General features: G+C 69.6%; 42 protein-coding genes (2 of these 42 only partly in view). 22 read left to right on the top strand and 20 right to left on the bottom strand.

Annotation, left to right across the window (positions count from 1 at the left end; translation table 11 throughout):
• The 4 genes from OG452_RS02610 to OG452_RS02595 form a co-directional block, all read right to left on the bottom strand.
• On the bottom strand, nucleotides 1-637 hold the 5' portion of the coding sequence (locus tag OG452_RS02610) for an ABC transporter permease (protein WP_327293959.1). Its footprint begins 326 nt before the window's first position; only the first 637 of its 963 coding nucleotides appear in the window; it begins with the start codon at nucleotides 635-637; its stop codon lies off the left edge, out of view.
• Nucleotides 630-2,162: a sugar ABC transporter ATP-binding protein gene (locus OG452_RS02605; RefSeq protein ID WP_327293958.1), complete on the bottom strand. Its 1,533-nt coding sequence runs from the start codon at nucleotides 2,160-2,162 to the stop codon at nucleotides 630-632. Before OG452_RS02605 ends, OG452_RS02610 begins: the two co-directional genes overlap by 8 nt.
• A 2-nt stretch (nucleotides 2,163-2,164) precedes the next feature.
• A complete protein-coding gene (locus OG452_RS02600) occupies nucleotides 2,165-3,253 on the bottom strand; it encodes an ABC transporter substrate-binding protein (RefSeq protein ID WP_405564670.1) in 1,089 nt (362 codons plus the stop codon).
• 202 nt (nucleotides 3,254-3,455) lie between these two features.
• Nucleotides 3,456-4,517, bottom strand: a complete 1,062-nt coding sequence (locus OG452_RS02595) for a LacI family DNA-binding transcriptional regulator (RefSeq protein ID WP_327293956.1) — start codon at nucleotides 4,515-4,517, stop codon at nucleotides 3,456-3,458.
• Nucleotides 4,518-4,651: 134 nt separating this feature from the next.
• Between OG452_RS02595 and OG452_RS02590 the strand changes: the two genes are divergently transcribed.
• Both OG452_RS02590 and OG452_RS02585 read left to right on the top strand, forming a co-directional pair.
• On the top strand, nucleotides 4,652-7,261 hold the full coding sequence (locus tag OG452_RS02590; RefSeq protein WP_327293955.1) for a PA14 domain-containing protein: 2,610 nt from the start codon (nucleotides 4,652-4,654) through the stop codon (nucleotides 7,259-7,261).
• A 327-nt stretch (nucleotides 7,262-7,588) separates the two neighbouring features.
• The gene (locus OG452_RS02585; RefSeq protein WP_327293954.1) at nucleotides 7,589-9,931 is read left to right on the top strand and encodes a GH92 family glycosyl hydrolase; all 2,343 of its coding nucleotides are present in this window, start codon (nucleotides 7,589-7,591) and stop codon (nucleotides 9,929-9,931) included.
• Here OG452_RS02585 and OG452_RS02580 read toward each other — a convergent pair.
• Nucleotides 9,825-11,186 carry an MFS transporter gene (locus OG452_RS02580; protein WP_327293953.1) on the bottom strand — a complete coding sequence of 454 codons (1,362 nt, stop codon included), beginning with the start codon at nucleotides 11,184-11,186 and terminating at the stop codon, nucleotides 9,825-9,827. The genes OG452_RS02585 and OG452_RS02580 overlap by 107 nt on opposite strands.
• A gap of 73 nt (nucleotides 11,187-11,259) precedes the next feature.
• On the opposite strand from OG452_RS02580, the gene OG452_RS02575 reads away from it, so the two are divergent.
• On the top strand, nucleotides 11,260-12,033 hold the full coding sequence (locus tag OG452_RS02575) for an AraC family transcriptional regulator (RefSeq protein WP_327293952.1): 774 nt from the start codon (nucleotides 11,260-11,262) through the stop codon (nucleotides 12,031-12,033).
• A gap of 47 nt (nucleotides 12,034-12,080) precedes the next feature.
• Here the strand turns inward: OG452_RS02575 and OG452_RS02570 are convergent, their stop codons facing one another.
• Nucleotides 12,081-12,497 (bottom strand): SH3 domain-containing protein, encoded by a 417-nt coding sequence (locus OG452_RS02570; protein ID WP_327293951.1) that lies wholly within the window; start codon nucleotides 12,495-12,497, stop codon nucleotides 12,081-12,083.
• Between the two features lie 276 nt (nucleotides 12,498-12,773).
• Here OG452_RS02570 and OG452_RS02565 point away from each other — a divergent pair, with 276 nt between their 5' ends.
• From OG452_RS02565 to OG452_RS02505, 13 genes are all read left to right on the top strand, one after another.
• Entirely contained in the window at nucleotides 12,774-14,228 is a 1,455-nt protein-coding gene (locus OG452_RS02565) for an SDR family NAD(P)-dependent oxidoreductase (protein WP_327293950.1), read from the top strand.
• 298 nt (nucleotides 14,229-14,526) lie between these two features.
• The gene (locus OG452_RS02560) at nucleotides 14,527-14,727 is read left to right on the top strand and encodes a hypothetical protein (RefSeq protein ID WP_203600357.1); all 201 of its coding nucleotides are present in this window, start codon (nucleotides 14,527-14,529) and stop codon (nucleotides 14,725-14,727) included.
• Nucleotides 14,728-14,943: 216 nt separating this feature from the next.
• Nucleotides 14,944-17,331, top strand: a complete 2,388-nt coding sequence (locus tag OG452_RS02555; RefSeq protein ID WP_327293949.1) for an alpha-L-fucosidase — start codon at nucleotides 14,944-14,946, stop codon at nucleotides 17,329-17,331.
• A 168-nt stretch (nucleotides 17,332-17,499) separates the two neighbouring features.
• Nucleotides 17,500-19,572: a SpoIIE family protein phosphatase gene (locus OG452_RS02550; protein ID WP_327293948.1), complete on the top strand. Its 2,073-nt coding sequence runs from the start codon at nucleotides 17,500-17,502 to the stop codon at nucleotides 19,570-19,572.
• Between the two features lie 140 nt (nucleotides 19,573-19,712).
• On the top strand, nucleotides 19,713-21,089 hold the full coding sequence (locus tag OG452_RS02545) for a wax ester/triacylglycerol synthase family O-acyltransferase (protein WP_327293947.1): 1,377 nt from the start codon (nucleotides 19,713-19,715) through the stop codon (nucleotides 21,087-21,089).
• Nucleotides 21,090-21,108: 19 nt separating this feature from the next.
• Complete coding sequence (locus tag OG452_RS02540) at nucleotides 21,109-22,065, top strand: aldo/keto reductase (protein ID WP_327299485.1); 957 nt, start codon at nucleotides 21,109-21,111, stop codon at nucleotides 22,063-22,065.
• 6 nt (nucleotides 22,066-22,071) lie between these two features.
• Entirely contained in the window at nucleotides 22,072-22,911 is an 840-nt protein-coding gene (locus OG452_RS02535; RefSeq protein WP_327293946.1) for an amidohydrolase family protein, read from the top strand.
• Between the two features lie 62 nt (nucleotides 22,912-22,973).
• A complete protein-coding gene (locus OG452_RS02530) occupies nucleotides 22,974-23,726 on the top strand; it encodes a LytR/AlgR family response regulator transcription factor (RefSeq protein ID WP_327293945.1) in 753 nt (250 codons plus the stop codon).
• 67 nt (nucleotides 23,727-23,793) lie between these two features.
• Complete coding sequence (locus OG452_RS02525; RefSeq protein WP_327293944.1) at nucleotides 23,794-24,156, top strand: hypothetical protein; 363 nt, start codon at nucleotides 23,794-23,796, stop codon at nucleotides 24,154-24,156.
• Nucleotides 24,153-25,643: a sodium/solute symporter gene (locus OG452_RS02520; RefSeq protein WP_327293943.1), complete on the top strand. Its 1,491-nt coding sequence runs from the start codon at nucleotides 24,153-24,155 to the stop codon at nucleotides 25,641-25,643. The genes OG452_RS02525 and OG452_RS02520 overlap by 4 nt, the downstream gene beginning before the upstream one ends.
• On the top strand, nucleotides 25,640-26,827 hold the full coding sequence (locus OG452_RS02515; RefSeq protein ID WP_327293942.1) for a histidine kinase: 1,188 nt from the start codon (nucleotides 25,640-25,642) through the stop codon (nucleotides 26,825-26,827). Before OG452_RS02520 ends, OG452_RS02515 begins: the two co-directional genes overlap by 4 nt.
• A gap of 104 nt (nucleotides 26,828-26,931) precedes the next feature.
• Nucleotides 26,932-27,579: a helix-turn-helix domain-containing protein gene (locus OG452_RS02510; RefSeq protein ID WP_327293941.1), complete on the top strand. Its 648-nt coding sequence runs from the start codon at nucleotides 26,932-26,934 to the stop codon at nucleotides 27,577-27,579.
• A gap of 3 nt (nucleotides 27,580-27,582) precedes the next feature.
• Nucleotides 27,583-28,770 (top strand): NADH:flavin oxidoreductase, encoded by a 1,188-nt coding sequence (locus tag OG452_RS02505; RefSeq protein ID WP_327293940.1) that lies wholly within the window; start codon nucleotides 27,583-27,585, stop codon nucleotides 28,768-28,770.
• A 36-nt stretch (nucleotides 28,771-28,806) separates the two neighbouring features.
• Here OG452_RS02505 and OG452_RS02500 read toward each other — a convergent pair whose 3' ends face one another.
• The 3 genes from OG452_RS02500 to OG452_RS02490 all read right to left on the bottom strand — a co-directional run bounded on the left by OG452_RS02500 (nucleotide 28,807) and on the right by OG452_RS02490 (nucleotide 32,641).
• Nucleotides 28,807-29,292: a hypothetical protein gene (locus OG452_RS02500; protein WP_327293939.1), complete on the bottom strand. Its 486-nt coding sequence runs from the start codon at nucleotides 29,290-29,292 to the stop codon at nucleotides 28,807-28,809.
• A 197-nt stretch (nucleotides 29,293-29,489) separates the two neighbouring features.
• A complete protein-coding gene (locus tag OG452_RS02495) occupies nucleotides 29,490-31,409 on the bottom strand; it encodes a glycosyl hydrolase family 28-related protein (protein WP_327293938.1) in 1,920 nt (639 codons plus the stop codon).
• 149 nt (nucleotides 31,410-31,558) lie between these two features.
• Complete coding sequence (locus tag OG452_RS02490) at nucleotides 31,559-32,641, bottom strand: IS630 family transposase (RefSeq protein ID WP_327299484.1); 1,083 nt, start codon at nucleotides 32,639-32,641, stop codon at nucleotides 31,559-31,561.
• Between the two features lie 294 nt (nucleotides 32,642-32,935).
• On the opposite strand from OG452_RS02490, the gene OG452_RS02485 reads away from it, so the two are divergent.
• Nucleotides 32,936-36,754: a CARDB domain-containing protein gene (locus OG452_RS02485; RefSeq protein ID WP_327293937.1), complete on the top strand. Its 3,819-nt coding sequence runs from the start codon at nucleotides 32,936-32,938 to the stop codon at nucleotides 36,752-36,754.
• Nucleotides 36,755-36,844: 90 nt separating this feature from the next.
• On the opposite strand, the gene OG452_RS02480 is transcribed toward OG452_RS02485, so the two are convergent.
• The 8 genes from OG452_RS02480 to OG452_RS02445 form a co-directional block, all read right to left on the bottom strand.
• Nucleotides 36,845-38,455 carry a glycoside hydrolase family 13 protein gene (locus OG452_RS02480; protein WP_327293936.1) on the bottom strand — a complete coding sequence of 537 codons (1,611 nt, stop codon included), beginning with the start codon at nucleotides 38,453-38,455 and terminating at the stop codon, nucleotides 36,845-36,847.
• 185 nt (nucleotides 38,456-38,640) lie between these two features.
• Entirely contained in the window at nucleotides 38,641-39,537 is an 897-nt protein-coding gene (locus OG452_RS02475; RefSeq protein WP_327293935.1) for a carbohydrate ABC transporter permease, read from the bottom strand.
• A gap of 13 nt (nucleotides 39,538-39,550) precedes the next feature.
• Nucleotides 39,551-40,525 (bottom strand): carbohydrate ABC transporter permease, encoded by a 975-nt coding sequence (locus OG452_RS02470; protein WP_327293934.1) that lies wholly within the window; start codon nucleotides 40,523-40,525, stop codon nucleotides 39,551-39,553.
• A 5-nt stretch (nucleotides 40,526-40,530) separates the two neighbouring features.
• On the bottom strand, nucleotides 40,531-41,889 hold the full coding sequence (locus OG452_RS02465) for an ABC transporter substrate-binding protein (protein WP_327293933.1): 1,359 nt from the start codon (nucleotides 41,887-41,889) through the stop codon (nucleotides 40,531-40,533).
• 163 nt (nucleotides 41,890-42,052) lie between these two features.
• Nucleotides 42,053-43,114, bottom strand: coding sequence for a LacI family DNA-binding transcriptional regulator (locus tag OG452_RS02460; protein WP_327293932.1), 1,062 nt, complete (start codon nucleotides 43,112-43,114; stop codon nucleotides 42,053-42,055).
• Between the two features lie 116 nt (nucleotides 43,115-43,230).
• Nucleotides 43,231-43,767 (bottom strand): sigma-70 family RNA polymerase sigma factor, encoded by a 537-nt coding sequence (locus OG452_RS02455; protein WP_327299483.1) that lies wholly within the window; start codon nucleotides 43,765-43,767, stop codon nucleotides 43,231-43,233.
• Between the two features lie 178 nt (nucleotides 43,768-43,945).
• The gene (locus tag OG452_RS02450; RefSeq protein WP_327293931.1) at nucleotides 43,946-44,407 is read right to left on the bottom strand and encodes a universal stress protein; all 462 of its coding nucleotides are present in this window, start codon (nucleotides 44,405-44,407) and stop codon (nucleotides 43,946-43,948) included.
• A 70-nt stretch (nucleotides 44,408-44,477) separates the two neighbouring features.
• Nucleotides 44,478-45,245, bottom strand: a complete 768-nt coding sequence (locus tag OG452_RS02445; RefSeq protein WP_327293930.1) for a bestrophin-like domain — start codon at nucleotides 45,243-45,245, stop codon at nucleotides 44,478-44,480.
• An 890-nt stretch (nucleotides 45,246-46,135) separates the two neighbouring features.
• Between OG452_RS02445 and OG452_RS02440 the strand changes: the two genes are divergently transcribed.
• The gene (locus OG452_RS02440; protein WP_327293929.1) at nucleotides 46,136-46,948 is read left to right on the top strand and encodes an SAM-dependent methyltransferase; all 813 of its coding nucleotides are present in this window, start codon (nucleotides 46,136-46,138) and stop codon (nucleotides 46,946-46,948) included.
• Nucleotides 46,945-49,128 (top strand): putative bifunctional diguanylate cyclase/phosphodiesterase, encoded by a 2,184-nt coding sequence (locus tag OG452_RS02435; protein WP_327293928.1) that lies wholly within the window; start codon nucleotides 46,945-46,947, stop codon nucleotides 49,126-49,128. Before OG452_RS02440 ends, OG452_RS02435 begins: the two co-directional genes overlap by 4 nt.
• Nucleotides 49,129-49,165: 37 nt before the next feature.
• Here OG452_RS02435 and OG452_RS02430 read toward each other — a convergent pair whose 3' ends face one another.
• Complete coding sequence (locus tag OG452_RS02430; protein WP_327293927.1) at nucleotides 49,166-50,065, bottom strand: LysR family transcriptional regulator; 900 nt, start codon at nucleotides 50,063-50,065, stop codon at nucleotides 49,166-49,168.
• A 98-nt stretch (nucleotides 50,066-50,163) separates the two neighbouring features.
• Here OG452_RS02430 and OG452_RS02425 point away from each other — a divergent pair, with 98 nt between their 5' ends.
• From OG452_RS02425 to OG452_RS02415, 3 genes are read left to right on the top strand one after another with little or no spacing between them, the layout of a single operon-like run.
• On the top strand, nucleotides 50,164-50,868 hold the full coding sequence (locus OG452_RS02425; protein ID WP_327293926.1) for a succinate dehydrogenase cytochrome b subunit: 705 nt from the start codon (nucleotides 50,164-50,166) through the stop codon (nucleotides 50,866-50,868).
• Nucleotide 50,869: 1 nt separating this feature from the next.
• Nucleotides 50,870-52,819: a fumarate reductase/succinate dehydrogenase flavoprotein subunit gene (locus OG452_RS02420; protein WP_327293925.1), complete on the top strand. Its 1,950-nt coding sequence runs from the start codon at nucleotides 50,870-50,872 to the stop codon at nucleotides 52,817-52,819.
• Entirely contained in the window at nucleotides 52,816-53,562 is a 747-nt protein-coding gene (locus OG452_RS02415) for a succinate dehydrogenase/fumarate reductase iron-sulfur subunit (RefSeq protein ID WP_327293924.1), read from the top strand. Before OG452_RS02420 ends, OG452_RS02415 begins: the two co-directional genes overlap by 4 nt.
• 60 nt (nucleotides 53,563-53,622) lie before the next feature.
• Here the strand turns inward: OG452_RS02415 and OG452_RS02410 are convergent, their stop codons facing one another.
• Nucleotides 53,623-55,965 (bottom strand): excinuclease ABC subunit UvrA, encoded by a 2,343-nt coding sequence (locus tag OG452_RS02410; RefSeq protein ID WP_327293923.1) that lies wholly within the window; start codon nucleotides 55,963-55,965, stop codon nucleotides 53,623-53,625.
• 80 nt (nucleotides 55,966-56,045) lie between these two features.
• A protein-coding gene (locus tag OG452_RS02405; protein ID WP_327293922.1) for an amino acid transporter crosses the window boundary here: on the bottom strand, nucleotides 56,046-57,671 show its 3' portion. The gene runs 345 nt beyond the window's last position; 1,626 of the gene's 1,971 nt are visible here — the last part of the coding sequence; the start codon falls outside the window, past its right edge — the gene reads right to left on this strand; it ends in the stop codon at nucleotides 56,046-56,048.

Here is a 57,671-nt window from a genome sequence, read left to right as displayed (position 1 = left end):
GGACGGGAAGCCCCGCCAGCTGCGCGGCCGGCCGGCTGTCCCCGATGGCGAGCAACTGCCTGCCGAACGTCGTACGCCGCACCGTGAACGCGACGACCAGGGCGAGAGCCACCGCGATCAGCACCAGATAGGGGATGCCGAGGACGTCCCCCGAGCCCAGCGACGCCATACCGGGGTCGTGGATGTCCTTCAGCTGGGGGAGCAGGACCAGGGCGACCCCGCGCCCGGCCACCATCAGCGCCAGGGTCGCGACGATGGGCTGGACACCGATGAACGCGATCAGCGAGCCGTTGGCCACCCCCACCACGATTCCGCCGATGACCGCCGTGATGAGTGCGATCCACACCCCGTAGCCGAGATAGAGCGAGACCAGCGAGGTCGAGAGAGCCATCACCGAGCCCACCGATAGGTCGACGCCCTCACTGCCGATCGCCAGCGCCATCCCGAGCGCCACGATGAGGACCGGTGCGACCTGTACGGCCTGGGTACGGAAGTTCTCCGCGGACAGGAAGTGCGGGGTGAAGGCGATGTTGGCCACGAGCAGTACGGCCACCCCGGCATACACCCCGTACTCCTGGAGGAGCCGCAGCAGCCGGTCGCGGTCGGCGAAAGTGCGCCCGAGCGCCAGGTCAGTCATGGTCCCCGCCCTTCGCCGCGATGGATCGCAGCAACTGCTCCCCGGTGACGTCAGCACCGGACAACTCCGCGACGACGGCGCCGTCCCGCAGGACGACCACCCGGTCGGAGCCTTCGATCAGCTCCTCGATGTCGGAGGAGATCAGCAGCACGCCCAGCCCGTCCTCGGCGAGTTCGTCGATGAGTTTCTGCACCTCGGCCTTGGCACCGACGTCGATGCCCCGGGTCGGCTCGTCAAGGAGCAGCACCTTGGGCTGCATGGCGAGCCAGCGGGCGAGCAGCACCTTCTGCTGGTTGCCGCCGGAGAGTTCGCCCACTTTCTGGTGCGGGCCCGCGGCCTTGATCCGCAGGCGCGTCATGAAGGTCTCCACGATGCTGTCGATACGTTTCTCGTCGACCAGGCCGAAGCGCGAGAGCCCCGGCAGGGCGGCGAGCGCGATGTTCTCCCGGACCGAGAGCCCCGGCACGATGCCCTCGGCCTTGCGGTCCTCAGGCAGCAGACTGATGCCGGCCCGGATGGCCGCTGGGGTGGATCCGGTACGGACAGCGCCGCCCGCGACGAGCACCCGCCCCGAATCGGGCGGCAGCGCTCCGGCGATGGCCTTGGCGGTCTCGCTGCGGCCCGAGCCGAGCAGCCCGCCGAGACCGACCACCTCGCCGGGCCGGATGGCGATCGACACATCGTCCAGGACATGACGGGCTGTCAATCCCTCTGCCCGCAGTATGGGTTCAACATCGTCGGCGTGCCCGCCGGTGAACTGGGTGAGGCCCTCGCTGCGCACCTCGCCCATCTCGCGCCCGAGCATCATGGAGACCAGCCGCAGCCGGCCCAGCTCGGCGATCGGCCCGGTGTGTACGACTTCGCCGTCCCGCAGCACGGTCACGGTGTCGCAGACCTCGTACAGCTCCTCAAGGCGGTGGCTGACGTAGATCACCGCGATCCCGCGCTCGCGCAGCATCCGGATCACCCCGAACAGGGTCCGGACCTCCGCCGGTTCGAGCGAGGACGTCGGCTCGTCCATGATGACCACCCGGGCATCGACCGAGACCGCCCGGGCGAGCGCCACCATCTGCTGCGTACCGACGCCGAGAGAACGCAACGGTCTGCGGACGTCGGTCCTGACACCCAGTGAGCGCAGCGCGTCGTCCGCCTCGCGGTGCATCCGGCGGAAATCGATCAGGCCGATACGGTTGCGGGGCTCGCGTCCGAGGAAGAGGTTGCGGGCCACGCTCAGCAGCGGGACCAGATTCACCTCCTGGTAGATCGTGGAGATCCCGGCGTGCTGCGCGGCGAGCGGGGTGGCGAACGAAACCGCCTCCTGACGGTAGGTCAATTCGCCCTCGTCGGGCTGGTAGACGCCGGTCAGCACCTTGATGAGGGTGGATTTCCCAGCGCCGTTCTCACCGATCAGCGCATGGACCTCGCCGGGCCGCACCCCGAAGTCCACCCGGGCGAGCGCGCGGGCGCCCGGGAATGTCTTGGTCAGACCGGTGACGGACAGCACCGGCGGTTCCGGCGCGCCCATGCTCAGAACGCCTTGCCGATGTCGGACTTGGCGTTGTCCTTGCTGTACTCGCTGTCCTGGATGATGATGTCCTGCGCGACTTTCTGGCCCTTGGTGAAGTTGTCGAGCGTCTCGAAGGCGAGCGGCCCGAAGCGCGGGTTGGACTCCACATCACCGCTCATCCAGCCGTCCACGATCTGCTGGACGCCGTTGCGCGTGCCGTCCACGGTCACGATCTTCACCGCACCGGCCTTCTTGCCCGCGCCCTTGAGGGCGTTGACGGCGCCGAGGCCCATCTCGTCGTTCTCCGCGTAGATCCCGGCGATGTCCGGATTCGACTGGATGAGCTGCTCGGTGACCTGCTGGCCCTTCTCACGGACGAACTCACCGGTCTGCTCGAAGACCACCTTGAGCCCGGGGGCCTTCGCCTTCAGCTCGTCCTTGAAGCCCTTGGTGCGCTCGGTCGTGACGTTGTTGCCCGCGGAGCCCAGCAGGATGGCGAGTTTGCCCTTGCCGCCGGTCGACGCGATCATCTGGTCGGCCGCCCGCTTGCCCTGCTGGACGAAGTCGGAGCCGATGAAGCTGACGTAGTCCTTGCACGGGGTGGCGTTGATCTTGCGGTCGATGGTGACGATCGGGATGTGCTTCGCCCGCGCCGTACGGAGCACCGGGCCCCAGCCGTCCGAGTTCAGCGGGGCGATGACCAGCAGGTCCGCGCCCTTGGCCATCAAGTCCTGAACGTCGCTGATCTGCTTGGAGAACTGCGACTGCGCGTTGGCGGTGAGCAGCTTCAGGCCGCGCTTCTTGGCCTCGGCCTTCATGGAGGCGGTCTCGGCGATCCGGAAGGGGTTGGCTTCCTTCTCGGACTGGGAGAAACCGATGGTCGCGCTCTTGATGTCGAGCTTCTTGCCGCCGAACTGACCGATGGTGCAGCTCTTGGCGTCTCCCGCGGACGGGGTGGCGACGACCTGGCCCGAATCGCTCTTGCCGGCCGAGGAAGAGGTGTCCTTCGAGCCGTCGTCCTCGGACTTGGCGCAGCCGGAGGCGAGCGCGAGGCTCGCGGCGAGACTGGTGGCGAGAAGGGCTTTGCTGGTGGTACGTCGAAGAAGCATGGTCGGTTTCATGGCGTCCCCAGATGTGGCGCAGGCCCGTGGCAACGAGGCACGGGAGGCGGGCTCGTGCGAGTCGACTCAGCGTTCCGGGCCACTTTTTACAACGTTAGAAGGATCCTGTAAACCCTTCGCGTACCTGACAACGCGATATCGGGCCCGTCACCGAGGCTCATACCGCGCCGATACCGTGCCCGGTCCCGCGTCACCGGCGCCCCAGCGTGCTCTCCCGCTCCACCAGCCTGAATTCCGCCGCCAGTTCGCGTCCGGCAGGCGCGTCGGCTGCCTGCTCCGGGTGCTGGCCGGAGCTCTTTTCCTGGCCCCCTTCGGAGCCCTGGAGGCCGCCGATGACCGACTCCACCGCGAGCCGGGCGATGGACTGCTTGTCCGGCGAGACGGTGGTGAGGGTGACCGCACCGAACTGGCCCTCCGCGATGTCGTCGAACCCCACCACCGCCACGTCCCACGGCACCCGCAGTCCCCGCTCTGAGAGCACCCGCATCGCACCGACCGCGACCAGGTCGTTGTAGGCAAAGACCGCGTCCGGGCGCTGGCCCGAGTCCAGCAGCCAGGCCATGGCCTGCGCCCCGTCCCCCCGGTCCCAGCCGCTGGTGGGCGCCACCAGCGTGTCGGGCGCCGGCAGCCCGGCGGCGGTCAGCTCTTCGCGCCAGCCGCGAAGTCGCAGCTGGGCGGGGAAGTTGATCCGGTCGGTGCGCGCGCCGAGGTACGCGATACGGGTGCGGCCAAGACCGATCAGATGGCGCACCGCCCTGCGCGACGCCGCGACGTTGTCGATCGCGATGTGGTCGTACGGGAGGTCGTACTCGCGCTCACCGAGCAGCACCAGCGGGGCGTCATGGATCCGGCTGCGCAGGTCTTCGGCCTCCAGCTCGATGGGGGAGAGGATCAACCCGTCGATGACCCGGCCCCGGAACCCCTGGCTGACCAGGATCTCCTGCTCGCGCTCGCCGCGGGTGTGGTCGAGCAGCACCGTGTAGTCGTGCTCGGCCGCCGCGTCGATGACGGCCCCCGCCAGCTCGGCGAAGTAAGGGTTGCCGAGTTCGGGCACGGCCAGCGCGAGAATTCCCGTACGGCCTTTGCGCAGGTGGCGGGCCGTGAGATTCGGTACGTAGCCGAGCTCGTCGATCGCTGCCTGCACCTTGGCCCGCATCGCCGGAGTGACGTGCTGGTAGTTGTTCACCACGTTCGAGACGGTCTTGATCGAGACGCCCGCGAGCCCGGCGACGTCCTTGAGGCTTACGCCCACTGAGTCTCCCCTCCGAGTTGCCATGCCGCTGGACAGCAGGCAGGAGTGCGTGCTGTCATGCCAACTGCCGTTCCTTCCAACGTTGTACAGACTGTTGCAACGAGCCGCCACCCTTCCTCACCAAAGGAGGATCCGTGCGCATCCGAAGAAATCTGGCCCTGCTCCTCGCCGCCGTCACCGGCTTCGCGGGGCTCTCGGCGCTACCGGCCGCTTCGGCCACACCCGCCCCATCGAGTCCCGCCGTCACCGCCCACGGGCTGAAGGGGGAGTACTACACCCAATCTGCCCCGGGCGCCTTCGACTTCGGGCAGCTCAAGGCCACCGGGTTCGACCCGGACATCGACTTCCCCACCCTGGAGTCACGGCTCCAGTCCGCCACCGGCCAGTCGGACAACGACAGCGTCCGCTGGACCGGGAAGATCGTCCCGGAGAAGTCCGGCGCCCACACGTTCTCGATGATCGGCGACAACGGCTTCCGGCTCTGGGTCGACGGAAAGCTTGTCATCGACCACTGGGTCGACGACTGGGAGAAGGAACAGACCTCCCAGGCGGTCGAGTTGACCGCTGGCAAGGCCTACGACATCAAGATCGAGTACTTCGAGCACATAGGTGGTTCCGACCTCCATCTGAAGTGGACCCCACCGGGCGGCACCAAGGTGCCGGTCCCGCAGTCCGCGTTCCTGCTGCCGGACGGTTACGACTACGACGGCGCCATCGCCGCCACCGTCCAGAAGTCCGGGCGCACCCTCAAGCTGGACTTCGCACAGAAGCTCGCACCCCCGCCCGCCGGACTCGCGGGCCATCTCGATGCCGTCATCGGCGGCGCGACCTGGCCGCTGGGCGCCGTCAAGGCGGACCCGGCCGACCCGCGCAGCCTCACCGTCGCACTCAAGGAACCGGTCGTCGGCAAGAAGGGCGGCGGCGCCAACGGTCTCGCGGACGTCCGCTACGACGGGCAGGGCGCGCTGAAGGGCCAGGACGGCAAGGCGGTCGGAGCCTTCTGGTCGAGCGGTGCCAACAACTCCGAGTACGAACTGCGCACCAAGTGGGCCGACGACGTCAGCCCCTCCAACGCGCACCCCGAGTACCCGAGGCCCCAGCTCACCCGTGACGACTGGCAGAACCTCAACGGCAGCTGGCAGTTCTCCGCCGCCAAGGCGGGCGAGAAGCCGCCGGTGGGCAAGAAGCTGGCGGAGAAGATCCTCGTTCCGTACCCGGTGGAGTCGCAGCTCTCCGGGGTGGAGCGGCACGAGGACCGGATGTGGTATCGGCGTACGTTCACGGTCCCCAAGGGCTGGAAGGTCGGATCGGGCAAGAGGCTCCAGCTCAACTTCGGGGCGGTCGACTGGCAGGCCGAGGTGTATGTCAACGGCACGAAGGTCACCGAACACAAGGGCGGCTACGACAAGTTCAGCGCGGACATCACCGACGCACTGAGGCCCGGCCGCACCCAGGAGGTGATCGTCGGGGTTTATGACCCGACCGATGCCAAGGGCGGCGAGAACCCGCCGATGGGCAAGCAGCGCCTGGACCCGAGCGGCATCTGGTACACCCCGTCGTCCGGCATCTGGCAGACCGTGTGGATGGAGCCGGTCGCGGCCGACCACGCGGACTCCCTCAAGCTCACCCCGGACATCACCGCGCAGAAGGTCGCCGTCGACGTGCGGGGCGTCCGCGACGGGGTGCGCGTCACGGCCACCGCGTACGACGGGAAGCGCAAGGTTGGCACCGCCACCGGCCGTACGGGTGCGGCACTGAACGTACCGGTGCCCAAGCCGCACCTCTGGTCGGCGGACGATCCGCATCTCTACCAGCTCAAGGTCACCGTCGGCTCCGACCGGGTCGGCAGCTACTTCGGGATGCGCTCCATCGCGGTCGAGAAGGTGAACGGCACCCCGCGCACCGTCCTCAACGGCAAACCGGTCTTCATGATGGCCACCCTTGACCAGGGCTTCTGGCCGGACGGCCTGTACACGGCGCCGACCGACGAGGCCCTCGCGTACGACCTCAAGATGCACAAGGCGATGGGCTTCAACGCGGTCCGCAAGCACATCAAGGTCGAACCCGACCGCTGGTTCTACTGGGCGGACAAGCTCGGTCTGATGGTCTGGCAGGACATGCCTGCCATGGAGGCGGGCACCAACCCGTCCCCGGCCGCGCGCACCGAGTACGAGCACGAGATGAAGCAGATGATCGACCAGCACAGCAGCCATCCGTCGGTCGTCATGTGGGTGACCTTCAACGAGGGCTGGGGCCAGTACGACATGGCGCGCATCGCCGACCAGGCCAAGGCCTGGGACCCGACGCGCCTGGTCAACAGCATGTCGGGCATCAACCTGGGAGCCGACGGAGGCACCGGCGACATCATCGACGAGCACGGCTACCCGAGCCCGGCACTGCCGGCGCCCGACGGGAGACGCGCGATGGTCAGTGGTGAGTACGGCGGACTCGGGCTGGCCGTTCCCGGGCACGCCTGGGCGGTGCAGCAGTCGTACGTCGCGGTCGACCCGGCCACGTACACCGACGACTACCTCGCCAAGCTCGGCGAGGTGCGCAAGCTCGCCTGCCAGGGCAGCAACGGCGCCGTCTACACCCAGATCTCCGATGTGGAGGGCGAGTTGAACGGGCTGATGACCTACGACCGGAAAATCGTCAAGCCCGATGTGAAGCGGGTCAAGGCCGCCCAGGACGCGCTGATCCACGACGCGTCGCAGGCGGTTCCGGCAGGGTGCCCGGCCTCCTGACCGATCCGGGTGCACCGGACCGCGGCGCGCGGTCCGGTGCACCCGGACCATTCCGGTCGGAACTCTTGACGCGAGCCCGACAGGAACCAACAATGATCGCGTTCTGACAACGTTGTCCAAGGAGGTGGAGCGGCTTGTCCTCTCGCCCGTACGAGGTGAGCGGCGACGGCTTCGCCTACGGGTGGGTGAACTCTCCCGCCACGGCCACGTCAGCGCACTGACCGCAGACGCTTCCGCCCGTTAAATGGTGCCCTTGCCGTCCCCGACACCCCCCCCACAGCCCCGTACACCCCAGTCCGCCCCTCTTCCCCGTGGAGGTCTCCACCCATGTACTGGACACAACGGCTGCGCGGCGCAGGGACGGCCGTGGCCGCCGCCGCGCTCATCGGCGGGGCTCTCGCCGCGCCGACGGCCGAGGCCGCGGGCGCCCCTCCCGGCGGCCGACTGACCGATCTCGTCAACCCGTTCATCGGTACGGAGAACGAGGGGAACACCTACCCGGGCGCCGCGGTGCCCTTCGGGATGGTGCAGCTCTCGCCGGACACCGGGCACAACACCGGCTACGACCACGCCCAGAACGAGATCCGCGGCTTCTCCAGCGTGCACATCTCGGGGGTGGGCTGCGGTCTCGGCGGCGATCTGCCGACCCTGCCGACCACCGGTGACGTCACCGAGACCGACTACGCCAAGTACGCGGCGAAGTTCAGCCACGACACCGAGAAGGCGAGCCCCGGCTACTACAAGGTCGGCCTCGACTCCGGCATCACCGCCGAACTCACCGCCACCAAGCGCACCGGGGTACAGCGCTACACCTTCCCCGCGACCGACAAGGCCAACGTCCTGCTGAATGCGGGCCAGTCGCTGCACAAGACGGTCTCCACCTCCGTCGAAGTGCTCGACTCCCGCACCATCCGCACGGCCATCACGGGCAGCGGTTTCTGCCAGGACACCAAGCCGTACACCCTCTACACCGTCACGCGCTTCGACCGCCCCTTCACCACTTCGGGCACCTGGAAGGACGGCACCGTCTCGCAGGGCTCACGGAAGTCCACCGGGACCGGCGGCAACGGCGCCTGGGTGCGCTTCGACACGTCCAAGGACCGTACGGTCGAGGCCACCACGGCCATCAGCTATGTCGACGCGACCGGTGCGGCCCGCAATCTGCACGCCGAGGGAGGCAAGAGCTTCGACCGGGTGCGCCGCGCCGCGCAGGCGAGCTGGGAGGACCGGCTCGACGACGTCCAGGCACAGGGCGGCAGCGACACCCAGCGCCGTACCTTCTACTCCTCGCTCTACCGGTCGTTCCTCGCCCCCAACATCGGCAGTGACATCGACGGCCGCTACACGGGCTGGGACCAGAAGATCCACCGCGCCAAGGGGTTCGACTACTACCAGAACTGGTCGCTGTGGGACACCTACCGCACCCAGACCCAGCTGCTCTCCCTCCTCGCGCCGCGCGAGGAGCGGAACATGGCGATCTCCGTACTGAAGATCGACGAGCAGAGCGGCTGGCTGCCCAAGTGGGGCTACGGCACGGTCGAGACGAACATCATGACGGGCGACCCGGTCACCCCCTTCCTCACCAACGCCTACCGGCAGGGGCTGCTCAAGGGGTACGAGGAGCAGGCCTACCGCGCACTCAAGAAGAACGCCGACGGGACCCCGCCAGCCGACTCCCCGGCGGTCGGCCGTGAGGCCAACGTCCAGTACCTGAAGGACGGTTTCGCGCCGTACATCAAGAACCGCCCCCATGTGAAGCCCGGTGACTCGGACTTCGACCACGGGGCGTCGGCCACCCTGGAGTACGCGCTCTCCGACGCCATGCTCGGCCAGATGGCCGGCGACCTCGGCCACCAGGCGGACGCCAAGCGTTACGCGGCCCGCGCCCAGAGCTACCGCAACATCTTCGACCCCTCGACCGGGTTCTTCCGCGCCCGCGACGAGAACGGGAACTTCACCGGCCCTGCCGACCCGGCGCAGGGCGAGGGCTTCCACGAGGGCACGGCCTGGCAGTACCAGTGGATGGTCCCGCAGGACCTGTCCGGCATGGTGGACCTGATCGGCGGCAAGGACGCGGCCAACAAGCGCCTCGACTCCTTCTTCGCCTACGACCAGCTCCTCGCCGACCCGGCGAAGACGGCCACCGACGTGTGGGTCAACGGCCCGTACGACTACTACAACGCGGACAAGTACAACCCGCAGAACGAGCCCGACCTGATCGCCCCGTACACCTATCTCTCCACAGGCCAGCCGTGGAAGACGACCGATGTGGTGCATGCCGCGCTGACCCTCTTCACGGACACCCCGACCGGTATGACGGGCAACGACGACCTGGGCACCATGTCCGCCTGGAACGTCCTGTCCTCCATCGGTGTCTACCCGGTCCAGCCGGGCACCGACACCTGGGGTCTGTCGACGCCCGCCTTCCAGCGCGTCGATCTGAAGCTGGACCGCCGCTACTACCCGCACGGCGGCTTCACGGTGAAGGCGCCGGGAGCCTCGGACACCGACCGGTACATCCAGTCGGCCGCCGTGGACGGCGCGGCCCACGCGAAGACGTATCTCACCACCGACGAGATCCGCTCGGGCCGCACCCTGTCCTTCGACGTCGGAGCCAAGCCGTCCGACTGGGGTACGGACCCCTCCGCCGCCCCGCCCGCCGTCCGCTGACCGGCTGATCCGGACCGTCCGCTCCCGTACCCGGGGGCGGACGGTCCCCGTCGCGTGCGGGCAGGACCCCCACGACCAGACCGGCCACGGCTGCGACCGTCCCGGTGCCCACCACGGCGGGCCAACCGCCACCCGCCCATGCCAGCGAACCCATCAGCGAGCCGAGTGCGATCCCCAGGAAACGGAAGGTGAAGTAGAGGGTGTTGAGACGGCTGTGGATGCGCGGGTCCAGGGTGAACAGCACGGTCTGGCTGACGGCCTGACCGCCCCAGACCCCCACATCGAGCACGATCACCCCGGCCACCAGCCACCAGAACCGGGTGCCGCCCGGCAGCAGGACCAGCCACCCCGCGACGACCAGCCCGATCAGCGCCGCCAGCGCACTGCGTCGGCCGGTCCGGTCGGCCAGCCGCCCGGCGTACGGCGAGAGCAGAGCGCTGGCCGCCGCGACCAGACCGAACAGCCCGATGCCGGTCGGGCCGACGCCGTAGTGCTGCTCCAGCAGAAAGGTCAGCGTGGTCCAGAACGCGCCGAACGCGATCCCGACCAGCGCTCCCGACACGGTGATCCGGCGTACCAGCGGGTGGGCCAGGAACAGCCGCGGCAGTGACGAGAGGGTGTCCTGGTACGAGGCGGCGCCGGTGGCGGGCGGGACGTACGGCAGTGCCCCGCGCAGCACCAGCACCAGCAGCAGGGTCAGCAGGCAGGAGCATCCGAACACGGCGCGCCAGCCCGCCAGTTCGGCCAGCGAGCCCGAGTAGGCGCGGGACGCGAGCACGCCCATCAGCAGACCGCCCTGCACGGTGCCGACAATCCGTCCGGCGCCCGGCCCGGCCCGCCCGTCGCCCGCCAGGGCCACCGCGAGCGGAGTGACCAGCTGCGGGACGGGCGACAGCAGACCGACGGCGAACCCCGCGACGACGAGCCACCCCACCGAAGGGGCCAGTGCGCACCCCGCGAGCGCGACGGCGGACGCCGTACCGAGCCCGAGGATCAGCCGCCTCCGGTCATGGCTGTCCCCGGCCGGCACGAGCAGCAGGATGCCCGCCGCATAGCCCAGCTGGGTGGCCGTCGGAACGGCCGCGAGGGCGTCGGGCCCGGCCCGGAGTGAGGCGGCCGCCGCCCCCATGAGCGGCTGGCTGAGATAGACATTGGCGGCCGTGACAGCGCTGGTGGCGGTGAGCAGCAGGGTGAGCCGCCGGGTCCCGCCACCCTTCGCACGGCGCTGGCCTGCGGAAACGTTGGATTCGATCACATAGGCCGACGTTAGGGCGGGCACCTGCTGGCATACTTTCTCTGCTACGCCATTGTCTATCGAGAATGCGCCAATGTACGGAAAGAGCGAGCTGCGCGACGACTACCAGTCGGTTCCCAGACCGCTGGCGGCGATGGCCAGGGACCTGCCCGACGGCCACCACATCCCGCCGCACCGCCACCGGCGCGCCCAGCTGATCTACGGCACGACCGGGGCCATCACCGTGGTCACCGGCCACGGGGCCTGGGTCGTCCCGGCCACCCGCGGGGTCTGGGTGCCGGCCGGCCTCACCCACGAGATGAGCTGTGCCGGCGCGGTCGCCATGCGCACCCTGTACATCGAGCCGCAGCCGGACCTGCCACGGGAGCCGACCGTCGTCTCCGTCTCACCGCTGCTGCGCGAACTCATCGAGGAGGCCGCGCGGCTCCCCGTGGAGTACGACCCGCAGAGCCGCGACGGAAAGGTCATGGAACTGCTCCTCCTCCAGCTGACCCCGCACCCGGTCGCCGCGCTGCACCTGCCTGCCCCCGCGGACGCCGGCCTCGCGCCGCTCTGCGCGGCGGTCGTGCGGGACCCCGGCGCAGCCTGGCGGACGAAGGAGGCCGCGGCCTTCGCGCATCTGAGCCCACGCACTCTCCAGCGCAGATTCCCGGCCACAACCGGAATGAGCCTGGCCCGCTGGGTTCAGCAGGCCAGGCTCATTCACGCGGTGACACTGCTCGCCAGGGGGGTGCCGGTCACTTCGGTGTCCGGCGCGCTGGGCTACGCGACACCGAGCGCGTTCACCGCGATGTTCCGCCGCGCGCTCGGTACCAGCCCCACCGGGTACTTCACCCCGGGGCGCTGAGCGCGCCGGGTGCCGGGCATCCCGAACGCGCTCCGCCGATGGGCTGATCAGCCCTTGGCGCCCTGCGGCACCGAGTTGAGCATTTCACGGCTGCTGCGGTCGACGTCCTTGCAGTACTTCACGTAGCCGTGGTTGTCCATGTAGCGCGCCGAGACCCACACCTGGCGGTCACGGAGCAGGTACCAGATGCTGTTGCCCTCGATGTTCTGGGCGCGGACCTTGCACTTCAGGCCCACCTGCTCGCGGTAGTGCAGGGACCCACGCACGGACGAGTCCGTGCTGGGGTACTGGCGCTCGATCAGGCCCGAGCGGGCGGTGACCGTGCCGTACGGGGTGTGCGGCGAGGCCTGGGCCGGAGCGGCGGCCATCAGCGTGGCTCCGAGGGCGACGGCGGTGGTCAGCGCGCCTGCGCCCGCGATGATGTTCCGGCCGCGGACGGTACGGAGGACAGCGGTTGTGGACAAGAGGTTCTCCTGGTTCTTGAAGCGCAATGACACTCATTGGCGCGAGTCGGACATTACGCCGCAAAATTCCCAACGAGCGGGATAAAACGCGGTGTTGGGCCGAACGTGTAAGGCCGGATCCCGTCTTCGCCGGGCGAGGACCACCAGTGCGCCGCCCGGCGAGGTCGGCCGGGTGCGCAGTCGCCGTTTTTGGCTTCCCGCCCGGCTGCGTATATCTTGGTCAGTTGGTCGATGGCCCACTGCTGACCTGGGGCTACGGAACACAGAGGAACAACGATGACGGTGACAGAGGAAAGCCAGGCATTCGGCCCGGGCATTGATCCGGAGCGGCTGGCTCTCTGCCTCAGCGTGCTCGACGAGCTGGAGAAGATCGACGTCGACCACCCGGACGCCGTCGCGGTCCGCCGTGCTACGGCGGGTGTCTACCGCACCGTGAAGCAGCGCCGCCGGCAGGAGCGCCGCGCCGCCAAGACCGCTCACGACAAGGCCGTCACCGAAGCCACCGCCACCGGCTCGGCCGAGCGCATCGACGACGAGACGCAGGGGGTGCTGCCCTCGTCGAGCGCCCAGGGCGAGATCGCGGGCATACTCCAGCGCCCCCGGTCCTGCTACATCTGCAAGACCCGGTACGTCGAGGTCGACGTCTTCTACCACCAGCTCTGCCGCGACTGCGCCGCGGAGAACCGCGCGCGCCGCGATGCCCGTACCGACCTCACCGGACGCCGGGCCCTGCTCACCGGCGGCCGGGCCAAGATCGGCATGTACATCGCGCTGCGGCTGCTGCGCGACGGCGCACACACCACCATCACCACCCGCTTCCCGAAGGACGCGGTCCGCCGCTTCAAGGCGATGCCCGACAGTGGGGAGTGGATGCACCGCCTGAAGGTCGTCGGGATAGATCTGCGTGACCCCGCCCAGGTCGTCGCTCTCGCCGACTCGGTCGCCGCCGAGGGCCCGCTCGACATCCTGATCAACAACGCCGCCCAGACCGTGCGCCGCTCGCCGCAGGCGTACAGCGAACTGATCGCCGCCGAGGCCGCGCCCCTGCCCGCGGGCGAGCTGCCCTCGTCGCAGGTCATCGGCGCGTTCGGGAGCGGGGCACAGGTCTCGCTGCCCAGCGCCAGGCCGGGTGGGCTGAGCGCCCAGGACGTGGCCGAGCTCGCACTGGTCACCGGATCCGCCTCGCCCGCCCGTATCGAGGCGGGCACCGCGATAGACGCGGGCGGACTCGTGCCTGATCTGCACGACACCAACAGCTGGATCCAGACCGTCGAGGAGGTCGACGCGGTCGAGCTGCTGGAGGTCCAGCTCTGCAACTCCACCGCGCCGTTCATCCTGATCAGCCGGCTGCGCCCGGCGATGGCGGCAGCGGCGGCCGACCGCACCTACGTGGTCAACGTGTCCGCGATGGAGGGCGTCTTCAGCCGCGGCTACAAGGGGGCCGGCCACCCGCACACCAACATGGCCAAGGCCGCGCTGAACATGCTGACCCGCACCAGCGGCCAGGAGATGTTCGAATCGGACGGCATTCTGATGACCGCGGTGGACACCGGCTGGATCACCGACGAACGCCCGCACCCGGACAAGATGCGCCTCGCCGACGAGGGCTTCCACGCTCCGCTGGATCTGATCGACGGCGCGGCCCGGGTCTACGACCCCATCGTGCGCGGCGAGGCGGGCGAAGACCTGCACAGCGTCTTCCTCAAGGACTACGCCCCCGCGAACTGGTAGGAACGCCGGCTCCACCACGCGCCGTGCGACGCCACCGGTCTGTCCTCTCCCGGAGTGCCGTCGGGCCGATTCGAGCAGATCATGGCCGGATGGAGTCCCTCTGAACGGAAGGCAAAGAAAACTTGGCCATCCGACTGTCGCCCCTATCGAGCGGAACCCCGCTCATTTGGTTACTCTGATGCGGACGGACAGTCGATGGGGTTACACCAAATCTCTCGTCCCGTCCTGGGACAGGTACGCACCACGGCCGCGGTCCCGCCCGAAAACCGGCGCCACCGCGTCCGAACTGCCCCTGTCCATGCGGTTACGCGACACAAAGGAGTGCGCGGTGACATCAGAGACCATCACGAAGCGCGAGCAGCGCCCGGCGGAACGTACCGGGACTGTCCGGCCCGAGAAGCTCCTCAATCTCGACGTCTGGGCCAGGTCGGCCCCGATCAGGCTGGCGGGCTACGAGGACGACCTCGCTGAGCCCCACATCCTGCAGGGGATCGACTGACCGCTGCACGCACACACCCCGACGGCCCGCTCCGCACCTGGAGCGGGCCGTTCGCGTTGTGCGGACAGGGTTTTCGCCGACGGCGCGGATTCAACCGTCAGGCATCCGGACAGAGCTCAGGCATCCGATGTCTGGTGGGGGATTATTTCTTCGTGCCGCATTCTGTGCTGTGAGGTGTATTGACAGGCACTCGACATGCTCCAATCATCGGACCTTATGACCGAACTTCCAAGACGCCATGTACTCGGAATGACGGCGGGGGCGGCTGTCGGCGCCGCTCTGCTCGCCCCGGCCACGGCCGACGCGGACACCGGCACCCCGGGGGCCCGGGCCCCCGGTACAGGAACGGCGGTTCCCGGCGCAGCGGCGAAGGGCGACTGGGGAGCGGTTCCGGCCGCGGTCCCCGTACCGCTCGACCAGTGGTTCGACAACGACGGGATCGACACCGCGGACGCCCGCGGCGGCGACTTCGACGGCTCCGGCTACACCTTCCCGGGCGACGAACTGCCTTCCGGCGCCGTGCAGTTGAACGGCATCGCGTTCGACTTCCCCGCCGCGACCGCCGGGGCCAAGAACAACGTTGTCGCCCTCGGGCAGCGGCTGGACCTGCCCCGGGGGCGCTATCTGTCCGGGTCATTCCTCGTCGCGTGCAGCTACGGGGAGGCGTCCGGCCAGGCGACCCTGCACTACGCGGACGGCTCCACCGGCACCGCCGGCCTCGGCGGACCCGACTGGTACTCCGGCAGTGGTCCGCTCTCCGCCCCCTACCGTTACACCCCGTCCGGCGGGAAGGACCAGCACCAGGTCTCCCTCGGGGTCTCCGAACTGGCGGTGGACGCCGCCCGGGAGCTGGTGGGTATCACCCTGCCGAAGACGAACCCGGCCGAGGCGAACAAGCCGTCACTGCACGTCTTCGCCCTCTCGCTGCAGCCGGCGGCCGAGGGCCGTGCGCTGGCCGTACGCGACGCGCACTCCACCACCAGCCTGCTCGACTCGGGAGCCCAGAGCGTCGAGGCCACCGTCGTCAACGCGGGCACGGTCGCCGTGCTCGGCTCCGACGCGCTCACCCTCTCCGTCGACGTGCAGGGCGCTCGTACGGTCGTCCCCGCCCGGGTGCCGCGACTCGCCCCCGGCGACCAGGCGAGGGTGCGGATCGGTATCCGCAGCAAGCCCGGGGTGAAGCCGGGAACGATGCGCGACGGCCGGGTCGTGGCGCACGGCCGCGGCTCGGACGCAGCCGCGGCGGCGAGCAGGCTCACCCTCGGGGTGCCGGAGTTCGAGGCCACCGATGCCTCGCTCTCCACGCACCAGGCCCCGTACTGGTTCCAGGACGCGAAGTTCGGGATCTTCATCCACTGGGGTGTCTACTCGGTGCCCGCCTGGGCGCCTGTCGGCAAGCAGTACGCCGAGTGGTACTGGAACCAGATGCAGGACCCGAACAACCCGACGTACGCCCACCACCGCGATGTCTACGGCGAGAACTTCAACTACGACGACTTCATCCCGAGGTTCACGGCGGAGAAGTTCGATCCGCGCTCCTGGGTCGAGCTGTTCCGGGACGCCGGGGCGCAGTACCACGTGCTCACCTCCAAGCACCATGAGGGCTTCGCGCTGTGGGACACCAAGGTCTCCGACCGCAACGCCGTGAAGATGGGGCCGAAGCGCGATCTGGTCAAGGAGTTGTTCGACGCCTCCCGCCGGTACGCGCCGGAGCTGCACCGGGGGCTGTACTTCTCGATGCCGGAGTGGTTCAACCCGGACAACCCCTGGAGCGGGCAGCTCTATCCGCCGCGCAATCCGTACACCCTGGAGCCCGTCCCGTACACCGGCTACACGGCGGGCAAGGACTACATCAAGGACTACCAGGCCCCGCAGATGCTGGAGCTGATCCACGGGTACGACCCCGAGGTGCTCTGGTGCGACATCGGCGGGCCGAACGACAGCCACCGGGTGATGGCCGAGTACTACAACAACGCCAAGGACCGGGCCCGGCCGATCGGGGTCGCCGTCAACAACCGGTCCGGCATCGGGCCGCACGACTTCACGACCCCCGAGTACGCGACGTACGACTCCATCGTCACCGACAAGTGGGAGGCCAGCCGGGGGCTCGACCCCTACAGCTACGGCTACAACCAGGCCACCCCTGACAGCATGTACATGTCGGCGGAGGAGATCGTGCACACGCTCATCGACACATCGAGCAAGAACGGCAACTTCCTCCTCGACATCGGGCCGCGCGCGGACGGCACCATCCCGGAGATCATGCAGACCAGGCTGCGGCAGACCGGTAAATGGCTGGAGGTCAACGGCGAGGCGATCCACGGCTCCACCTACTGGGCGCGGATGCCCCAACTCGGTGACGATCTGCGCTTCACGGTCCGGCCCGGCAAGGCGTTCTACATCCACTCGCTGGTCCGGCCGGGCGCCACGCTGACCGTCGAGGCGCCGGTGCCGATCCGCAGCGGGGACCGGGTGACCATGCTCGGTTACCGGCGGCCGCTCACCTGGCGTACGAGCGGGGACAAACTGGTGATCGACGTACCCGCGGGCGCGCGCTCCGCCGGCGAGTACGCCTGGGTCTTCAGGGTCGAGCAGAGCAGATAGCAGCGCCGGGGTCTGCCGGAGTCCGCCGGGGTGCTCATCCCGGCAGACCCCTTCCGCCTCCTGCCCTCCGAGTTTCCGTCCTTCCTGGCCCCACAGAAAGGGAACGAGTGTTCCCTTCGAGGGTGAGGATCCCTCGAATAATTGGACAAACCATGGCAGAGTGATCGCATGGTTGAACGGGCAGAGGGCGCCCTGTCGCTACCGGCGGACTGGCCCGCCCACCCCGATCTGAGCCTTGCCCTCAACCGCATGGGCAGCTTCGACTGGGATCTCGACACCGGGCTGATGCACCTCGATCAGGCCGCCCTTGACGTTTTCGACCTCTACGCCGACGAGTACAACGGTCATCCGGAGGCGCTCGCCCGCCGGGTGCCGCCCGATGAGTCGACCCGGCTGGATGCCATGGTGTCCCGGGCGCTCAAGAGCGGGGCCACGTTCTACGGTGCCTACTTCCGCATCCGCCGCCGCGACGGTTCACTGCGCTGGACCCATACGCAGGGCGTCGTCCGGCGCGACATCACGGGCCGTCCTCACCGGATCATCGGCATCGTCAGGCACGCGGCCCAGGAACTCGCGGACGCCTCGGTCCGTATCGCCCTGGACGACGAGGGCCGGCGGAGAACCAGCGTCGTCGAGGACACCACCGCGGCCCTGGCCCATGCCCGTACCGTCCAGGACGTCATCGACGTGCTCAACGAGGCCCGCGGACTCGAATATCTCGGCGCGACCAGCCTGGTGCTGGGACTCGTCGACGGCGGGCGGATCCGGCTGGTCGCGGACGGGCCCGCGGGAAGCTTTGTGCCAGGCACCCGCTACACCCGGGTGGACGAGCAGTACCCGATGGGCGAGGTGATCCGGACCTTCGCGCCCCGTTTCATCGAGTCCGCGCACGACTTCGCTGTCTCGTACCCCCGGCTGTGGCCCCACATCAAGAGCCTCGGTATCACGTCGGCCGCCTACCTCCCCCTGATCGCGCAGGCCAGGCCGATCGGCGCGATCGGCCTGCTCTACCGCGACAAGGTCGGCTTCAGCGCGGACGAACGCGACCTGCTGATCGCCCTCGGCAGCTCCATCGGGCAGAGCCTCCAGCGGGCCGTGCTCTACGAGCAGGAGCACGACCTCGCCCAGGGGCTCCAGCAGGCCATGCTGCCGCGCCGGATACCCGAGGTCACCGGCGGACAGGTCGCGGTCCGCTACCGGTCCGCCGGGATGGGCCGTGACATCGGCGGCGACTGGTACGACGTGATCCCGCTGCCCAGCGGCAGATTCGGCATGATCATCGGGGATGTGCAGGGGCACGACACCCATGCGGCCGCCGTCATGGGCCAGTTGCGCATCGTGCTGCGGGCGTACGCCGCCGAGGGGCACAGCCCGGCGACCGTGATCGCGCGGGCCTCCGACTTCCTGCACGAGCTGGACACCGACCGCTTCGCGACCTGTCTGTACGCGGAGGTCGACCTGGCGACCGGAGTGGTCCAGCTGGTCCGCGCCGGGCATGTCGATCCGCTGCTGCGGGCACCCGACGGCACCTGTCGCCGGGTGACGGTGGACGGCGGGCTGCCGCTGGGGCTCTCGGCCGAGTTCGCCCGGCTCGACTACCCGGTCACCACCCTGGAACTGGACCCTGGGCACACCCTGCTGCTCTTCACCGACGGGCTGGTGGAGGAGCCGGGCACCGATCTGGACGACGGGACGCGGCGGCTCGCCACGGTGGTCCAGGGCGGCCCCCGGGATCTTCAGCTGCTCGCCGACCAGCTGTGCGATGTGGCCGACGAGTGGGGCGGCGCCGACGACGTCGCGCTGCTGCTGCTGCGCAGACAGGGTCTGGACGCCCCGCAGAGCGGTGGCAGGCTCCAGCAGCGCGTGGGGCAGTCCGATTCCGACGCGCTGACCGCCGCGCGTCACACGGTGCGTGCGGCGGTACGGGCCTGGGGCGCCGCGGAGCGTGCCGACGACATCGAGCTGGCCGCCGACGAGCTGATGACCAACGCCCTGACGCACACCGAGGGCGAGGCGGTGATCACCCTCAGGGTGCTCTCCCGGCCGCACCGCAGGCTGCGGGTCGAGGTCGACGACTGCTCAAGCGTGCTGCCGCGCCGCCGGGACGCGGGGGAGACGGGGGTGTCCGGACGCGGGCTGCTGCTGGTGGACAGGCTCGCGGACCGGTGGGGGGTCGAGTCCCGGGGCAACGGCAAGTGTGTCTGGAGTGAATTCGCGGTGCCGGACAGTACGGCGATGTGACGGATACCAGGCAGTAACTGTCAGTATCGATGTAGTACTTGACCGTAACTGACTCATGGGGCCTAACTGCTGCATCCCGGGTATCTGTCCGTACCCTCGCGGCACTCGCGGCACCGGCTCCCGACGACATCGAGGTTCTGTTGAGCTCCGAGCTGCTGGCCCCGCTTGATCTCGCGTTCTGGCACCTCGAATCCGCCGAGCACCCCATGCACCTCGGGGCACTCGCGGTCTTCGGGCCGGGTCCGGCCCCGGGGCCAGGCCCGCAGGAGGTCATGGACCTGCTGGCGGAGCGCGCCGCCGCGATCCCCCGGCTGCGGATGTGCGTACGCCCGGTGCTGCTGCCGCTCGGCGGCGCGGCCTGGTCCGAGGACAAGCAATTCGACGTACGCCGTCATGTGCGGCACGTCGTCCTGCCCGAAGGCCACTTCGCCACCGGGGCAAACCGGCTCGCGGGGGAGCTGATGGAACGGCCACTGGAACGCGGACGCCCGCCCTGGGAGATGTACGTCCTGACCGGGCGCTCCGGCGACCCCTTCGCCGTCCTGGTCAAGCTGCACCACGCGCTGGCCGACGGGATGCGGGCCGTGGCGATCGGGGCCGGGATCTTCGACCAGATCGCCGGCGGGCGCGGCGCCGACGGCAGGAAGGCGCGTCCCGTGCCGCCGCGCTCGTGGCTGCCGGGACCCGGTCAGTTCGCCGGGTTCGCCCGGGAGCGGATCGAGGAGCTGGGCCGGGCCGTGGGGATCGGCGCCTCCGTCATGCGCGCAAGCCGTATCGATCTGTGGGCCGGGTCCGCGCTGGCCGCCAGTTCCAGCGGCACCCGGCGGCTCGCCACCGCCGTGCTCGACCAGGACGACGTGCTGCGGGTGCGCAGGGAGGCGGGCGGCACCGCCAACGACGTGCTGCTCGCGGTGGTCGCGGGTGGGCTGCGCCGCTGGATCCTGGAGCGCGGTGAGCGGCTGCCCGGAGCCGATCCGCGGGCCCTCGTGCCGGTGTCCCGGCGGCGCCCCGGCTCCCCGCCCGGCTCGGCGAACAAGCTGTCCGCGTATCTGCTCGGGCTGCCGGTCTCGGAACCCGACGCGTGGCGCAGGCTGTGCCGGGTCCGTTCCGCCATGGACCGCAACAAGGCGGCCGGACCCGCGCGCGGCGCCGGTGCGGTGGCCGTGCTGGCGGACCGGCTCCCCCCGCTGGCCCACCGGGTGGGCGCCCAACTGGCCGGGAGCGCGGCGCGGATGCTCTTCGACGTCCTGGTGACCAGCGTGCCGCTGCCACGCTCGACGCTGTCGCTCGGCGGCTGCCCGCTCCGGGAGCTCTACCCGCTGGCGCCGCTCGCGCACGGGCAGTCGCTCGCCGTCGCGCTGTCCGCCTACGGCGGGCGGGTCCATGTCGGCTTGGTGGCGGACGGCAAGGCGGTGCCGGACGCGGGACGGCTCGCCCAGTGTTTCTCGGACGAGCTGGCCGAACTGCTGCAAGCAACGCACGAGAGATCACGCAAGGGTGTTGACGCCCTGAAGTGATCCGATGAATATTCGTGTCATGCGGCGCAACAAGATCGGAAACAGCACGGTCGACATCACCGAGCTGTCCTTCGGGGCAGCCGGGATCGGCAATCTCTTCACCCCGGTGGGCCCGGCGGAGGCCAGCGAGGCAGTGGATGCCGCCTGGGATGCGGGGCTCCGGTACTTCGACACCGCTCCGCACTACGGGCTGGGCCTCTCCGAGCGCAGGCTCGGCGGCGCACTGCGCGAGCGGCCCCGCGCCGATTACGTGCTGTCGACCAAGGTCGGACGACTGCTGGAGCCGGGGCCGGATGAGGGTGACGACACCGGAAACGGGTTCGCCGTCCCCGCGACCCACCACCGGGTCTGGGACTTCAGCGCGGACGGGGTGCGGCGCAGTATCGAGGACAGCCTGGCCCGGCTCGGCACCGACCGGATCGACATCGCCTATCTGCACGACCCCGACGACCACGCCGAGGACGCCTTCCGGCACGCCTACCCCATGCTGGAGCAGCTGCGCTCGGAGGGGATGCTCGGCGCGATCGGCGCCGGGATGAACCAGACGGCGATGCTCACCCGCTTCCTCCGCGACACCGATGCCGACGTGGTGCTCTGCGCGGGGCGCTGCACACTGCTCGACCGGTCCGCCCTGGACACTCTGCTGCCCGAGGCGCAGGCGCGCGGCAGGAGCGTCGTCGTCGGAGGCGTCTTCAACTCCGGCCTGCTGGCCGACCCCAGGCCGGGCGCACCGTACGACTACGGGGCGGCGCCCGCCGGCGTCCTCGACCGGGCGCTGCGGATGAAGGACATCTGCGCACGGTACGGGATACCCCTGCGCGCCGCCGCCCTCCAGTTTCCCCGGCGCCACCCGGCGGTGGCGAGTGTGCTCGTCGGCACCCGCTCGGCCGCCGAGGTGCGCGACGCCGCCGAGATGCTGCGGCTCGGCATACCGGAGGAACTCTGGGACGAGCTCGCCGCGCTGGGGGAGGACTGAGAGCCGATGCGGATCATCGACGCCCACCACCATGTGTGGGACCTCGCCGTACGCGACCAGGACTGGATCACCGGGCCGGAACTCGCCCCGCTGCGCCGGGACTTCACGCTCGGTGAAATCGCGCCGCAGGCCCGGGCCGCGGGCGTGGCGGCCACCGTCCTCGTCCAGACCGTCACCGTCGCCGAGGAGACCCCCGAGTTCCTGGCCCTGGCCGGGCAGAGCGATCTGGTCGCCGGAGTCGTCGGCTGGACCGATCTCACCGACCCCGGGATCGTGGACACTCTCGCCGCGATGCGTGAACTGCCCGGCGGGCAGAGCCTGGTCGGCATCCGCCATCAGGTGCAGGGCGAACCGGACCCCGGCTGGCTGCTGCGCCCCGATGTCCGGCGCGGGCTCGCCGCCGTCGCGGCGGCCGGTCTTGCCTACGACCTGATCGTGCTCCACCACCAGCTGCCCGTCGCCGCCGCCGTCGCCGCACAGCTCCCCGAACTCACCTTCGTACTCGATCACCTGGGAAAGCCGCCCATCGCCGACGGCGCGCTCCAGCCCTGGGCATCCGACGTACGCGCCCTGGCGGCCCGCCCCAACACCGTCTGCAAGCTCTCCGGCATGGTCGCCGAAGCGGGCCCGGGCTGGACGACGGACGGACTCCGCCCGTACGCCGACGCGGTGCTCGAAGCCTTCGGCCCCGGCCGGCTGATGTTCGGATCGGACTGGCCGGTCTGCACCCTCATGGCTTCCTACGGTGAAGTCGTCGCCACCGCACACCGGTTGACCAGTCGGCTCAGCGAGGCGGAGCGCGCCCAGGTGCTCGGGTCCACCGCCGCACGCGTCTACGGCATCTGAGGCCGCAGCCCCCACGGCTTCCCGGTCCGCCGCACGCCCCGCCAGGTCGTACACTCCGGGCCATGCTGCGCGTACTGGCCGTGGACGACGAGGAGCCCGCTCTCGAAGAGCTTCTCTATCTGCTCCGCAGCGACCCCCGGGTCCGCAGCGCGGAGGGCGCGCTGAGCGCCACCGAAGCGCTGCGCCGCATCGGTGGCGCGCTCGGCCCGGCGGCCGATGAAGCGGCGGCCGTCGACGTCGTCTTCCTCGATATCCACATGGCCGGGCTCACCGGTCTCGACATCGCCCAGCTGCTCGCGGGGTTCACCCGGCCCCCGCTGATCGTCTTCGTCACCGCGCACGAGGGTTTCGCCGTGCAGGCCTTCGACCTCAAAGCCGTCGACTACGTACTGAAACCGGTCCGCAGGGAACGCCTCGCCGAGGCCGTGCGCCGGGTCGCCGAACTCGTCTCCGACCGGGCGGCCCCCGTACTGGACGCCGGCGCCGACCAGATCCCCGTCGAACTCGGCGGTGTCGTCCGTTTCGTCGCCGTCAGCGACATCACCTACGCCGAGGCCCACGGAGACTACGCACGGCTGCACACCGCCGACGGCAGCCATCTCGTGCGCGTCCCGCTCTCCGCGCTGGAGGAGCGCTGGCGCTCACGCGGATTCGTCCGGATCCACCGCAGCCATCTCGTGGCGCTGGACCGCGTCGACGAACTCCGCCTGGAAGCGGGCTCCATGAGCGTCCGGGTCGGTGCGACCGAACTCCAGGTGAGCAGACGCCACGCCAGGGCGCTGCGCGACCGCCTCATGCGGCGCCCCGGCTCCTGACCCTCGCACGGATGGTCCTTCTCCGTTTCCCTCCCGGCGGCCCGCCGCCCTGCGTACACTCCGCGCCATGTCCCCAGAGCCGCTACCCCGCCGCGAGACCGTGACGGGCGAGCCCAGGCGGGTGCGGCCACTGCCCCGCTACCTGGCGCAGTCGGAGATCGACGAACAGACTGCGCTCGGCGACGCCTACGTACACTCCCTGATGCGGGGTCAACTCCGTGCCGGACTCGGCGCCTTCGCCCTCGTCGCGGTCCTGGCAGGGACCCTGCCGCTCGCCTTCACGGCGCTCCGCAGCGAGCTGGCCGTCTGGGTCGTCCTGGGCCTCTGCGCCTATCCGCTGCTTGTGGCCGTCGCCTGGTGGTACGTCCGCCGGGCCGAGCGCAACGAACAGGACTTCGCCCGTCTCGTCGAAGGCCGCCCCGCGCGGTGAGCCGGGCGTACGCCGTGGTGGCGGTGGCCGCCGTCGTTCTCGCCACCGTCCTCGTCGGAGGCTTCGGGCTGCGGATCTCCCGTACGACCTCCGACTTCTACGTGGCGTCGCGCACCGTGGGGCCACGGCTCAACGCCGCGGCGATCAGCGGTGAGTACCTCTCCGCCGCCTCGTTCCTCGGAATCGCCGGACTCGTCCTCGTCCACGGCCCCGACATGCTCTGGTACCCGGTCGGCTACACCGCCGGATATCTGGTCCTGCTGGTGCTCATCGCCGCACCCCTGCGCCGCTCCGGTGCCTACACCCTGCCCGACTTCGCCGAAGGACGGCTTGAGTCACGGCAGGTCCGCGGCCTGGTCGGGGCTCTCGTCACCGGAGCGGGGTGGCTCTATCTGGTGCCCCAGCTCCAGGGCGCCGGGCTTACGCTGGAGATCCTCACCGGCGCGCCCGGCTGGCTGGGCCCGGTGATCGTCGCCGCGGTCGTCGTGATCTCGGTCGCCGCGGGCGGAATGCGCAGCATCACCTTCGTCCAGGCGTTCCAGTACTGGCTCAAGCTCACCGCCCTGCTGGTCCCCGCGCTCTTCCTGATCCTCGCCTGGCAGGGCGACGGACGTCCCCGGGTGCCGTCCGCCGGCCACCGACTGGCCGTCGCCGCAGGCTTCGACCGGGGCGGCCATCCGCTGTACGCGACCTACGGACTGATCGTCGCGACCTTCCTCGGCACCATGGGACTGCCTCATGTCGTCGTCCGCTTCTACACCAGCCCGGACGGCCGCACCGCCCGCCGCACCACCGTCGTGGTCCTCGCACTGATCGGCGCCTTCTATCTGCTCCCGCCGGTGTACGGGGCGCTGGGACGGCTGTACGCGTCGGAGCTGTCCCTCAGTGGTGACGCCGACGCGGCCGTGCTTCTGCTGCCGGGCCGGATGATCGGCGGCACCGGCGGCGCCCTGCTCGGCGCGCTCGTCGCGGGCGGTGCCTTCGCCGCGTTCCTCTCCACGGCCTCCGGGCTGACCATGGCGGTCGCCGGGGTCCTCACCCAGGGGGCCCGCGGTGTACGGCACTTCCGCCTCGCCACACTGCTGGCCATGGGCATACCGCTCGGCGCCGCCCTGCTGGTCAGCGGCGTCCCGGTCGCCGACGCCGTCGGGATGGCCTTCGCCGTGTCCGCCTCCTCCTTCTGCCCTCTCCTGGTTCTGGGCATCTGGTGGCGCCGTCTCACCCCGCCCGGCGCCGTCGCGGGACTGCTGCTCGGCGGCGGCTCCGCGCTGATCGCCGTCTCGGTCACGATGGGCGGGGGCCTGCGGCCCGGCTGGGCGCAGACCCTGCTCGCCTGGCCCGCCGTGTGGTCAGTGCCGGTGGGCTTCCTCGCGATGATCCTGGTGTCGCTGGCCACCCCGGGCCGCATCCCGCCGGGCACAAGCGCCGCCATGGCCCGCTTCCACCTGCCGGAAGCGCTGGCCGCGCCCCCGGGCGGCGGCCGGTGAGCGGGGCCGCACTGGCCGCGCTGATCGTGCTCGGGCCGCTGCTGGCGGCCGGCGGGTTCCTGCTCGGCAGGCACACCCGCCCCGCTCGTGGCAGCGGCGTCGGAACGCCGGTCGAGCACGCGACGTTCGAGACGCTGCACGCCGCGTCGCTCGCCGCGCCGCCGCTGCGGGCCGGGCTCACCGGGGAGAGCGCCCGCAAGGCCGCACGCCGGCTGCGCTCCCTGCTCGGCACCGACGCGCTCTGCCTCACCGACGGCGAGCGCGTCCTCGCCTGGGACGGCATCGGGGAACACCACCGCGCCCCGGCCATGGACCAGCTGGGCGCCCTGCTGGAGACCGGCAGGGACCAGGCCTTCAGCACTGCCTGCGACGATCTGGACTGCCCGCTGCGCTGGGCGGTGGCCGTTCCGCTGACCGTCGACGGCCGGGTGCTCGGCGCGCTCGTCGCCTATGCGCCGCGTGAGTCGGCCGTGCTGGCCCGGGCGGCCGGGGAGGTGGCCCGCTGGGTCTCCGTGCAGCTGGAGCTCGCCGAACTCGACCGCTCCCGTACGCAGTTGATCGAAGCCGAGATCAAGGCGCTGCGGGCGCAGATCTCCCCGCACTTCATCTTCAACTCCCTCGCGGCCATCGCCTCGTTCGTCCGCACCGACCCCGAGCGGGCACGCGAACTGCTGCTTGAGTTCGCCGACTTCACCCGCTACTCCTTCCGTAGCCACGGGGACTTCACCACACTCGCCGACGAGCTGCACTCCATCGACCAGTACCTGGCGCTGGTGCGGGCCCGGTTCGGCGACCGGCTGGGTGTGACGCTCCAGGTCGCGCCGGAGGTCCTGCCCGTGGCGCTGCCGTTCCTCTGTCTGCAGCCGCTCGTCGAGAACGCCGTCAAGCACGGGATCGAGGGGGAGGCGGGACGGAGCCGCGTCACCATCAGCGCGCTCGACGCGGGCGCTGAGGCCGAGGTGGTGGTCGAGGACAACGGCGTCGGTATGGAACCGGACCGGCTGCGCCGGATTCTGCGCGGTGAGGCCGGGACCTCGTCCGGCGTCGGGCTGCTGAACGTGGACGAACGGCTGCGCCAGGTGTACGGGGACGAGTACGGACTGGTGATCGAGACGGCGCCCGGCGCGGGCATGAAGGTGACCCTGCGCATCCCGAAATACCGTGCGGGCGTGCACGGTTCATGACCCACTGGGAGTCCCGGCAGCGGGCTTGTGGGCGGAGAGCGGGACGCGGGTTCTTTTCAATCAGTGATTGAAAAGTGTGGTGCGCTGTGCTCTGATGTCGTGCCATGGCCACCGACGCGACCCGGACCCGACTGCTCGACGCGGCCGAGCGGCTCTTCCTCGAACACGGCTATGAGCGTGTCTCGGCGCGTGCCGTCAACGCCGCGGCGGGGATGAACCCGGCCGCGGTCCACTACCACTTCGGCTCCAAGGAGGGCTTGGTCGTGGCCCTGCTGCAGAGCCGGCTGGGCCCGCTCTGGGCGGACCGCCTGGCCGGGCTGACGCGGCGTCGGCACACCGGCTGGACCCCCGGTGTGGCCGAAATCGTCGACGTGGTCGTCCGGCCCCTGGACGAGCTCGCGGCCGGCCCCGGTGGACGCATGCTGCTGCACCTGCTGGCCCGCGTGGTGTTCCGCAACCGCGACCTGCGCTGGGACGAGCCGTGGTTCCGCCACGATCCCTGGTGCGAGCTGCTGGCCGCCGCCCGCCCGGACCTGTCGGCGCAGGAGGTTCAGGACCGCTGGTGCCTGGCCTTCGACCTGCTGCTCCAGCTGTACGGGGAACCCTCGGCCGCCGCCGGCAGGCTCGGCGCGATCCCGGTCCCGTCGTCCGCCACGGTGATCGCCTTCGTCACGGCGGGCCTCAACGCCCCTGCCACGCAAGACGCCCCTTCCGCGCCCGACGCCCCTTCCACGCAAGCGTACGAAGGATGACTCATGACTGTCCCGACATCCCGTGACAACCCTGATGTCCTCGCCCCGGCGAGGCTCGGCCCGCTCACCCTGCGCAACCGCGTCATCAAGGCCGCGACGTTCGAGGGCGCCACACCCGACGCCCTCGTCAGCGACCGGCTCATCGAATACCACCGGCGGCCCGCCGCGGGTGGGGTGGGGATGACCACCGTCGCGTACCTGGCGGTCGCGCCGGAGGGGCGCACCGAGCGCCGCCAGATCTGGATGCGCCCCGAGGCGATACCGGGCCTGCGGCGCCTGACCGACGCCGTGCACGCCGAGGGCGCGGCAGTCTCGGCCCAGATCGGCCACGCAGGCCCGGTAGCGGACGCGAAATCCAACAGACGTCCCGCGCTCGCACCCGGACGCCTGTTCAACCCCGTCAGCATGAGGATGGCGAGGGCCGCGACCGAGGCGGACATCGCGCGGATCACACGCGCGCACGGCGAGGCAGCACGGATCGCCGTCGAGTCGGGCTTCGACGCAGTGGAGATCCACCTCGGACACAACTACTTCGCCAGCTCGTTCCTGAGCCCGAAGATCAACAAGCGCCGGGACAGGTACGGCGGCAGCCTCGCCAACCGGGCGAGGGTCGCCCGCGGCGTGGCCCGCGCGGTGCGCGAGGTGGTCGGCGACCGCATCGCGATCATCGCCAAGCTCAACATGGACGACGGGGTGCCCGGCGGTTTCTGGCTGGACGAGAGCCTCCAGGTCGCCGAGTGGCTTCAGGAGGACGGCACACTCGACGCGTTGGAGCTGACCGCGGGCAGCTCGCTGCTGAACCCGATGTACCTCTTCCGCGGCGAGGCGCCGATCCCCGAGTTCGCCGCGGCGTTCCCGCAGCCGCAGCGGCTCGGCGTGCGGCTCATCGGGAAGAAGTTCCTCGTCGGCTATCCGTACCGGGAGGCGTTTCTGCTGGAGTCGGCGCGGCAGTTCCGAGCCACGCTGGAACTCCCACTGATCCTGCTCGGTGGCATCACCACCCGGGACACCATGGACCTGGCCATGGCCGAGGGCTTCGAGTTCGTGGCGATGGGCCGGGCGTTGCTGCGCGAGCCGGACCTGATCCGGCGTATCGAACAGGACCGGGCGACGAAGTCGCTGTGCATCCACTGCAACCGCTGCATGCCGACGATCTACTCCGGCACCCGGTGCGTGCTGGTCGAGCCCTGACGTTGAAGAGCGGGTCGGCCGCCAGGGGCGAGCCCCTCAGAACAGATGGATCGCCAGATGGCCCAGCGGCAGCCCCAGCTGCCAGGCCGGGGTCCACACCCGGGGCTCGTCGTCCCTGCCCGGCACCGCTCCCGGCGTGACCGCGTCGAGGTCGGCCGCGAACAGTTCGGTGTCCTCCAGCCACCGCCAGGCCGCCAGGGCCAGTGGCAGGTCGGGCCCCTGCCCGCCCGCAGCCACCAGCTCCGCGATGCGGCCGCACACCCACTCCCGCCAGCGGGCGTCGTACGCGGTGAGCGACAGCCATTCGTCGAGCCGCGCCACCACCCGCGCCCCGCCGACCGGGCCGTCGGAGAGGAAGACGGTCAGCGCCAGCGCGTCCCGTCCCGCCTGGTACTCGATCGTCGTCCGCGGCATGAGATCGCCGGTCCGCAACAGTTCATCCGCGATGTACTCGGCGTACATCCAGTCCATCGGGACCAGCAGTTCGTCACCACTGGTCCCGCTGGTGCTCTCGGGACGCATCCCGTCTCGCCTCTTTCGTCTCTCGGCCGGGCAGTTCTCCGACACGTCGGCAGGCGCGCCGTCAGACGCTCCAGGGAGCATTGAACCGTGCCGGATGCCCCACGTGGCCGGAAACCCCGGATTCGCCCAGGACTTGTCAGGCCGGTCATGTTCGTAGCCGGATGGCGAGCGCTGCGGCTGTTACGGGAAGCCCGGTGTCAATGGGACGAGGCACTCGGGTAGACCGGGTCGGGCATAGCGCCACAGTACGGGGCCTGGTCGATCCCTGAGTTGCCGCCGCCGTCGGTGACCTTGAAGTTGCCGCCCTCGCAGTTGTAGACGGGGGCGGGCCCGCCCGCGCCGGTGGCCGTGACGTTGGTGAACGACGCTGCTCCGCCGGTCTGTTCCTGCAGCGCGAACGTGCCGGTGCCCGCGATCGTCACGTCCTTGAGGGAGACGCCGCTGATGGTGCCCTCGACCCACTGCACGGCCTCGTACGGGCTCTGCTGGATCAGCGTGTCCGACACGTCGACCTGGCCGGTGATCGCTCCCTGGCTGCCGTCGAACCACAGAGCCCCGACGCCGAAGTTCCAGTTCGGGTCGAGGCTGCCGGACCGGACGATCGTGTTGTCGGAGATCGTCGTTGTGCCGATGGGCGTCGACGTGAAGCGCTGCCCGACGTGAATCCCGCCGCCCTGGGTGATGCCGGTGTCCCGCACCAGATTTCCCGAGACGGTGTTGTCGTGGCCGCCGTAGATCGCGATGCCGTTGGCGAGCATCTGCAGCTGGACGGTGTTGTCGGAGACCGTGTCGTTCGCGTCCGCACCGATGCCGGAGTCCGCCCAGGTGGCGATACCGTCGTCGCCGGTGTTGCGGATGTCGCTGCCGGTGACCTTCGACCGGGTGACGCCCCCATGGAAGTTGATGCCGTCGGCCGTCGTGTCACGGATGCGCAGACCGCTGAACGTCAGGCCGTCCATCGGCCCGTCCATCCAGGCGCCGACCTTCTCGTGCTCGATCCACACGTCGTTCACGGAGGAGTTGCTCATGGCGCCGCCGATGCCGTTGACCTGGGCGGTGTCGTCGCGTTCCTGTACGTCGCCGGAGATCGCGAAGTCTTTGAGGTGTACGCCGGCGCTCGGGTTCGGCGCCGCATTTCCGTAGAAGCCGGGGGCCGCGCCCGTGACGGTCGAGTACCACATGCCGGCGCCCGCGACCGTCACGTCGTTCACGGCGATGTGCCCGGGAACCTTGAAGGTGCCCTGCGGGACCCATACGGTGCCGCCCGAGCCGGCGGCACTGATCGCCGCGTTGAAGGCAGCGGTCGAGTCGTTCTTGCCGCTCGGGTCCGCGCCCCTGTCGGTCACCGACACCGAGCCGGACGGCTGCGACTGCGCCGCGGCGACCTGCTCGAAGTCGGCGAAGTCGATGGTGTACGAGGGGGCCGCGCCCGACGAGGGCACCTCCAGCTTGAACGTGGTGCCCTTCGGATACGTCTTCGGCAGCAGCCGGTGCGTCTCGTCGAAGAAGTGGTGAGGGTTGCTGCCGGGCGTGTTGGTGAACGGGTAGCTCCCGTAGAACCAGCTGTACGCGTTGGTGAGGCTGAGGTCGTCCTGCGCGGCGCCGTCGATGGAGAGGGAGAGCGGGGCGGTGTAGGCAGAGCCGTCAGAGGTGTCGGGGATGCTGTACCGGACGTCGATGGAATTCGTGTCGACGGGCGTCGTGAATGTCACGTACTGGCCGCTGCCTTGGAGGGTCACCGCCTTGCGGTACGAGGCCTCGTCGGCCAGCTGTCCCTGCTGGTAACTCGGCCCGCTCCGCGTGCCGTTGGTGTCCGCATCCTCCGCCTGCACCTCGGAGTACGGCAGGCTCGCGCCGCTGCCGCCGGTCACGGTGCCCGGGGAGGTCGAGGTGGTCGGGGTGACGGGGGCGGGGGCGGCGTGCGAGGGCTGCGCCGCGAGGACGGCGAGTGTGCCTGCGAGCAGCAGCGCGGAGCCGAAGGCGCCGGCGCCGGATCGGCCCAGGCGACTGAGGCGGCGCGGGGAGTGCGCTCCGGCGAGTGGTGTGAGGGGGTGCGGTTGTTGAACGGAGCCTGGCGGCTCAGTTGTTAGCTCGGTCCTGCGCCTTGTCTTTGGCACCTTGTGGTCCATTCGTCGCGAGAGTGCGAGTGGGGGGCGTGCCCGCGGAGATGTGAGGGGGCGGGTGTACCACTGAGGCCGATGTGACGGCAATGCAACAGGACCGTAATGGCGGGCAGTTGAGAGCGCAAGAGGTTGACGAACCCTCGCTAGTGTTCTGAGTCAGGAATTCTGTTCAGATAGCTGGCGAGGCGTTCGAGGATTTCGTCTGCGGTCTTCGTCCAGATGTAGGGCTTTGGGTCGGTGTTCCAGGTGGCGATCCAGTTGCGGATGTCCTTCTCAAGGGCGTGGACGGATTTGTGGACGCCTCGCCGTATCTGCTTGTTGGTGAGTTCGGCGAACCATCGCTCGACGAGGTTGAGCCAGGACGAGCCGGTTGGTGTGAAGTGCAGGTGGAACCGGGGGTGGGCCAGCAGCCACTTCTTGATGGCGGGTGTCTTGTGGGTGGCGTAGTTGTCACAGACGAGGTGGACTTCCAGGTCGCCAGGCACCTCTTTGTCGAGCTTGACTAGGAACTTCTTGAATTCCTCGGCCCGGTGCCTGCGGTGCAGGGAGCTGATCACCTTGCCGGTGGCCACCTCGAGTGCGGCGAACAGCGTGGTGGTGCCGGCGCGGACGTAGTCATGGGTCGCCCGCTCGGGAACACCGGGCATCATCGGCAGCACCGGCTGCGACCGATCCAGGGCCTGGATCTGCGACTTCTCATCCACGCAGAACACCAACGCCCGTTCGGGCGGGTCCAAGTAGAGACCGACGACGTCGTGGACCTTGTCGACGAAGTACGGATCGGTTGACAGTTTGAAGGTCTCCGAGCGATGTGGCTGCAGGCCGAACGCCCGCCAGATCCGGGACACCGACGACTGAGACAGACCCATCTCTTTCGCCATCGACCGCGTCGACCAGTGTGTCGCGTTCTTCGGGGTGGATTCCAGCGTCCTGGTGACGACCGCGGCGACCTGGTCGTCCGTCACTGTCCTGGGGCCACCCGGACGTGGCATGTCACCCAGACCTGCGATTCGGTATTGCACGAATCGGGCCCGCCAGCGGCCCACCGCCTGTGGTGTGGAACCGAGTTGAGTAGCCACGTCCTTGTTGGAGGTGCCTTCGGCGCAGGCCAGGATGATCCGGCACCGCAATGCCCACGCCTGCGGCGTGGAACGGCGCCGCACCCACTCCTCAAGTGCGGCCCGTTCCTCATCCGACAGAGTCAACTCGGCCTTCGGCCGCCCCATCCGCGCCATATAACAAGCCTACACATATACGCGGAATTCCTGACTCGGTACACTAGAGCCTGACTTTGCCGTGCAACTATTCGATGCACTGGAGGGCGCGGGCGGTCAATCCGCCCTGCCGCAACCGTAGACCGCCCGATGCGGCTCTGGCATTCTTCAACAACTGAGCGCAAAAAATGGAGAGTTACTGTCTCGTTCGTTGACACTCCTCTGCTGGAAACCGCACAGATCCACGATCGACTCAGAGCCGCGCCTCGCCCCGTCCTCGCGGGCGAGCCCGAAGATCGAGGTTCCATGACCGGACCACACCTCAGATGGCGGGCCACCGCCGCCCTCGCGACCGCCGTCCTCGCGACGATAGGCCTTCCCGGCCACGCCCCAGCGGCCGCAGCCGCTTCCAACCCCGTGACATCGCATGCCGATCTCGCTCACGGGCACGAGCGCACCACCTCCCGCCGCTGGGTCCAGACGGATCTCGGTGCGACCCGGCGCATCGCCGAGGCCGTGCTGCGGCTGCCCGATGGCGGGCACACCACCAGCCGGCTGCTCCGGGTCCAGGGCAGCACCAACGGGCACGACTTCACCGATCTGAGCGACCCGCAGGTCCACCGGTTCACCACCGGCAACATGCACCGGGCCACCATCCCGCTCGGCGTCACCGCCACCCGGTACGTGCGCGTGCAGAGCGCCACGACGGCCGGGAAGCCCGCGGGACAGCTCCCACAGCTGGAGGTGTACGGCCCCGCGAAGGGCGACAACTCGCCGCCGACCGCTCCGGCGGGCGTGGTCCTGGGCCACAACTCCTCCGGCAGCGCGACTGTCTCCTGGAAGGAGGCGCACGACGACAACGGCGTCACCGCGTACGACGTCTACGCGAACGGCAGGCTGCGCACCAGCCTGCCCGCCACCGCGCGTTCGTACGTGGACCAGACCCCGGCCCGCGGCAAGGTCACGTACTTCGTGCGCGCCCGGGACGCCGTCGGCAACCAGTCCGCCGACAGCAAGACCCTGACCCGCGCCAAGCCCTCCGGTGACACCCAACGCCCCATCGCCCCGGCATCCCCCGCCCTCACCCCGCGCGCCCACGGCGAAGTCGCCCTCAGCTGGCAGGCGTCCACGGACAACGCCAAGGTGACCGGCTACGACGTCTACGCGAACGGCAAGCGCCTGGCGAGCACCGGCGCCGACCGGACCTCGTACCTGCTGACGCCGCAGGCCCACAAGACGGTCGCCTACGCGGTGCGTGCCAAGGACGCGGCAGGGAACGTCTCGCCGCCCAGTCCGGCCGTCACCCGCTCAGGCAGCGCGGACGCGGCCACCAACCTCGCCGTGGGCAAGCCGGTCAGCGCCTCTTCGGTGCAGCAGACTTACGTCGCGGCCAATGCCGACGACGACAACACGGGCACGTACTGGGAGGGCGCACCCGGTTCGTACCCCAATGCCTTGACGGTGAAGCTGGGCGCCAACGCCGACACCAGCGCCGTCGTGGTGAAGCTCAACCCCGACGGCGTCTGGTCGGCGCGCAGCCAGACCATTGAGGTCCTGGGCCGCGAGCAGGGCGCGAGTTCCCTGAGCACGCTCGTGGCGGCCAAGGACTACGCCTTCGACCCGGCGAGCGGGAACTCCGTCACCATCCCGGTGAGTGCCCGAGTCGCCGACGTACAGCTGAAGTTCACCGCGAACACGGGAGCCACGGGCGGGCAGGTCGCGGAGTTCCAGGTCCTCGGGACGCCCGCGCCCAACCCCGACCTGGAGATCACCGGGCTGACGGCCGCCCCGCAGAGCCCCGTCGAATCGGATGCCATCACCCTGTCGGCCACGGTCCACAACCGCGGCTCGGCCGCCGCGGCCGCCACCGGCGTGGCGTTCCAGCTGGGCGGGACCAAGGTAGCCACCACCGCGGTGGGCGCGCTCGCCGCGGGTGCCTCGCAGACGGTGAGCGCCGGTATCGGCACGCTCAGCGCGGGCAGCTACCCGTTGAGCGGGGTCGTCGACCCGGACAACAAGGTCATCGAGGAGAACGAGGGAAACAACACCTACAACAGCCCGACCCCCCTGGTCGTCAGGCCCGTTGACACCTCCGACCTGGTGGCCTCCCCGGTGAGCTGGACGCCCGCCGCTCCGGCCGCCGGTGACGGCGTCACGTTCTCCGTCGCCGTGAAGAACCAGGGCACGGTGGCATCCGCCTCCGGCAGCCACGGCATCACTCTGACCCTCACCGATGCCAACGGCAGCGTCGTCAAGACGTTCACCGGCTCCTACGGCGGGTCGATCGCGACGGGCGCCACCACGACCCCGGTCAGCCTCGGCAGCTGGACGGCCGCGAACGGCAAGTACACCGTGAAATGCGTCATCGCGGACGACGCCGACGAGATCCCGGGCAAGCGGGCCAACAACACCAGCTCCCAGCCGCTGTTCATCGGGCGGGGGGCCGACATGCCGTACGACATGTACGAGGCGGAGGACGGCGTTCTCGCGGGCGGTGCGAAGACCGTAGGCCCCAACCGGACGATCGGCGACCTCGCGGGCGAGGCCTCGGGACGCAAGGCCGTCACCCTCAACGACACGGGCGCCTCGGTGGAGTTCACCACGAAGGCGGACGCCAACACCCTGGTCACCCGCTTCTCGATGCCCGACTCGGCGGGCGGCGGCGGCACCAGCGACACGCTGGACGTCTACGTGGACGGCACGTTCCTGAAGGCGATCGACCTCACCTCGAAGTACGCCTGGCTGTACGGATCCGAGTCGGGCCCGGGCAACTCGCCGAGTGCGGGTCCCGCGCGGCACATCTACGACGAGGCGAACATCCAGTTGGGCCGCACCGTCCCCAAGGGCAGCAGGATCAAGCTGCAGAAGGACGCGGCCAACGGCTCGAAGTACGCGATCGACTTCGTGAGCCTCGAACAGGCCGCACAGATCCCCGACCTGGACCCGGCCGCCTATGCCGTGCCGACCGGATTCACGCAGGAGGACGTGCAGAACGCCCTGGACAGGGTGCGGATGGACACCACCGGCAAGCTGGTCGGCGTCTATCTGCCGGCCGGTGACTACCAGACGTCCAGCAAGTTCCAGGTCTACGGCAAGGCCGTCAAGATCCTGGGTGCGGGGCCCTGGTTCACCCGCTTCCACACCCCGGCGGACCAGGAGAACACGGATGCCGGCTTCCGGGCCGACAACACGGCCAACGGCTCGACGTTCGCGAACTTCTCGTTCTTCGGGAACTACACCTCGCGCATCGACGGTCCCGGCAAGGTCTTCGACTTCTCGAACGTGGCCGGCATGACCATCGACAACATCTGGAACGAGCACACGGTGTGCTTCTACTGGGGCGCCAACACCGACAACATGACCATCAGGAACTCCCGGATCCGCGACACCTTCGCCGACGGCGTCAACATGACCAACGGCTCCACCGACAACCACGTCGTCAACAACGAGGCGCGGGCCACCGGCGACGACTCCTTCGCCTTGTTCTCCGCGATCGACGCGGGTGGCGCGGACGAGAAGAACAACGTCTACGAGAACCTCACCACCCTGCTGACCTGGCGTGCCGCGGGAGTCGCCGTCTACGGCGGCTTCAACAACACCTTCCGGAACATCCGCATCGCGGACACTCTGGTCTACTCCGGAATCACCATCAGCTCGCTGGACTTCGGCTACCCGATGAACGGCTTCGGCACCGATCCCACGACCTTCGAGAACATCACCGTCGACCGCGCGGGCGGCCACTTCTGGAACGGCCAGACCTTCCCCGGCATCTGGCTCTTCTCCGCCTCCAAGGTGTTCCAGGGCATCCGCGTCAGCAACGTCGACATCCTCGACCCCACCTACAGCGGCATCATGTTCCAGACCAACTACGCAGGCGGCCAGCCGCAGTTCCCGATCAAGGACACCGTCCTCGACGACGTCTCCATCTCAGGAGCCCACAAGAGCGGCGACGAGTTCGACGCCAAGTCCGGCTTCGGCCTCTGGGCGAACGAGATGCCGGAGGCGGGTCAGGGCCCGGCGGTCGGCGAGGTCACCTTCAACTGCCTCAACCTCAGCGACAACGCGCAGGACATCAAGAACACCACCACCACATTCAAGATCATCAGGAATCCGTGCGGAAGCTGACGGCTGAGTAAGGAAGGAGGCGGTCGGACCGGGAGCTCCCGGTCCGACCGCCTCCTTCCTGCGCAACGGTTGCAGCGGTGAGAACCTGCCTCAGATCCGGAGCCACACCGCTGTGTCCTGCGGGAGCCGGCCTGTGTCGTCCAGGGGCCCGCTCTCCAGCAACACCTCCGCAGAGGCAGGGAGTTCAAACGCGGCGTCGCCCAGATTGACGAGACAAGCCAGGCCATCACCGCGGGTGAAGGCGAGCACCGCGGCGGGGGCGTCGAGCCACGTCATGGGGCCGTCGCCCAAGCCGGGCTCCATACGGCGCAGGGCCAGGGCCCTGCGGTAGAGCGTCAGCATCGAGCCGGGGTCGGCGGCCTGGACGTCGGCCGCGTAGGGCGCCCAGCCGTCGGGCTGTGGCAGCCAGGGCTCCGCTCGCGGGCAGAAGCCGTAGTTCGGGGCAGCCGCGACCCAGGGCAGCGGGGCCCGGCAGCCGTCGCGTCCCGGGTCGACGCCTCCCGAGCGGAAGTGCATCGGGTCCTGGATACGGTCCACCGGCAGCTCCGCCTCCGGCAGCCCCAGTTCCTCGCCCTGGTAGAGGTAGACCGCGCCCGGCAGCGCGAGCGTGAGCAGCGCCGCGGCGCGGGCCCTGCGGGTGCCGAGAGCGATATCGGTGGGTGTGCCGAAGCGCTTGGCGGCGAAGGCGAAGCCGGTGTCCCCGCGGCCATAGCGGGTGACGGTCCGGGTCACGTCGTGGTTGCACAGTACCCAGGTGGCCGGTGCCCCCACCGGAGCGTGGTCGGTGAGGGTGGCGTCGATGGAGCGCCGCAGCTCACCGGCGTCCCAACGGCGGGAAAGGAAGTCGAAGTTGAAGGCGGTATGCAGCTCGTCCGGGCGCAGGTAACGGGCGAAGCGCTCCGCGTCGGGCAGCCACACCTCACCGACGAAGATCGCGCCGTACTCGTCGGAGACAGCCCGCCAGGAGCGGTAAATGTCATGCAGGTCGTCGCGGTCGACGAACGGGTGCGGATCGTGGCCCTCGACGAAGTCGGGCAGCCGCGGATCCTTGGCGAGCAGGGCCGCGGAGTCGATCCGTACACCCGCCACGCCCCGTTCGAACCAGAAGCGCAGTACGTCCTCGTGTTCGCGGCGCACCTCCGGGTGGGCCCAGTTGAGGTCCGGCTGCTCGGGGGTGAACAGGTGCAGATACCACTCGCCGTCCGGCACTCGGGTCCACGACGGTGCCCCGGGGAACTCCGACGGCCAGTCGTTGGGCGGCAGTTCGCCGTGCTCGCCGCGTCCGGGGCGGAAGTGGAACAGCTCCCGCTCGGGGCTCCCTGGCCCTGCGGTAAGGGCCGCCCTGAACCATGGATGCTGGTCCGATACGTGGTTCGGCACGATGTCGATGATGGTGCGGATGCCCACCTCGCTTGCCTCGCTGATGAGTTTCTCAGCCTCGACGAGGGTGCCGAAGGCCGGGTCGATGCTGCGGTAGTCGGCCACGTCGTAACCGCCGTCGGCAAATGGTGAGAGGTACCAGGGTGTGAACCACAGGGCGTCGACGCCCAGCTCGGCGAGGTAGGGGAGCCGGGCGCGGACACCTGCCAGGTCGCCGGTGCCGTCCCCGTCGCCGTCCGCGAAGCTGCGTACGTAGATCTGGTATATGGCGGCGCTTCGCCACCAGTCGTCATCGGACGGTTCCTTGAGGCTGGCTTCCATGCGGCGCTTCCTTTCGGGCGTGGGCGGTCGCCCCCACAAGGGGTATGTGCGAGCAGGCCTGCGCGCCGCCGCCCCCGCGGCCGGACAGGACCTAGGCGGGAGGATGGGGGCGGCGGCGCGCGGGAGCAGTGAGACGGGACAGGAGGGGCGGCAGGGAACTACCGTGCGGGGGCTGTTCCCTGCGGCTACCCCTTTGTGCTGCCGGCGCTGATGCCGGCGATGATGTGCCGCTGGAACACCAGGAACAACGCGACCATCGGAATGCTGGCGAACACCATCGCCGCGATGAGCACGGTCAGCGGGATGTTCTGCGACAGCTGCACCAGAGCCACGCTGATCGGCTGCTTGTCGGTGTCGGAGAACACCATCAGCGGCCACAGGAAGTCCTGCCAGACGTTGACCAGCGCGAAGATCGACACGACGCCGAGCACGGGACGCGACATCGGCAGCACGATCGACCACAGGGTGCGCAGTCTGCCCGCCCCGTCGATCTGGGCGGCTTCGAGGACGTCTCCCGGCAGCTGGTCGAAGAACCGCTTGAGGAGATAGAGGTTGAACGCGTTGGCCACGGCGGGCAGCCAGATGGCGAGGGGGCTGTTGAGCAGGCTCGTGTGGAGCAGCGGCAGATCGGCGACGGTCAGGTACTTGGGTACGACCAGCGCCTGCGCGGGCACCATCAAGGTGGCCAGGATGCCGCCGAGTACGACCCTGCCGAAGACAGGCTTCAGCCGGGACAGCGCGTACGCGGCCGCCGTGCAGAACACCAGTTGCAGAACCCAGGCGCCGGCGGCCTGTACCACGGTGTTCATCAGGTGCCGTGGGAGGTCCATCAGGTTCCAGGCATCGGTGTACGAGGAGAGGTGCCACTTCTCCGGTACGAGACCGGGCGGCGTGCGCGTCACCTCGTCCGGGGACTTCATCGCGCTGGTGACCATCCAGTACACGGGGAAGAGGAAGGCGAGCGCGAAGCCGACGACGACCGCGCCGAACACGGTCCAGTAGGCCGCCTTGCCGCGTCGTTTGGACAGCGCGAGCGGGGAGACGAGGGTGCGCACGGCGTACCCGTCCTGCTTGGGAGGCATGGTCGCGCTCCTCTCAGTCGTCGCTGCGGGTGAGCCGCAGGTAGAGGGCGGAGAACGCGCTGAGCAGGACCAGGAGCATGACGCTCAGGGCGCAGGCTCCGCCGAAGTCCTGGTAGAGGAACGCGTACTTGTAGATGAGGTAGAGCACCGTGACGGTGGAGTCCTCCGGTCCTCCGCCGGTGATGACGAAGGGCTCCGTGAAGATCTGCATGGTGGCGATGATCTGCAGCAGCATCAGCATGAGGATGATGAACCGCGTCTGCGGGATCGTCACGTGCCGCACGCGCTGGAGCAGGTTCGCACCGTCGAGCTCCGCCGCCTCGTACAGCTCACCGGGGATGCTCTGCAGTGCCGCCAGGTAGATCAGGGCGGTGCCGCCCAGGTTGGCCCACGTGGCCACGATGACCAGCGAGACGAGCGCGGTGTCCGAGCCGTTGGACCAGTTGGAGGTCGGCAGGTGAAGGAAGCGCAGTGCTTCGTTGGCCAGCCCCGAGCCCGGGTCGTAGAACCACTTCCACAGCAGCGAGCTGACCACCGGCGGGATCATCACGGGCAGGTAGACGACCACCCGGAAGAAGGCGCGTGCGTGGCGCAGCTCGTTGAGCACCACCGCCATGAGGAACGGTACGGCGAAGCCGATGGCAAGGGCGAGCAGGGTGAAGGTGAGGGTGTTCTTCCAGGCCGCGGTGAACTCCGGGTCGTGGAAGACCTGCGTGAAGTTGTCGGTGCCCACCCAATGGGGCGGGGAGCCCGGTGTGTACTTCTGGAACGCGATGACCACCGCGCGAACGGCCGGGTACCAGGAGAACAGGGCGAAGCAGAGCAGTCCGCCGAGCAGGAAGGCGTAGGCCCGCGACTGCTCGGCCAGCTTCTGGCGCCAGGCCGGTCCGCCGCCCCGGCGGCCGGCCGCGCCCGGCTCGGGGCGGAAGGGCGGCGCGGCGGCGGACCTCGGAGGAGGGACGGCCGCGTCTCGGGATGCGGTCTTCATGACCGTCAGCCCCGGGCGAGGATGCCGTCGATCTTGCCGGACGCGTCCTTGAGCAGCTGGTCGATATCGGCGTCCTGTTTCGTCAGGACGGCGGACACCGCGGCGTCGAGCACGGAGTAGATCTGCTGGGCCTTCGCCGGCTCGATGTCCTGCTTGAGCTTGGTGTTGCCGTCGAGGAACGACTCGTAGTTCTTCACCGGCACGTTCGCGTACTTCTTCTTCAGCTGCTGGTCCTCGGCGTCGGTGGCTCCGGTGAACAGGCGGGGCTCGGGCAGGCCGACCGGGTCGTTCTTCCTGGCCGTGCGCTGGTAGTTGTTCATGTAGCCGCGGCCCGGTGTGAGGAAGGTGTACTCAAGCCACTTGAGACCGGCCTTGATCTGGGCGGGGCTGTCCTTCTTGCTGAACATGTAGCCGTCGCCGCCGGCCAGGGTGCCCTGCCCGCCCGGCATCGGGCCGAGCGCCAGATCCTTGTAGTTGCCGCCCTTCTCCTTGACCAGGATCGGGATGTTGTCGGGTGCGGCAAGGTACATGCCGAGCCGTCCGGAGCCCATCATCTGCTGCACGTCGTTGAGGATCAGCAGCTGCTTGCTGCCCATCGAGTTGTCGGACCAGCGCATGTCCTTGAGGCTCTGCAGGACCGCGCGCCCCTGCGCGGTATCGACGGTGGCCTTCTTGCCGTCGTCGCTGACCACGCTGGAGCCACGCGAGTACATCTCAGCCGTGAAGTGCCAACCGCCCTGGTTCTGCGCGCTGTAGTCGGCGTAACCGACGGCGCCATGACCCAGGGCTGCGATCTTCTTGGCGTCGGCCCGCACCTCGTCCCAGGTGGGCGGGGGCTTGTCCGGGTCGAGCCCGGCCTGAGCGAAGAGCTTCTTGTTGTAGAGGAGGCCCATCGAGTAGTTGGTGCGCGGAACCCCGTAGACCTTGCCGTCGACGGTGTAGACGTCGCGCAGCGACTTCCGGATGTCCTGGTACCCCTTGAGGTCTTTGACGTACGACGTGATGTCGGCGGCCTGGTTGATGTCGACGACGTGCTTGGCGTCGGTGAAGTACGTGTAGAAGACGTCCTCCATCTGTCCGCCCGCCAGCTTGGCGTCAAAGGTCTTGGGGTCCTGACACGGGAAGGCGTCATGGGCCGCGACATCGATGTCGGGGTGGGTCTTCCTGAAGGACGCCAGGTCCGCCTGGAAGTTCGTCCGGTCGGTCCTGGAGGACTTCGGCGGCATGCAGTTCACCGTGATGCGGGTCCTCCCGCCGCTCCCGCTCGAACCGCTGTCGGAGGAACTGCAGGCGGCGAGCCCGGCGAGGGCGAGGCTGGCGGCTATCGCGGCTGTACATGTGCGGCGGAACCCGTAACTTCTCATCGGTGGACCCCTTTTGGCCATGAGCGTGGGACGCCTACAGCTGCTCGCTGTCCGGCGCCGCACACTCAACCACCAACCGCGAACGGCCGCAATAACTCACGCCAATTACGTAAGTTCTCGACAATGGGTTGCAGGGGTCGGACGGGAGGGAGTTCGCCCGGGGTCAGTCCTGGGAGAGGGAGGGAGCCATGACGGGGGTGGCGTTCCCGGTGCCGGCCCTGCCGGGAGCCTGCCCGGTAGATCCCCGCACCACCAGCTCCGGTTCGAAGAGCAGCTCGTCGGAGGTGACCGCGCCCCCGGCGATCTGCGCGCCGAGCAGCTCGACGGCCGCCTTGCCCATGGCCTCGATGGGCTGGCGCACAGTGGTGAGCGGGGGATCGGTGCAGTTCATGAAGGCGGAGTCGTCGTAGCCGACGACCGAGATGTCCCGCGGTACGGCGAGGCCGCGGCGCCTGGCGGCGCGCACGGTACCCAGGGCCATCGGATCGCTCGCGCAGATGATGCCCGTGACACCGCGGTCCAGGAGACGGGCCGCGGCGGCCTGCCCGCCTTCGATCGAGTACATGGCCCGCACGACATGCTCATCCGGCAGCTCCCGCCCCGAGGCCAGGGCCGCACCGCGCGCGGCGAGCAGTTTGCGCTGCGAGGGCACGTGGTCCGCGGGACCGAGCACCAGGCCGATACGCTCATGGCCCAGCGAGACGAGATGGCGCCAGGCCTGTTCGACGGCGACCGCGTCGTCGCACGAGACGGTGGGGAAGCCAAGGTCTCCTATCGCGGCGTTGACGAGCACTACGGGGATCCGGCGGTCGGCGAGCAGCTTGTAGTGGTCGTGCGGGGCCCGGGCCTGGGCGTAGAGCCCACCGGCGAACACCACCCCCGACACCTGCTGCTGGAGCAGCAGCGACACGTAATCCGCCTCGGAGACACCGCCCTTGGTCTGCGTGCACAGCACCGGGGTCAGTCCTTGCTGGGCGAGGGCGCCGCCGATGACCTCGGCGAATGCTGGGAAGATCGGATTCTGCAGCTCGGGCAGGACGAGGCCGACGAGCCGGGCTCGCTCGCCGCGCAACTGGGTGGGGCGCTCGTACCCCAGTACGTCGAGCGCCGTGAGCACGGACTGCCGAGTGGCCTCGGACACCCCGGGCTTGTTGTTGAGCACCCGGCTGACCGTGGCCTCGCTGACTCCAACCTTCTTGGCAACTTGAGAGAGTCGTCGCGTCATGAGCGCAAGAGTAATGCAAAAGTTGTCGATATTTTGCTGAGCGAGCTACCCCCCTTAGCCAGTGGCTTCCGGCGGACCGGGGGTTCGGCATCCGGCAGGCTCGGCTTCACGGAGGCTCAGCGGACCCCGTCCGGATAGCCGGGCAGGCTGCGGCCCAGGGCGCGCAGGGCGTAGTACGAACGGGACTTGACGGTCCCCGCCGGAATCCCGAGCGCCGAAGCGGCCTCGGGCACACTCAGCCCGCGGAAGTAGAGCTGCACCAGCACATCCCGGTGTTCGGGGCTCAGGGTCCGTACGGCCTCACGGACATCGAGGGCGGCCGCCGACCGCTCGGCGGGATCGCCGTGCGCGGCGGTGGAGTCCAGGAACCGGACGCTCACCTCGGCCGGGCGCGCCAGCCGGGATCTGCGGGCGTCGATGGCCAGCCGCCGGCCCACCGTGAACAGCCAGGGCCGTATCGACTCGTACGGCCCCTCGAAGGCCTCGGGGTGCTGCCAGGCGCGCACCAGGGTCTCCTGTACCAGGTCCTCGGCGCGCTGCCGGTCGCCGTATGTCAGGCGCAGCAGGAACTGCAGCAGCGCGCCGCCGTGGCTGCGCTGGAGCTCAACGAGGTCCCGCTCGTCCGTGCCGCGGCGGGTCTGGGTGGAGGTCACCTCCGTATACGAGCGCAGCACGGCGGGCAGGGACAGCGACCGGGCGCCGCTCTGCGGCGAGCGGTTGAACGGTGCGACGAGCGGCACGGTGAGCGGTCGGCGGCGAGAGCGCGTGCCGGGTGTCGCGAGCCGGGCGCGACTCTGCGGACACGGGCTACGGCACGACTGCGGACACGGCCTACGGCACGACGGTGACCGGCCAGCGGCCGGCCTTGACCAGCCGGACGGCCACCGATCCGATGATCCGGTGGCCGGCGGACTCGGATGCCCCGACCACCACGGCGTCCGCCTTGAGCTCGTCGGCCGCGGTGACCAGACCGTTGTACGGATCACCGCGGAAGGTGTGGAACTCCCAGCGCACGGCGAATATCTCCTTGACCCGCTCGGTCGCGGTCCGGATCTCGGCGACCAGTGCCTCGGCGATCTCCCCGGTGGTCTCCCCGACAGGGGCCCCGAGGGACACCCCGCCGGAGAGCACCGGCTGCACGTACACGATGGCGAGCAGCGCGTTCTGCCGCCGGGCGAGCCCCGCTGCGTACGCGGCGGCCCGCAGCGACGGCTGCGATCCGTCGATCCCGACCACGATCACCTTGGGACCGTCTGTACCGCGTTCGAACTGGTGAGGCTGCTGATCTGTCACGCCGAGAGGTTATCGCTCCGGCGTTCGGGCTCCTATTTCGGAGGTTCCAGAGGCCTCCGCGCCTCCGGGGCTATTTCGAGGCGTGCGGGAAGAGATCGAGGAACGGCCCGGCCGTGGCGGAGATGACACCCCGGCCGAATGGCGCGTCGAAGTCCCAGATCAGGAACAGCAGGAAGGCGATCAGCGCACTGAAGAGCCCGGCGAGCAGCAACTCCTTCGGGGAGCGCCGGATCTGCAGGGTGAAGATCAGCCCGACGGTGATCACCGCACCGGTGATCAGGCCGAACCAGACCACCCCCGGCATCGTCGCCTGCGCGCTCTGCGACCGTGAACTGCGGGCGTCGTCGGCCGCGGCCACCTGGTCGACCAGGGGCTGGTAGGCCTGGCCCTCGTGATCGTTCGCAGGCTTGTAGTCGGTGACGTCCCGGCGTACCTGGCCGAGGAGTCGGGCACCCCGGTCGGTGAGGTCGCCGTGCTCGCTCATGTGCTTCCACTCGGTGTCCAGAACGTAACTGACATAGGTCTCCACATCGTTATGGATGCGCTGATGGACTGCGGGCGGGTAGACGGCCGAGCGGGCGTCGACCTCGTGCAGGGCCTGAGCCTCCATGCGTACGGATTCCTGGGCGGCGCCGCGGCCCTCCCAGACGCCTGCGATGGCCAGGCCCAGCACGATCGCGTAGATCACGCCGATCATCATCGTCATGTACTCGATGACGTCGGGCGTCTCGGACGGGTCGTCGTCATCGGGGATCCGGCGGTTGCTGAGCAGGGTGATGGTCAGGACGACGGCGCAGGCGGCCGCCATCGCGAGAGTGAGAACAAGCCATTCCGACACGGGTGTCTCCGTCGTTCAGCGGGCGGATCAGCGGGAGGAGCGCGGGCGCAGCACGGCCACGGCGAAGACGGCGGGAGCCATCACCAGAAGCATCAGCGTGACGATGGGCGGCCCGGTGTGCGGCTTCTTCCGCACGGGGGCCTTGTACGCCGGGAGGGCCACGGGCTTCGGCGCGGGTGGTCGCGGACGTACGGACGGCTTCGCTGGTACGGGCCGTGGTGCGGGGGCCGGCGGTGGCGCCGGGGCCGGCGCTCGGTGCTGGACGGGCGGCGGGTGGTACACGGGCCGTGGCGGGGGAGGCGGGGGCGGCGGGGGTGGCGGTTTCGGCTTCGGCTTCGGTGGTGGCGGGGGCTTCGGCTTGTGGGTGTGCTCCGCCGTACAGCTGCTGCTCCCGCCGATGGCGACCGCTCTGCCCGAAACGGCTTGGCCCGACTGGGAGATGGAGGCGTAGGAGCAGTCCGAAGCCACTGCGGGCACGGGTATCAGCGGCAACCAGAGGAGGCCCGCCACCGCCAGCAGCCGGCCGGTGAACGGAACGAGCGTCCGCGGCGATCGGTACATGCCGAGCAGCATGATCCGCCCGGCGCGGCAGCACTCGGGCGTTGTCGCCGATTCGCCGGAAGGGGGGATATCTGCGTCTTTGTGTTTGAGCCGCCCATCTCACTTGTCACCCGCGGGAATTGCCGCGGAGGACGGTGCTTACGATGGGCTCCGCCACGCTCGCATGGAGCGCGCGGCGGCAGGCCGGAAGCACTTGCCAGCGGTATGTGACCAATAACGGACCGCCAATTTCCGTTTTTGCTCGCTCTCTTGCCGGGTGGTCAGTAGATTCGGCCCCCACAGTGGCCATGGACAATGGCCGACCGTCGTGCCGACTGTTGGAGACATTGATGGAGCGTCCTGCCTGGGCCCCGCAGGGCATCGATCTTTCGGTGCCGAGCGTGTCGCGGATCTACGACTACTACTTGGGCGGTTCGCACAATTTCGAGGTGGACCGCGAGGCCGCCCGCAAAGCCATGGAGTTCATGCCGGGACTTCCCAAGGTGATGCAGGCGAACCGGGCGTTCATGCGCCGTGCGGTGCGGTTCGCCGTGGAACGGGGAATCACACAGTTTCTCGACATCGGCTCCGGCATACCGACCTTCGGGAATGTGCACGAGGTCGCCCAGGCCGTCGACCCCGGCTCCCGGGTGGTGTACGTCGACCACGACCCGGTCGCCGTCGCCCACAGCAAGGCCGTGCTCGAAGGCAACGATCTGACCGCGGTGGCCGCCGCAGACCTGCGCAAACCCCACGAGATCCTCGACTCCCCGGAGGTCGCGGCCGTACTCGACCTCGACCAGCCGGTGGCGCTGCTGCTGGTGGCCGTACTCCACTTCATCGAGGACGCCGACGACCCGTACACGGCCGTCGCCACGCTCCGCGACGCCCTCGCGCCCGGCAGCCTGCTGATCCTCACCCACGCGTCGTACGAGCGGATGGCCGTCCCGCAGGAGCAGGCGGGCGGTGCGGTCGGCGTCTACCGCAGCATCCGCAACCCGCTGGTGATGCGCTCGGGCGAGGAGGTCGCCCGGTTCTTCGACGGGTACGAACTCGTACAGCCCGGACTGGTCGCCATGCCGGAGTGGCGGCCGGACACCCCGGTTGACCAGGAGGACCCGTACGCCTTCGCGGGTGTCGTGGGAGTGGGACTCAGGCCGTGAACCCGCCGAGGCAGAAGTCGGCGTCCGCGGCCGACCAGGACAGCCCCGAGGACAGAGTCGGCCGCTTCGCGACCATCTGGAGCCGGGCCATCTTCCCGTCCACCGCCACCTCGCTGACCAGGCCGGAGTTCGAGCAGCACCTGCTGCCGCTCGCTCGTGGCCTCAACGAAGCGCTGCACGCCTGGCCCTTCGACCCGGCGCCCGCGCACCGGGTCGGCGGTGATCTGGTGGCCGCCCACTGCACCGACCCCGACGCCCTCAGCCGGACTCTCGGGGTGGTCGACTCGTATCTGGTGCTCTACTGCGGTGCGCGGGACACCGGACCCGACCTGACCGCCGAGGAGATGCGCAACCGCTGCGCCCGCCTCCAGCACTCCCTGGCCGCCGGGTTCGCCCAGGCGCTGCGCGAGCGCACCCTCGCGGAGCAGGAGGCCATCGCCCGCTCGGCGCTCTCCGCGCGCAGCGCGGCCGAGAAGGCGCTGCACGTCACCGAGACGCGCTTCCGCGCGGTGTTCGAGGACGCGGCGGTCGGCATCGGCATCGCCGACCTGGACGGCAACATTCTGGAGATCAACTCGGCCCTGCTGCGGATGTTCGGCGGGGTCGACCACCATGTGCGCAGCCGCAAGGTCAACGAGTGGGTGCACCCCGACGACGCCCCGCAGGTCTGGCGGCTGCACGCCGAGCTGGTGCGCGGCGACCGTGAGCACTACCGGGTCGAGAAGCCGTACTACCGCAACGACGGCACCGTCCTGTGGACCAATCTCACGGTGTCGCTGCTGCGGGACGCGGAAGGCAGGCCGCAGTACCAGCTGGCGCTCATCGAGGACACCACCGAGCGGCGGCTGCTCAATCTGCGGCTGCGGTACGAGGCGACGCACGACGCGCTGACCGGACTGCCCAACCGAACCCTCTTCTTCGAGCGGCTGGACAAGGCGGTCACCGCGCCGGGCCGGACGCGCTTCGGCCTCTGCTATCTGGACCTCGACGGTTTTAAGGCGATCAACGACAGCCTCGGGCACTCGGCGGGCGACCGGATGCTGGTCGAGGTCGCCGACCGGCTGCAGAGCTGCGCGACGGCGTCGGGCGAGATGGTGGCCCGGCTCGGCGGTGACGAGTTCGTCGCGCTCACCACGGGGTACGAGTCCGCCGACGAGGTCGAGGAGCTGGCCGTACGCATCCTGTCGGTGCTGGCGGCGCCCATCCGGATCGACGGCCGCGAGCTGACCGTCCGGGGGAGCATCGGGGTGGTCGAGGGGCTGTCCGGAACGCAGAGCGCGGCCGAGGTGCTGCGCAGCGCCGACATCACGATGTACCGGGCGAAGGCCGCGGGCGGCAACCGCTTCCAGCTGGCCGACGCCGAGGCGGACGCCCGCGCCATCACCCGGCACGGGCTCACCACCGCGCTGCCCGCGGCCCTGGAGCGCGGTGAGTTCTTCATCGAGTACCAGCCGCTGGTGCACCTCGGTGACGGCACCGTGCACGGGGCGGAGGCGCTGGTGCGCTGGTCGCATCCGCAGCACGGGATACTCGGGCCCGACCGGTTCATCTCGCTCGCCGAGCACACCGGACTGATCGTGCCGCTCGGACGCTGGGTGCTTGAGGAGTCCGTACGGCAGGCGAGGGGCTGGCAGCAGCTGCACCCCGCGCACAGCGACGGCGGCCCGCTGCGGATCAATGTGAACCTCTCGCCGACCCAGCTCTACCACCCGGGGCTCGTCGCCGACACGGTGGCGGTCCTGGAGCGCACCGGCCTCGATCCGGGCGCCCTCTGCCTGGAGGTCACCGAGTCGGCGCTGATCGGCGCCGACGACGATCTGCTGAAGCCGCTGCGGGAACTGGCCGACATGGGCGTGGACATCGCGCTCGACGACTTCGGCACCGGCTACTCCAACCTCGCCAATCTGCGCAGACTGCCGGTGAGCGTGCTGAAGCTGGACCGGTCGTTCACGCGGTCGATGCAGCAGCATCCCGCCGACCCGGTCGACCTCAAGATCGTCGAGGGGATCGTCGCGCTGGCGCACAGCCTGGAGCTGGCGGTCACCGTCGAGGGCGTGGAGACCGGGGCGCAGGCCGACCAGCTGAAGGAGCTGGGCTGCGACACGGCCCAGGGCTGGTACTACGCGCGGCCGGGCGCACCCGACCGGATTCACACCCTGTCGCTGGCCGACGCGGTGTGACGCGGCCGGGCCGCGGCCCGGCGCGGCCCGGCGCCGCTCATTGATCCAGGCCGGCCGGCCGTGCGCCGCTCAGCAGGACGTCCTGAAGGACCCGGGCGGCACGCGGCGGCGCCACATCGCTGCGGTGGGCCAGCGCGATCGTACGGCGCAGACCGGGCCGGGCCAGCGGGGTGACCCGCAGCCCGTGCCCGGCCCGTGCCGCGATCATGCTGGGCACGACCGCGATGCCGAGCCCGGCCCGTACGAAGCCGAGCACGGCGTCCATCTCGCCGCCCTCGACGGTGAAGTACGGCTCGAACCCCTTGGCACGGCAGGCCGACAGTGTGAGGTCCCGCAGGTCGTAGCCGTGCCGGAACATCACCATCGGCTCGCCCTCCAGATCGGTGATCCGCAGGGGTGAGCGCGGCGCGGTGGCCGCGGGTGACGAGACGACGACCAGGTCCTCGTGGAGCAGTTCGACGGTGGTGAGAGCCGGGGACGGGGTGGGCAGCGGCAGGACGACCAGCGCGAGGTCGAGCGCGCCGCGCGCCAGCTCCCGTACGAGGTCGTGCGAGCCGCCCTCCTCGATCACCAGCTGAATGCCGGGGTGCCGGTCGTGAAAGGTGCGCAGGACATCGGGGAGCAGTCCGGTGCAGAGGCTGGGCGTCGCGCCGAGACGTACCCGGCCGCGCCTCAGCTGGGCCAGCTCCTGCACCTCGTGGCGGGCCGTCTCGGCGTCGGCGAGGATCCGCCGGGCGAGCGGCAGCAGCGTCTCGCCGGCGTCGGTGAGGGCGATGTTCCCCCGGGCCCTGCTGAACAGCTCGGCGCCCAGTTCCTTCTCCAGCGCCCTGATCTGCTGGGAGAGCGAGGGCTGGGCGACATGCAGCTCCTCGGCGGCGCGGGTGAAGTGGCGGGTCTCGGCGACGGCGACGAAGTAGCCGAGCTGCTGGAGCTGCATGTCTCCGACGATAGCCGACCACAATAGCCAACACCTATGGAGATGAGCTGTTTCATGTCTTGGACCTCTGGCCACCCGGAGCCGTAACGTCTTCTGACATGGCACTGGCAACAAAGACGGACCAACGGCCTTCCATGGCGCGATCGGTCTGGGGATCGACCGTGGGCAAGAAGACGATCATGGCCGTGAGCGGTCTGATCATGCTGCTGTACCTGGTCGTCCATATGCTGGGGAACCTCAAGATCTTCTTCGGCTCCGGGCAGTTCAACAGCTACGCGCACTGGCTGCGCACCATCGGCGAGCCCTTCCTGCACTACGAGTGGGCGCTCTGGATCATCCGCGTCGTGCTCGTCGCAGCGGTGGTGCTGCACGCGGTCTGCGCCTACCAGCTCAGCCGCCGCGATCTGCGGGCCCGCCCGGTCGCGTACGCACACAAGCGCCCGCGCGCCAGCTACGCCACCCGCACCATGCGCTGGGGCGGCATCATCATCGTGCTGTTCATCGTGTGGCACCTGCTGGACTTCACCACCCTCACCGTCAACAACAACGCCCAGCCCGGGCACCCGTACGAGAACGTCGTGGCGACGTTCCACACCTGGTACGGCGACGTCATCTACATCGTCGCGATGGTCGCGCTCGGCCTGCACATCAGGCACGGCTTCTGGAGCGCGGCACAGACACTCGGCGCGGGGAAAGCCACCCGCGACCGGGCGCTGAAGGCCATCGCCAACATCCTCGCGCTGGTACTGACGGTGGGCTTCATCTCGGTACCCGTCGCCGTCATGACCGGAGTCGTGAGCTGACATGACCGACTACACGCAGTACGTGACCGGCGCCCCCGCCGTCGACACCAAAGCCCCGCAGGGACCCGTCGCCGAACGCTGGGACACCCGCCGCTTCGAGGCCAAGCTGGTCAACCCGGCCAACCGCCGCAAGCACACCGTCATCGTCGTCGGCACCGGGCTCGCAGGCGGCTCCGCGGGCGCCACCCTCGCCGAACAGGGCTACCACGTCGTGCAGTTCTGCTACCAGGACTCGCCCCGCCGCGCCCACTCCATCGCCGCGCAGGGCGGGATCAACGCCGCCAAGAACTACCGCAACGACGGCGACTCCGTGCACCGGCTCTTCTACGACACCGTCAAGGGCGGCGACTTCAGGTCCCGCGAGTCCAACGTCCACCGGCTCGCCCAGATCTCGGTGGAGATCATCGACCAGTGCGTCGCCCAGGGCGTGCCGTTCGCCAGGGAGTACGGCGGACTCCTGGACACCCGCTCCTTCGGTGGCGTCCAGGTCTCCCGTACCTTCTACGCCCGTGGCCAGACCGGGCAGCAGCTGCTGCTCGGCGCCTACCAGGCGCTGTCCCGGCAGATCGCCGCGGGCACCGTCGAGATGCACCCGCGCACCGAGATGCTCGATCTGATCGTCGTCGACGGCAAGGCCCGCGGGATCGTCGCCCGCGACCTGATCACCGGGAAGATCTCCAGCTACTTCGCGGACGCGGTGGTGCTGGCCAGCGGGGGCTACGGCAACGTCTTCTACCTCTCGACGAACGCCATGAACTCCAACGCCACCGCGGCCTGGCGAGCCCACCGGCGCGGCGCCTGGTTCGCCAACCCGTGCTTCACCCAGATCCATCCCACCTGCATCCCGCGCACCGGCGAACACCAGTCGAAGCTCACCCTCATGAGCGAGTCGCTGCGCAACGACGGCCGGATCTGGGTACCGAAGGCCAAGGGCGACAACCGCCCCGCCAACGAGATCCCCGAGGACGAGCGCGACTACTACCTGGAGCGCACCTACCCCTCGTTCGGGAACCTCGTGCCGCGGGACATCGCGTCGCGCGCCGCGAAGAACGTCTGCGACGAGGGACGGGGCGTGGGTCCCGGCGGCCAGGGCGTCTACCTGGACTTCGCCGACGCGATCAAGCGCATGGGCCGCCGGGCAGTCGAGGAGAAGTACGGCAACCTCTTCGACATGTACGCGCAGATCACCGCGGAGAACCCGTACGAGACACCGATGCGCATCTATCCGGCCGTGCACTACACGATGGGCGGGCTCTGGGTCGACTACGACCTCCAGACCACCATCCCCGGCCTGTTCGCGGTCGGCGAGGCCAACTTCTCGGACCACGGCGCCAACCGGCTCGGCGCCTCCGCGCTGATGCAGGGGCTCGCCGACGGCTACTTCGTCCTGCCGTCCACCATCAACGACTACCTCGCCCGCAACCCGCACCACGATGAGGTCACCGCCGACCACCCGGCGGTGGCCGAGGCCGTCGCCGAGACCGAGGACCGGCTCAACCTGCTGCTATCGGTCGACGGCGACCGCACCCCCGACTCCTTCCACCGGGAGATCGGTGAACTGATGTGGGAGCTCTGCGGGATGGCCCGTACGGCGGACGGCCTGCGCAAGGCCCTCGACCGGCTGCCCGCGATCCGCGAGGAGTTCTGGCGCCGCATCAAGGTGCCGGGCACCGGCGAGGAGTTCAACCAGTCGCTGGAGCGCGCCAACCGTGTCGTGGACTACCTGGAGCTCGCCGAGCTCATGTGTCTCGACGCCCTGCACCGCGAGGAGTCCTGCGGTGGCCACTTCCGCGAGGAGTCGCAGACCCCGGACGGGGAGGCGGCGCGGCGCGACGAGGAGTTCTCGTACGCCGCCGCCTGGGAGTTCACCGCCACCGGTGACGCCCCCGTCCTGCACATGGAAGACCTGGTCTTCGAGTACGTCCACCCCACTCAGCGGAGCTACGCATGAAGCTCACCCTGCGCGTCTGGCGCCAGCAGAACGCGGCCGCCCCCGGCGCCATGACCACCTACGAAGTCGACGACATCTCACCGGACATGTCGTTCCTGGAGATGCTCGACACCCTCAACGAGGAACTCACGCTCAAGGGCGACCAGCCCGTCGCCTTCGACCACGACTGCCGCGAGGGCATCTGCGGCGCGTGCAGCCTGGTCATCAACGGCGACGCCCACGGGCCTGAGCGCACCACCACCTGCCAGCTCCACATGCGTTCCTTCCGGGACGGCGACACCATCGACGTCGAACCGTGGCGCGCCTCGGCGTTCCCGGTCGTCAAGGACCTCGTCGTGGACCGCTCCGCCTTCGACCGGATCATCCAGTCCGGCGGCTACGTCAGCGTCCCGACCGGCGCGGCGCCCGAGGCGCACGCCACGCCCGTACCGAAGCCGGACGCCGACTACGCCTTCGAGCACGCCGAGTGCATCGGCTGCGGCGCCTGTGTGGCGGCTTGCCCCAACGGCTCCGCGATGCTGTTCACGTCGGCGAAGGTCAACCACCTCAACGTGCTCCCGCAGGGGGCTCCCGAGCGTGAGACGCGGGTCCTCGACATGGTCGCGCAGATGGACGACGAGGGGTTCGGCGGCTGCACCCTCACCGGGGAGTGCGCCACCGCCTGTCCCAAGGGCATCCCGCTGCCGTCGATCACCGCGATGAACAAGGAGTGGCTGCGGGCCACCCGCAAGGTCAGCCGCTGACCCGGGAGCCACTCACTCCAGGGCCGCCGCGCGGGGTGTGACCGGACGTACGGTGTCCGGTCACACCCCGCGCAGCGCGCGCGTCAGATACGGCGCGGTCCGGCTGCCGGGGGCGGCAGCCACCTCGGACGGCGGACCCGCCGCGACGATCCGGCCGCCGTCGCCGCCCCCGCCCGGGCCGAGGTCGATCACCCAGTCGGCCCCGGCGACCACCGCCATGTCGTGTTCGACCACCACCACCGTGTGGCCCGCGTCCACCAAGCCGTGCAACTGCCGCATCAGCACCTCGACATCGGCCGGATGGAGCCCGGTGGTCGGCTCGTCCAGGACGTACAGGGTGTGCGCCCCGCGGGCCCGCTGGAGCTCGCTCGCCAGCTTGATGCGCTGCGCCTCACCGCCCGACAGCTCGGTCGCGGGCTGCCCGAGCCGCAGATAGCCGAGCCCTACGTCGAGCAGCGTCCGCAGACTGCGGGCGGCGGCCGGCGAACCGGCGAAGAACTCGGCGGCCGCCTCCACCGTCAGGTCGAGGACCTCGGCGATCGTGCGGCCCCGGTGCCTGATCTCCAGCGTCTCCGGGTTGTAGCGCGCGCCGTGGCAGTCCGGGCACGGCGTGTACGTACTGGGCAGGAACAGCAGCTCGACGGAGACGAACCCCTCGCCCTGACAGGTCTCGCACCGCCCGCCCGGCACATTGAACGAGAACCTGCCCGCCCGGTATCCGCGGGCCCGCGCCTCGTCGGTGGCGCTGAACAGCTTCCGTACGGTGTCGAAGAGCCCGGTGTACGTGGCGAGGTTGGACCGGGGAGTACGGCCGATCGGTTTCTGGTCGACCGTCACCAGCCGCTGCATACCCGGCAGTTCCCCGGTAATCTCGCCGACCAGGGTGGACTTCCCGGAGCCGGACACCCCGGTCACCGCAGTCAGCACGCCGAGCGGGACCGTGGCCCGCAGGGCGTCGAGATTGTGCCGGGTCACCGGGCCGATCTCCAGCAGCCCGGACGGCTCCCGCGCTGCGCGCGCCGGAGCCGGGGACTCGTCGAAGAGATAGCGGCGGGTCACCGATTCGGCCACATCCGCGAGGAGTCCGGGCGGCCCGCTGTGCAGTACCCGGCCGCCGTGCTCGCCCGCGTCCGGCCCCACGTCGACCAGCCAGTCCGCACGGCGTACGACATCCAGCTCGTGCTCGACCACGAAGACGGAGTTACCCGTCTCCCTGAGCCGGTCGAGCACCACCAGCAACGCCTCGGTGTCCGCCGGATGCAGTCCCGCCGACGGCTCGTCCAGTACGTACACGACACCGAAGAGACCCGACCGCAACTGCGTTGCCAGCCGTAGCCGTTGCAGTTCGCCCGAGGAAAGGCTCGGGGTGCTGCGGTCCAGGCTCAGATAGCCAAGGCCCAGTTCCGTAATGACCGCGATGCGTGCCAGCAGATCGGCGGTCAGGACCTTCGCCGTCTCGCTGCCGTCCTCGCCGGCCAGCACCCCGGCCAGACCGGACAGCGGGAGCGCGGCGAGGCCGGCGATCGTGCGGCCCGCGAAGGTGACCGCCAGCGACTCGGGGCGCAGCCGGCGGCCTCCGCACACCGGGCACGGGGCGTTCGCCAGGAACCGCTCGGCCCTGGAGCGCAGCGACTGGCTCTTCGAGTCCGCGAAGGTGTGCAGCACATACCGCTGCGCGCTCATGTACGTGCCCTGGTACGGGCGGTGGATGCGGCCCGCGTCCCGTACCGGGTGCACGGTCACCACCGGCTGCTCGTCGGTGAAGAGGATCCAGTCGCGGTCCTGCTGCTCCAGTTCGCGCCACGGCCGGTCCACGTCGTACCCGAGGGCGTCGAGCACGTCGCGGAGGTTCTTGCCCTGCCAGGCGCCGGGCCAGGCCGCGATGGCACCTTCCCTGATGGAGAGTGCGGGGTCGGGCACCAGCAGCGCCTCGCTGGTCCGGTGCACCCGGCCCAGTCCGTGGCACTCCGGACAGGCACCGGCGGCGGTGTTCGGTGAGAACGCGTCGGAATCGAGCCGCTCGGCCCCCGCCGGATAGTCGCCCGCACGCGAGAAGAGCATCCGCAGCGAGTTCGAGAGTGTGGTGACGGTCCCGACCGATGACCGGGACGTCGGCGCCGACCTGCGCTGTTCGAGCGAGACCGCGGGCGGCAGACCGCTGATCGAGCCCACCTTCGGCGCCCCCACCTGGTGGATGAGGCGTCTGGCGTACGGAGCGACCGACTCGAAGTACCGCCGCTGGGCCTCCGCATAGACCGTCCCGAAGGCCAGTGAGGACTTGCCCGAGCCCGACACCCCGGTGAACACCACCAGGGAGTCACGGGGGATGTCCACATCGACGCCGCGCAGATTGTGCTCGCGGGCACCACGGACACGGACATAGGGGTCATGAGGGCTTTGCATACCGGAATTCTAGAGACTGCTGGTTGCGGTTGCCCTGCACGGCAGCCGGGCCGGTACCCCACGGGTTCGGCCGGCGCCGGTCAGCCGACGTGGACGCGGGGCCGCCGGGCCGGATCGGGCTCCGCCCGGCGCAGGACCTCACGGGTCACCGGGGCCACCTCGCCGTGGCCGAAGATCAGGAAACGCAGCAGATGGCCGACCGGGCTGCCCTCGGTCCAGTTGAAGTAGGCGTGCGGCACCTGGCCGGTGCGGTCCCTGAGCTGGAGGAGTACCGCAGCGATGGTGTTGGGCACGCCCGGCCCGACGACGCGCAGGACGCGCACCCCGTACCGTTCGTCGCCGGTCACCCGGATGCTCACCGTGAAGTCCGACGAGTCCTGCACGGTGACTTCGAGGAAGAGGACCCGGCCCCCCTCGGGGATATGGGTCTCCTCGCGCTGGCTGGTCTCCTTCACGAGGTACTCGGCCGCGTTGCGTTCGTGCGGCTCGTTGGCGATGACGCGCAGCGGCCCGAGCCGGGCGGCCGCGTCCACCAGCCGGCCCGCGGTGTCGTCGAATGTGACCTCGGCCGCGCGGAGTTCGAAGGCGCGGTGCACACGCGACGCGAACGAGGTCAGCAGAATGCCGACGATGAACAGGGAGGCGATCTTCAGCCCGTCGGGGCGCTCGATCACATTGGCGACCAGGGTGTACGCGAACACCGCCGTGATGAGACCGAAGCCGGCGGCGGCCCGCCGGCGGCGCCGGTGCAGGACCGCGACCGTCGAAGCGAAGGACGCGGAGAGCATCAGGACCAGCACCCCGGTGGCGTACGCGCCGCTCTGCTTGTCGACGTTCGCGTCGAACTGCCAGGTGACGAAGAAGGCGATGGCCACGAAGATGAGGACGAGCGGCCGGACGGCGCGCGCCCACTCGGGCGCCATCCCGTAGCGCGGCAGATAGCGCGGTACGAGGTTGAGCAGCCCGGCGAGGGCCGACGCCCCGGCGAACCACAGGATCGCGATCGTGGAGATGTCGTACACCGTCCCGAAGACCTGGCCCAGATGCTCGTGCGCCAGATAGGCGAGGGCCCGCCCGTTGGCCCGCCCGCCGGCCTTGAACTCGGGCGCGGGGATGAGGATGGTGGTGGCCAGGCTGGAGACCAGCAGGAACCCGCTCATGATCAGAGCGGCGGTGGTGAGCAGCCTGCGGGTGTCCCGGATCCGTCCGACGGGCTTGGCGTACGTGTCGGTCGCGTCCCCCCTGACCTGCGGCATGACGGCGACCCCGGTCTCGAATCCGGACATGCCGAGTGCCAGCTTGGGAAAGACGAGCAGCGCCACACCGATCATCGCGAGCGGCGAGGAGTGCGCGGTTCTCGCCGCCTGCCACCAGTTGCTCACGTCCACGGGGTGGGTGGCCACGAGCCACACCGAGTTGGCGAGGACGACCAGATTGAGACCCAGGTAGATCGCCACGAGGACGACCGCGATACCGATGGCCTCCCTGAAGCCCTTGAGGAAGATCGCGCCGAGACCGGAGACCAGCGTCAGGGTGATCCAGAGGGTGGCGCCCCGGAGCCAGTGCGGTGCGAACGGGTTCTCGACCACATGAGCGGAGGCGTCTGCGGCCGACAGAGTGATCGTGATCATGAAGTCGGTCGCCGCGAAGCCGAGCAGCACGAGAACGAAGAGCTTCCCCGCCCACCACGGCAGCAGCCGTTCCAG

The sequence above is a fragment of the Streptomyces sp. NBC_01197 genome (assembly GCF_036010505.1).
Classification (GTDB): domain Bacteria; phylum Actinomycetota; class Actinomycetes; order Streptomycetales; family Streptomycetaceae; genus Streptomyces.
The sequence above is the reverse complement of the archived record's forward strand: the minus strand, read 5'-3'. Positions and strand labels throughout refer to the sequence as shown.

Excerpts from the sequence above, each read along its gene's own strand:
- OG452_RS02605 (WP_327293958.1), bottom strand. The coding sequence starts at position 2,162 with ATGGGCGCGCCGGAACCGCCGGTGCTGTCCGTCACCGGTCTGACCAAG.
- OG452_RS02600 (WP_405564670.1), bottom strand. The coding sequence starts at position 3,253 with ATGCTTCTTCGACGTACCACCAGCAAAGCCCTTCTCGCCACCAGTCTC.
- OG452_RS02585 (WP_327293954.1), top strand. The coding sequence starts at position 7,589 with ATGTACTGGACACAACGGCTGCGCGGCGCAGGGACGGCCGTGGCCGCC.
- OG452_RS02575 (WP_327293952.1), top strand. The coding sequence starts at position 11,260 with ATGTACGGAAAGAGCGAGCTGCGCGACGACTACCAGTCGGTTCCCAGA.
- OG452_RS02565 (WP_327293950.1), top strand. The coding sequence starts at position 12,774 with ATGACGGTGACAGAGGAAAGCCAGGCATTCGGCCCGGGCATTGATCCG.
- OG452_RS02560 (WP_203600357.1), top strand. The coding sequence starts at position 14,527 with ATGCGGTTACGCGACACAAAGGAGTGCGCGGTGACATCAGAGACCATC.
- OG452_RS02555 (WP_327293949.1), top strand. The coding sequence starts at position 14,944 with ATGACCGAACTTCCAAGACGCCATGTACTCGGAATGACGGCGGGGGCG.
- OG452_RS02550 (WP_327293948.1), top strand. The coding sequence starts at position 17,500 with ATGGTTGAACGGGCAGAGGGCGCCCTGTCGCTACCGGCGGACTGGCCC.
- OG452_RS02540 (WP_327299485.1), top strand. The coding sequence starts at position 21,109 with ATGCGGCGCAACAAGATCGGAAACAGCACGGTCGACATCACCGAGCTG.
- OG452_RS02535 (WP_327293946.1), top strand. The coding sequence starts at position 22,072 with ATGCGGATCATCGACGCCCACCACCATGTGTGGGACCTCGCCGTACGC.
- OG452_RS02530 (WP_327293945.1), top strand. The coding sequence starts at position 22,974 with ATGCTGCGCGTACTGGCCGTGGACGACGAGGAGCCCGCTCTCGAAGAG.
- OG452_RS02525 (WP_327293944.1), top strand. The coding sequence starts at position 23,794 with ATGTCCCCAGAGCCGCTACCCCGCCGCGAGACCGTGACGGGCGAGCCC.
- OG452_RS02510 (WP_327293941.1), top strand. The coding sequence starts at position 26,932 with ATGGCCACCGACGCGACCCGGACCCGACTGCTCGACGCGGCCGAGCGG.
- OG452_RS02505 (WP_327293940.1), top strand. The coding sequence starts at position 27,583 with ATGACTGTCCCGACATCCCGTGACAACCCTGATGTCCTCGCCCCGGCG.
- OG452_RS02500 (WP_327293939.1), bottom strand. The coding sequence starts at position 29,292 with ATGCGTCCCGAGAGCACCAGCGGGACCAGTGGTGACGAACTGCTGGTC.
- OG452_RS02490 (WP_327299484.1), bottom strand. The coding sequence starts at position 32,641 with ATGGGGCGGCCGAAGGCCGAGTTGACTCTGTCGGATGAGGAACGGGCC.
- OG452_RS02485 (WP_327293937.1), top strand. The coding sequence starts at position 32,936 with ATGACCGGACCACACCTCAGATGGCGGGCCACCGCCGCCCTCGCGACC.
- OG452_RS02480 (WP_327293936.1), bottom strand. The coding sequence starts at position 38,455 with ATGGAAGCCAGCCTCAAGGAACCGTCCGATGACGACTGGTGGCGAAGC.
- OG452_RS02475 (WP_327293935.1), bottom strand. The coding sequence starts at position 39,537 with ATGCCTCCCAAGCAGGACGGGTACGCCGTGCGCACCCTCGTCTCCCCG.
- OG452_RS02470 (WP_327293934.1), bottom strand. The coding sequence starts at position 40,525 with ATGAAGACCGCATCCCGAGACGCGGCCGTCCCTCCTCCGAGGTCCGCC.
- OG452_RS02465 (WP_327293933.1), bottom strand. The coding sequence starts at position 41,889 with ATGAGAAGTTACGGGTTCCGCCGCACATGTACAGCCGCGATAGCCGCC.
- OG452_RS02460 (WP_327293932.1), bottom strand. The coding sequence starts at position 43,114 with ATGACGCGACGACTCTCTCAAGTTGCCAAGAAGGTTGGAGTCAGCGAG.
- OG452_RS02440 (WP_327293929.1), top strand. The coding sequence starts at position 46,136 with ATGGAGCGTCCTGCCTGGGCCCCGCAGGGCATCGATCTTTCGGTGCCG.
- OG452_RS02430 (WP_327293927.1), bottom strand. The coding sequence starts at position 50,065 with ATGCAGCTCCAGCAGCTCGGCTACTTCGTCGCCGTCGCCGAGACCCGC.
- OG452_RS02425 (WP_327293926.1), top strand. The coding sequence starts at position 50,164 with ATGGCACTGGCAACAAAGACGGACCAACGGCCTTCCATGGCGCGATCG.
- OG452_RS02420 (WP_327293925.1), top strand. The coding sequence starts at position 50,870 with ATGACCGACTACACGCAGTACGTGACCGGCGCCCCCGCCGTCGACACC.
- OG452_RS02415 (WP_327293924.1), top strand. The coding sequence starts at position 52,816 with ATGAAGCTCACCCTGCGCGTCTGGCGCCAGCAGAACGCGGCCGCCCCC.
- OG452_RS02410 (WP_327293923.1), bottom strand. The coding sequence starts at position 55,965 with ATGCAAAGCCCTCATGACCCCTATGTCCGTGTCCGTGGTGCCCGCGAG.